This window comes from Lentzea terrae, from assembly GCF_003265345.1.
GTDB lineage: Bacteria > Actinomycetota > Actinomycetes > Mycobacteriales > Pseudonocardiaceae > Lentzea > Lentzea terrae.
This window is the reverse complement of the sequence record NZ_QFWW01000005.1, coordinates 1-56,565: the sequence shown is the minus strand read 5'-3', so window position 1 is coordinate 56,565 and position 56,565 is coordinate 1. Positions and strand designations below refer to the sequence as shown.

Annotated in this window: 54 protein-coding genes (1 of these 54 only partly in view); 31 read left to right on the top strand and 23 right to left on the bottom strand. The window is 68.4% G+C overall.

The window, feature by feature from the left end:
- Positions 1-1,771: the 3' portion of a glycoside hydrolase family 15 protein gene (locus DI276_RS08980; protein ID WP_198680526.1), read on the top strand. It extends 14 nt beyond the left edge of the window; 1,771 of the gene's 1,785 nt are visible here — the last part of the coding sequence; its start codon lies off the left edge, out of view; it ends in the stop codon at positions 1,769-1,771.
- Here the strand turns inward: DI276_RS08980 and DI276_RS08975 are convergent.
- Positions 1,764-4,409: a glycoside hydrolase family 2 protein gene (locus DI276_RS08975; RefSeq protein WP_112262824.1), complete on the bottom strand. Its 2,646-nt coding sequence runs from the start codon at positions 4,407-4,409 to the stop codon at positions 1,764-1,766. The two genes, DI276_RS08980 and DI276_RS08975, sit on opposite strands and share 8 nt — an antisense overlap.
- A 149-nt stretch (positions 4,410-4,558) precedes the next feature.
- On the opposite strand from DI276_RS08975, the gene DI276_RS08970 reads away from it, so the two are divergent.
- From DI276_RS08970 to DI276_RS08950, 5 genes are all read left to right on the top strand, one after another.
- Positions 4,559-5,140: a DUF3558 domain-containing protein gene (locus DI276_RS08970; protein WP_112262823.1), complete on the top strand. Its 582-nt coding sequence runs from the start codon at positions 4,559-4,561 to the stop codon at positions 5,138-5,140.
- Between the two features lie 123 nt (positions 5,141-5,263).
- Positions 5,264-5,635, top strand: coding sequence for a WXG100 family type VII secretion target (locus tag DI276_RS08965; RefSeq protein ID WP_157984592.1), 372 nt, complete (start codon positions 5,264-5,266; stop codon positions 5,633-5,635).
- A 15-nt stretch (positions 5,636-5,650) separates the two neighbouring features.
- A complete protein-coding gene (locus DI276_RS08960) occupies positions 5,651-6,880 on the top strand; it encodes a PPE domain-containing protein (protein WP_112262821.1) in 1,230 nt (409 codons plus the stop codon).
- Positions 6,877-7,683, top strand: a complete 807-nt coding sequence (locus DI276_RS08955; protein ID WP_112262820.1) for an ESX secretion-associated protein EspG — start codon at positions 6,877-6,879, stop codon at positions 7,681-7,683. The genes DI276_RS08960 and DI276_RS08955 overlap by 4 nt, the downstream gene beginning before the upstream one ends.
- A 56-nt stretch (positions 7,684-7,739) precedes the next feature.
- Positions 7,740-9,389 (top strand): glycosyl hydrolase family 28-related protein, encoded by a 1,650-nt coding sequence (locus DI276_RS08950; protein WP_112262819.1) that lies wholly within the window; start codon positions 7,740-7,742, stop codon positions 9,387-9,389.
- On the opposite strand, the gene DI276_RS08945 is transcribed toward DI276_RS08950, so the two are convergent.
- Positions 9,384-11,072, bottom strand: coding sequence for an FtsK/SpoIIIE domain-containing protein (locus tag DI276_RS08945; protein WP_112262818.1), 1,689 nt, complete (start codon positions 11,070-11,072; stop codon positions 9,384-9,386). The genes DI276_RS08950 and DI276_RS08945 overlap by 6 nt on opposite strands.
- The gene (locus tag DI276_RS08940; RefSeq protein WP_112262817.1) at positions 11,069-12,589 is read right to left on the bottom strand and encodes a type VII secretion protein EccC; all 1,521 of its coding nucleotides are present in this window, start codon (positions 12,587-12,589) and stop codon (positions 11,069-11,071) included. The genes DI276_RS08945 and DI276_RS08940 overlap by 4 nt, the downstream gene beginning before the upstream one ends.
- An 88-nt stretch (positions 12,590-12,677) precedes the next feature.
- On the opposite strand from DI276_RS08940, the gene DI276_RS08935 reads away from it, so the two are divergent.
- On the top strand, positions 12,678-13,025 hold the full coding sequence (locus DI276_RS08935; protein ID WP_408610511.1) for a sterol carrier family protein: 348 nt from the start codon (positions 12,678-12,680) through the stop codon (positions 13,023-13,025).
- On the opposite strand, the gene DI276_RS08930 is transcribed toward DI276_RS08935, so the two are convergent.
- Entirely contained in the window at positions 13,022-15,031 is a 2,010-nt protein-coding gene (locus tag DI276_RS08930) for an alpha/beta hydrolase (protein ID WP_112262816.1), read from the bottom strand. The genes DI276_RS08935 and DI276_RS08930 overlap by 4 nt on opposite strands.
- Positions 15,028-15,351 carry a type VII secretion target gene (locus DI276_RS08925; protein ID WP_112262834.1) on the bottom strand — a complete coding sequence of 108 codons (324 nt, stop codon included), beginning with the start codon at positions 15,349-15,351 and terminating at the stop codon, positions 15,028-15,030. The genes DI276_RS08930 and DI276_RS08925 overlap by 4 nt, the downstream gene beginning before the upstream one ends.
- Before the next feature lie 94 nt (positions 15,352-15,445).
- Here DI276_RS08925 and DI276_RS08920 point away from each other — a divergent pair, with 94 nt between their 5' ends.
- The 8 genes from DI276_RS08920 to arfB all read left to right on the top strand — a co-directional run bounded on the left by DI276_RS08920 (position 15,446) and on the right by arfB (position 21,565).
- Positions 15,446-16,192: a maleylpyruvate isomerase N-terminal domain-containing protein gene (locus tag DI276_RS08920; RefSeq protein ID WP_112262833.1), complete on the top strand. Its 747-nt coding sequence runs from the start codon at positions 15,446-15,448 to the stop codon at positions 16,190-16,192.
- The gene (locus tag DI276_RS08915; protein ID WP_112262815.1) at positions 16,192-16,515 is read left to right on the top strand and encodes a hypothetical protein; all 324 of its coding nucleotides are present in this window, start codon (positions 16,192-16,194) and stop codon (positions 16,513-16,515) included. The genes DI276_RS08920 and DI276_RS08915 overlap by 1 nt, the downstream gene beginning before the upstream one ends.
- Positions 16,515-16,853: a hypothetical protein gene (locus DI276_RS08910; protein ID WP_112262814.1), complete on the top strand. Its 339-nt coding sequence runs from the start codon at positions 16,515-16,517 to the stop codon at positions 16,851-16,853. The genes DI276_RS08915 and DI276_RS08910 overlap by 1 nt, the downstream gene beginning before the upstream one ends.
- Positions 16,853-17,194, top strand: coding sequence for a hypothetical protein (locus DI276_RS08905; RefSeq protein WP_112262813.1), 342 nt, complete (start codon positions 16,853-16,855; stop codon positions 17,192-17,194). The genes DI276_RS08910 and DI276_RS08905 overlap by 1 nt, the downstream gene beginning before the upstream one ends.
- A 98-nt stretch (positions 17,195-17,292) precedes the next feature.
- Complete coding sequence (gene purF, locus DI276_RS08900; protein WP_112262812.1) at positions 17,293-18,798, top strand: amidophosphoribosyltransferase; 1,506 nt, start codon at positions 17,293-17,295, stop codon at positions 18,796-18,798.
- 29 nt (positions 18,799-18,827) lie between these two features.
- Positions 18,828-19,889, top strand: coding sequence for a phosphoribosylformylglycinamidine cyclo-ligase (gene purM / locus DI276_RS08895; RefSeq protein ID WP_112262832.1), 1,062 nt, complete (start codon positions 18,828-18,830; stop codon positions 19,887-19,889).
- A 65-nt stretch (positions 19,890-19,954) separates the two neighbouring features.
- Positions 19,955-21,133 carry a SigE family RNA polymerase sigma factor gene (locus DI276_RS53245; protein WP_198680525.1) on the top strand — a complete coding sequence of 393 codons (1,179 nt, stop codon included), beginning with the start codon at positions 19,955-19,957 and terminating at the stop codon, positions 21,131-21,133.
- Positions 21,134-21,142: 9 nt separating this feature from the next.
- Complete coding sequence (gene arfB / locus DI276_RS08885) at positions 21,143-21,565, top strand: alternative ribosome rescue aminoacyl-tRNA hydrolase ArfB (RefSeq protein ID WP_112262811.1); 423 nt, start codon at positions 21,143-21,145, stop codon at positions 21,563-21,565.
- On the opposite strand, the gene DI276_RS08880 is transcribed toward arfB, so the two are convergent.
- Both DI276_RS08880 and DI276_RS08875 read right to left on the bottom strand, forming a co-directional pair.
- Positions 21,548-22,219 (bottom strand): response regulator, encoded by a 672-nt coding sequence (locus DI276_RS08880; protein ID WP_112262810.1) that lies wholly within the window; start codon positions 22,217-22,219, stop codon positions 21,548-21,550. The genes arfB and DI276_RS08880 overlap by 18 nt on opposite strands.
- Positions 22,216-23,751 carry a sensor histidine kinase gene (locus tag DI276_RS08875; protein ID WP_112262809.1) on the bottom strand — a complete coding sequence of 512 codons (1,536 nt, stop codon included), beginning with the start codon at positions 23,749-23,751 and terminating at the stop codon, positions 22,216-22,218. Before DI276_RS08875 ends, DI276_RS08880 begins: the two co-directional genes overlap by 4 nt.
- A 130-nt stretch (positions 23,752-23,881) precedes the next feature.
- Here DI276_RS08875 and DI276_RS08870 point away from each other — a divergent pair, with 130 nt between their 5' ends.
- Genes DI276_RS08870 through DI276_RS08860 form a run of 3 tightly spaced genes read left to right on the top strand, consistent with a single transcriptional unit; the run spans position 23,882 to position 26,883 of the window.
- Entirely contained in the window at positions 23,882-24,850 is a 969-nt protein-coding gene (locus tag DI276_RS08870) for a Bug family tripartite tricarboxylate transporter substrate binding protein (protein WP_112262831.1), read from the top strand.
- On the top strand, positions 24,847-25,365 hold the full coding sequence (locus DI276_RS08865) for a tripartite tricarboxylate transporter TctB family protein (protein ID WP_112262808.1): 519 nt from the start codon (positions 24,847-24,849) through the stop codon (positions 25,363-25,365). The genes DI276_RS08870 and DI276_RS08865 overlap by 4 nt, the downstream gene beginning before the upstream one ends.
- On the top strand, positions 25,366-26,883 hold the full coding sequence (locus tag DI276_RS08860) for a tripartite tricarboxylate transporter permease (RefSeq protein WP_112262807.1): 1,518 nt from the start codon (positions 25,366-25,368) through the stop codon (positions 26,881-26,883).
- Positions 26,884-26,926: 43 nt separating this feature from the next.
- Here the strand turns inward: DI276_RS08860 and DI276_RS08855 are convergent, their stop codons facing one another.
- From DI276_RS08855 to DI276_RS08835, 5 genes are all read right to left on the bottom strand, one after another.
- Positions 26,927-27,436: a BTAD domain-containing putative transcriptional regulator gene (locus DI276_RS08855; protein WP_112262806.1), complete on the bottom strand. Its 510-nt coding sequence runs from the start codon at positions 27,434-27,436 to the stop codon at positions 26,927-26,929.
- The gene (locus DI276_RS08850) at positions 27,433-27,696 is read right to left on the bottom strand and encodes a hypothetical protein (RefSeq protein WP_112262805.1); all 264 of its coding nucleotides are present in this window, start codon (positions 27,694-27,696) and stop codon (positions 27,433-27,435) included. The genes DI276_RS08855 and DI276_RS08850 overlap by 4 nt, the downstream gene beginning before the upstream one ends.
- A gap of 355 nt (positions 27,697-28,051) precedes the next feature.
- On the bottom strand, positions 28,052-28,414 hold the full coding sequence (locus tag DI276_RS08845; RefSeq protein WP_112262804.1) for a hypothetical protein: 363 nt from the start codon (positions 28,412-28,414) through the stop codon (positions 28,052-28,054).
- Between the two features lie 323 nt (positions 28,415-28,737).
- A complete protein-coding gene (locus DI276_RS08840) occupies positions 28,738-30,234 on the bottom strand; it encodes a CoA-acylating methylmalonate-semialdehyde dehydrogenase (RefSeq protein ID WP_112262803.1) in 1,497 nt (498 codons plus the stop codon).
- Positions 30,231-31,232, bottom strand: coding sequence for a LacI family DNA-binding transcriptional regulator (locus tag DI276_RS08835; protein WP_112262802.1), 1,002 nt, complete (start codon positions 31,230-31,232; stop codon positions 30,231-30,233). Before DI276_RS08835 ends, DI276_RS08840 begins: the two co-directional genes overlap by 4 nt.
- Before the next feature lie 134 nt (positions 31,233-31,366).
- Here DI276_RS08835 and DI276_RS08830 point away from each other — a divergent pair, with 134 nt between their 5' ends.
- Genes DI276_RS08830 through iolD form a run of 9 tightly spaced genes read left to right on the top strand, consistent with a single transcriptional unit; the run spans position 31,367 to position 40,620 of the window.
- Positions 31,367-32,362: a Gfo/Idh/MocA family protein gene (locus tag DI276_RS08830; protein WP_112262801.1), complete on the top strand. Its 996-nt coding sequence runs from the start codon at positions 31,367-31,369 to the stop codon at positions 32,360-32,362.
- The gene (locus tag DI276_RS08825) at positions 32,362-33,222 is read left to right on the top strand and encodes a TIM barrel protein (protein ID WP_112262800.1); all 861 of its coding nucleotides are present in this window, start codon (positions 32,362-32,364) and stop codon (positions 33,220-33,222) included. Before DI276_RS08830 ends, DI276_RS08825 begins: the two co-directional genes overlap by 1 nt.
- Positions 33,223-33,236: 14 nt before the next feature.
- Positions 33,237-34,220: a sugar ABC transporter substrate-binding protein gene (locus tag DI276_RS08820; protein WP_112262799.1), complete on the top strand. Its 984-nt coding sequence runs from the start codon at positions 33,237-33,239 to the stop codon at positions 34,218-34,220.
- 15 nt (positions 34,221-34,235) lie between these two features.
- On the top strand, positions 34,236-35,285 hold the full coding sequence (locus DI276_RS08815; RefSeq protein WP_112262798.1) for an ABC transporter permease: 1,050 nt from the start codon (positions 34,236-34,238) through the stop codon (positions 35,283-35,285).
- Positions 35,282-36,052, top strand: coding sequence for an ATP-binding cassette domain-containing protein (locus DI276_RS08810; RefSeq protein ID WP_112262797.1), 771 nt, complete (start codon positions 35,282-35,284; stop codon positions 36,050-36,052). The genes DI276_RS08815 and DI276_RS08810 overlap by 4 nt, the downstream gene beginning before the upstream one ends.
- Positions 36,049-36,984, top strand: a complete 936-nt coding sequence (iolC, locus tag DI276_RS08805; protein WP_112262796.1) for a 5-dehydro-2-deoxygluconokinase — start codon at positions 36,049-36,051, stop codon at positions 36,982-36,984. The genes DI276_RS08810 and iolC overlap by 4 nt, the downstream gene beginning before the upstream one ends.
- A complete protein-coding gene (locus DI276_RS08800) occupies positions 36,981-37,886 on the top strand; it encodes a Cgl0159 family (beta/alpha)8-fold protein (RefSeq protein ID WP_112262795.1) in 906 nt (301 codons plus the stop codon). Before iolC ends, DI276_RS08800 begins: the two co-directional genes overlap by 4 nt.
- Positions 37,883-38,770 carry a 5-deoxy-glucuronate isomerase gene (gene iolB / locus DI276_RS08795; RefSeq protein WP_112262794.1) on the top strand — a complete coding sequence of 296 codons (888 nt, stop codon included), beginning with the start codon at positions 37,883-37,885 and terminating at the stop codon, positions 38,768-38,770. The genes DI276_RS08800 and iolB overlap by 4 nt, the downstream gene beginning before the upstream one ends.
- Entirely contained in the window at positions 38,767-40,620 is a 1,854-nt protein-coding gene (gene iolD, locus DI276_RS08790) for a 3D-(3,5/4)-trihydroxycyclohexane-1,2-dione acylhydrolase (decyclizing) (RefSeq protein WP_112262793.1), read from the top strand. Before iolB ends, iolD begins: the two co-directional genes overlap by 4 nt.
- Here iolD and DI276_RS08785 read toward each other — a convergent pair.
- Positions 40,608-42,635, bottom strand: a complete 2,028-nt coding sequence (locus DI276_RS08785; protein WP_112262792.1) for an ATP-binding protein — start codon at positions 42,633-42,635, stop codon at positions 40,608-40,610. The two genes, iolD and DI276_RS08785, sit on opposite strands and share 13 nt — an antisense overlap.
- 133 nt (positions 42,636-42,768) lie before the next feature.
- Here DI276_RS08785 and DI276_RS08780 point away from each other — a divergent pair, with 133 nt between their 5' ends.
- Complete coding sequence (locus DI276_RS08780) at positions 42,769-43,758, top strand: NADH:flavin oxidoreductase/NADH oxidase (RefSeq protein ID WP_112262791.1); 990 nt, start codon at positions 42,769-42,771, stop codon at positions 43,756-43,758.
- Between the two features lie 72 nt (positions 43,759-43,830).
- Here DI276_RS08780 and DI276_RS08775 read toward each other — a convergent pair whose 3' ends face one another.
- Positions 43,831-44,019 (bottom strand): DUF3073 domain-containing protein, encoded by a 189-nt coding sequence (locus DI276_RS08775; RefSeq protein WP_112262790.1) that lies wholly within the window; start codon positions 44,017-44,019, stop codon positions 43,831-43,833.
- A 173-nt stretch (positions 44,020-44,192) separates the two neighbouring features.
- On the opposite strand from DI276_RS08775, the gene DI276_RS08770 reads away from it, so the two are divergent.
- Positions 44,193-45,056, top strand: coding sequence for a hypothetical protein (locus DI276_RS08770; RefSeq protein ID WP_112262789.1), 864 nt, complete (start codon positions 44,193-44,195; stop codon positions 45,054-45,056).
- Here DI276_RS08770 and DI276_RS08765 read toward each other — a convergent pair.
- The 5 genes from DI276_RS08765 to DI276_RS08745 are packed head-to-tail and all read right to left on the bottom strand — an operon-like array spanning position 44,999 to position 49,146.
- Positions 44,999-46,180 carry an MFS transporter gene (locus DI276_RS08765; protein WP_112262788.1) on the bottom strand — a complete coding sequence of 394 codons (1,182 nt, stop codon included), beginning with the start codon at positions 46,178-46,180 and terminating at the stop codon, positions 44,999-45,001. The two genes, DI276_RS08770 and DI276_RS08765, sit on opposite strands and share 58 nt — an antisense overlap.
- A 43-nt stretch (positions 46,181-46,223) precedes the next feature.
- Positions 46,224-46,793: an RsiG family protein gene (locus tag DI276_RS08760; protein ID WP_112262787.1), complete on the bottom strand. Its 570-nt coding sequence runs from the start codon at positions 46,791-46,793 to the stop codon at positions 46,224-46,226.
- A gap of 60 nt (positions 46,794-46,853) precedes the next feature.
- Positions 46,854-47,678, bottom strand: a complete 825-nt coding sequence (locus tag DI276_RS08755; protein ID WP_112262786.1) for a BKACE family enzyme — start codon at positions 47,676-47,678, stop codon at positions 46,854-46,856.
- Between the two features lie 17 nt (positions 47,679-47,695).
- Positions 47,696-48,757 carry a CAF17-like 4Fe-4S cluster assembly/insertion protein YgfZ gene (gene ygfZ, locus DI276_RS08750; RefSeq protein ID WP_112262785.1) on the bottom strand — a complete coding sequence of 354 codons (1,062 nt, stop codon included), beginning with the start codon at positions 48,755-48,757 and terminating at the stop codon, positions 47,696-47,698.
- On the bottom strand, positions 48,754-49,146 hold the full coding sequence (locus DI276_RS08745; protein ID WP_198680528.1) for a Fur family transcriptional regulator: 393 nt from the start codon (positions 49,144-49,146) through the stop codon (positions 48,754-48,756). The genes ygfZ and DI276_RS08745 overlap by 4 nt, the downstream gene beginning before the upstream one ends.
- Positions 49,147-49,217: 71 nt before the next feature.
- On the opposite strand from DI276_RS08745, the gene DI276_RS08740 reads away from it, so the two are divergent.
- Positions 49,218-50,060 carry an aminodeoxychorismate lyase gene (locus tag DI276_RS08740; protein WP_112262783.1) on the top strand — a complete coding sequence of 281 codons (843 nt, stop codon included), beginning with the start codon at positions 49,218-49,220 and terminating at the stop codon, positions 50,058-50,060.
- A 1-nt stretch (position 50,061) separates the two neighbouring features.
- Here DI276_RS08740 and DI276_RS08735 read toward each other — a convergent pair whose 3' ends face one another.
- From DI276_RS08735 to DI276_RS08720, 4 genes are all read right to left on the bottom strand, one after another.
- The gene (locus DI276_RS08735) at positions 50,062-52,578 is read right to left on the bottom strand and encodes a glycosyl hydrolase family 18 protein (protein ID WP_232836533.1); all 2,517 of its coding nucleotides are present in this window, start codon (positions 52,576-52,578) and stop codon (positions 50,062-50,064) included.
- A 126-nt stretch (positions 52,579-52,704) separates the two neighbouring features.
- Positions 52,705-53,556 (bottom strand): 5-oxoprolinase subunit C family protein, encoded by an 852-nt coding sequence (locus DI276_RS08730; protein WP_112262781.1) that lies wholly within the window; start codon positions 53,554-53,556, stop codon positions 52,705-52,707.
- Positions 53,553-54,140 carry a 5-oxoprolinase subunit PxpB gene (pxpB, locus tag DI276_RS08725; RefSeq protein ID WP_112262830.1) on the bottom strand — a complete coding sequence of 196 codons (588 nt, stop codon included), beginning with the start codon at positions 54,138-54,140 and terminating at the stop codon, positions 53,553-53,555. Before pxpB ends, DI276_RS08730 begins: the two co-directional genes overlap by 4 nt.
- Before the next feature lie 87 nt (positions 54,141-54,227).
- Complete coding sequence (locus DI276_RS08720; RefSeq protein ID WP_198680524.1) at positions 54,228-54,863, bottom strand: FABP family protein; 636 nt, start codon at positions 54,861-54,863, stop codon at positions 54,228-54,230.
- A gap of 545 nt (positions 54,864-55,408) precedes the next feature.
- Here DI276_RS08720 and DI276_RS08715 point away from each other — a divergent pair.
- Positions 55,409-56,494: an HNH endonuclease signature motif containing protein gene (locus DI276_RS08715; RefSeq protein ID WP_157984591.1), complete on the top strand. Its 1,086-nt coding sequence runs from the start codon at positions 55,409-55,411 to the stop codon at positions 56,492-56,494.
- Positions 56,495-56,565 lie beyond the last annotated feature (71 nt).

Sequence of the window (56,565 nt, the reverse complement as noted above, 5' to 3'; positions counted from 1 at the left end):
CCTGGTCGCCCTCCTGCTCGCCTCGATGACCCCCGTCGCTCGTGCCGCCGCCGACGTAGTTCCCCTCCCCGCCGACAAACAGGGCTTCGGGACCGCGAGATCCGCAGCGAGCCCGGTCTGGTTCACCCTCGGCCACCAGGGCCTCTCCGAGATCTTCTTCCCCGACCTCAGCACACCCGCGACCCGCGAGACCCGCCTGCTGGTCGACGGCAAACCCGGTAAGGCGCACACCGAGCCCGCGGACGACCGCAGTCTCACCTTCCGCCAACGCCTGCGCGGCGACGGCTGGCGGGCCGAGATCACCTATGTCACCGATCCACAGCGCCCCGCCGTGCTCGCGGACGTGGCCTTCTCGTCCGACCGGCCTGCCAGGCTCTCCATCGAGCACGTGCCGATGAAGGCCGGCAGTTCGGTGCGAAGCACCCTGCCCACCGGACCGGTGCGCCAGGCACGAGGCACTTTCACCGTCAGCTTCGGGCCCGGCCAGGATCGCGGATTCCGCGAGGTGGCAAGGGAGTACGCGCAGGGCTGGCACACCTACCTGGACGGCCTGAAGCGGCCCAAGTCCGCAGACCGGCGGCTCTACGACATGTCGGTCATGGTGCTGGCCGCGACCGAGGACAAGACCAATCCCGGCGCGTCGATCGCGTCGCCGAGCTTCCCGTGGGCGTTCGGCTTCGACCGGCAGCTCGCGCCGGAGCTCGGTCCGTACGCACTGGTGTGGCCACGCGACCTGTACCACGTGTCCACGGCGATGATCGCCGCAGGAGACCGCGGGTTCGCCCAGCGGGCATTGGACTTCATGCTGCAGAAGCAGCAGCAGCCGGACGGTCACCTGCCGCAGAACACGCGGGTCGACGGCACCCCGGTGTGGACCAAGGTCCAGCTCGACCAGACCGCCGCGCCGCTCCTGCTCGCCTGGCACCTGGACCGGACCGACAAGTCCACAGTGGACTCTCTGCGGCGCTCGGCCGACTACCTGTTGAGCTACCCGAACTCGCCGTTCAGCGAACAGGAGCGGTGGGAGAACCAGGACGGCTACTCACCCGCCACGATCGCCTCGGCCATCGCCGGCCTGGTGTGCTTCGCGGACCTGCTGCAGCGCAACGGTGAGAACGCCGAGAAGTACCTGACAGCGGCCGACGAGTGGCAGCGCAAGGTCGAGAGCTGGACGGCGACCAGCACCGGGCCGTACGAGCCGAAGCCGTACTACCTGCGCGTGACCAAGGACGGACAGCCCGACAACGGCACGAAGTACAACCTGGGCGACAACAACCCCACCGACATCGACCAGCGCGCCGTGGTCGACCCGAGCTTCCTGGAACTCACCCGCCTGGGCGTCAAACGCGCCGACGACCCGGTTGTCCGCAACACCGTGCGAGTCGTGGACCAGCAGCTGAAGGAACAGGGTTACTGGCACCGGTTCACGCAGGACGGTTACGGCGAGACCGCGGACGGCAGGCCGTGGAACATCAACTGGCCGACGCCGACCCGCACGTACGGACGGCTCTGGCCGTTGCTGACCGGAGAGCGCGGCGAGTACGAGCTGCTCCTCGGTCAGAAAGCCGGCGCTGCCAAGCGACTGAACGAGATCGCCAAGACCGCGAACAGCGGCCGGATGCTGCCCGAACAGGTGTGGGACGGCCGAGGAACCACCTCGGCCACCCCACTCGCCTGGACGCACGCGCAGTACGTGCGGCTGGCGTGGTCGCTCGACCGCGGCACACCGGTCGAGCGACCATCCGTTGTCGTGCAGCGCTATCTCAGCTGACGGACTTCTTCGCCACGTTGTGGCCGGAGACCTCCACGACGGGCAGCGCGGAACCGAGCGACGACGAGCGGTACTCGGCCTTCAACGTGAGCGTTTCGCCAGGCCACAGCGTCACGTAGTTGTCGCTCCACTGCGTCGGCAGCACCTCGGCGCCGCCCTGGCCCTTGCGCAGCGACGCCCGCACGAAGAACGCGACCGAGGCGCCGGTGTTCTTCAGCGTCACGGTGGTCACCTGCTTGTCGTCGCCGGCGGGTGCCGTCGAGACGCTGGAGGACACCGTGCCGGGCTTCAACGTGTTCAGGCCCTTGAGGTCCGCGTAACCGGACTGCGGCGTGTGGTACCAGGTGGAAGCGCCGTAGTTCAGCGTGTCGGCCTTGGTGGACAGCCAGTAGACGTTGCGGTCCACCACGTTGCCGGCCGCGTCCTTCAGCAGCAGGCGCACGAAGTACGTCGTGGACAGCCCGGACGGCTGCGGCAGCGAGCCCACCTTGGTGGGACCGTTGGCCGCAGCGTTCACGTTGCGCGTCTCGTCGGCCTTCTGCGTGCCGTCGAGGTTGAACAGCGTGATCTGCAGCTTGTGGTTGTTCGCGCTCTGCAGCGAAGTGTTCATCACGGCCAGCGACTTGTCGTCGTAGGAGTACTGGGCGTGCAACGGACGCAGACCGGCCTTGGCGCCGAAGTACGAACCCGCCGTGGCGAGGTAGTAGTCGTACAGGTGCCAGTACAGCGTCGGCCAGGCGTTGTTGAGCATCCAGTAGATGACGCCCGTGGACGGGTTGCTCGCGTCGTTGAAGTTGTCGCCGAACGCCTCGAACTGCGCGCGGTTCGTCTCGTAGTTGGCGAGCTGCGCCTTGCGAACCAGGTCCTCGACCCCGGACGGCTTGCCGTAGCGGTTGTCGAGCGCCGTGCCCCAGAAGGTGAGCTTGTTGAACGTCGACGACGGCGACAGGTGGTACTGCGTCGCGTTGTAGTTCGTCAGCTTGTCGATTTCGCCCTGGGACAGGAACTTCTTCAGCTCGTCCAGCTCCGGGATGGTCGCGCCGGGCCCGATCTCGGACGCGAAGCCCGCCGCGCCGCCCTTCTGCTTGTTGAACCAGTAGACCGGTGGCTCCCACCAGTACGGGCCGTCCATCTTCATGCCGGGGTTGCCGAGCTGCGGCGAGCTGATGTTCTTCGCCGACGAGATGACCGGCAGGTTCCACTCGGCCCGCTTCAGGGCGTCCAGGTAGATCTTCTCCAGACCGGCGCCTGGTGCGGCGTCGGAGCCGATCATGAAGCCGATCATGCTCGGGTGGTTGCGGATGCGCTTGGCCTCGCTCTCCGCGGACTCACCGGCGACGCGGTTGTCCTCAGCGTCGAACGAGCTGTACTTCTCCCACTTCGAGCAGCACTCCCAGCCGGTGAGCAACATGATGCCCTTGCGGTCGGCCAGGTCGTACAGCTCGTCGTTCTCCGGCTTGCCTTCGAGCCGGATGGTGTTCATGCCCATCGCCTTGACCAGGTCGAGCTGGTCCTCGATGTAGCGCAGATCAGTGCGCAGGAACAGGTCCGACGCCCAGCCGCCGCCGCGCACCAGGAAAGGCTTGCCGTTGATGGTGAACTGCCTGCCGCTGCCGCGGATGCTGGAGGTGACCTCGCGGACGCCGAAGGTCGTCTTCGCGGTGTCGGACTCGGTGGTGCCGACGTTCGCGGCGAGCGTGGCCAGGTAGAGCGGCTGCGCGCCCATCTGGAACGGCCACCACACCTGCGGGTTCTGCAGGTCCTGGCTGAACGTCACCGTCTTGGTCTGGTTCGCGGTGAGCTGCACCTGCTGCTTGAACACCTGTCCGGCGACGGTCGCGGTGACGTCGGTGGTGACCGCGGCGCCGGTGTTGTTGCGGACGTCGACCTTGGTGGTGACCTTGGCGCTGGCGAGGCTCGGCAGCGGCAGGTCGGAGTCGACGCGCAGGTTGCGCAGCGAGACCTGGCCGCTCGGCTCGAACGACACGTCGCGGAAGATGCCCTGGTTGCGGTCGGGCGGCAGCTGGGCCCAGTCGATGAAGTGGATCAGCAGGTCGTTCTGCGGGTCGGACGGCGACGCCTTGATCGCCAGCGCGTTGTCCCCCTTGCGCAGCAACGACGTCACGTTGAACTCGTGCGTCGGGTAGGCGCCGACGACCTTGTCCGTGCCGGCGACCTTGGTGCCGTTCAACCAGATCTCGCCGCGCGAGATGATCCCGCCCTTGAGCTTGAGGAACGTGTTGACGCCCTGCTGCGGGTCCGCCTGGAACACCTTGCGGTACCACCAGCCGACCTTGAAGTCGTTGGCGTTGACCTGCTTCATGTTCTCGGAGTAGCGGACGTCCGGGTACTTGTCGTTGGCGACCAGACCGGCCATCACGGTGGACCGCGCGGGCACGGTCAGCCAGCCGGTGTCCGAATAGGCCGGTCCGGAGATCACGTCACCGGCCTGCGTGGCCTTGGCGCTGCTCTGCATCCGCCAGTCGGGGACGGTGGAGGTCGTTCCTGGGCTGGCGGCCACCTTCAGCGCCGCCCCCGTGCCGGGCACGGGTCCCGCGTTGGCTGAGGTACCTGGCACGAGCAAGGCCAGACCCACCGCCGCCACGACCAGTGTTGGTAGTGGTCGGTTGCGCAGCATGTCGCTCCTCGACGCATCGGGGCGGCGGCGCTCGGGGTATCGTAAAGAAGGTTTCCTTTTGGTGAGGTCACCGGCAATGCGCCCTTCGGGTGACACGAGACACACCGTTCGCGACACTCCGTGCGCACCGATCCGATACGTTGACCTTCATGCTTCGACTTGCCGTCCCGTTCGTGCTGGCTGCGGTCCTGACCGGGTGTTCTTCGACGCAACCCGGTACGCCCACCGCCGGCAACCAGACCGGTGGAAGCCCGACGACCGGAACTTCAGCCGGTGCTGCTCCGGTGAACAGGCCCAAGGCGGTCGACCTCAAGACGCTCGACCCGTGCACGCTGTTCACGCCCGAGGTGAAGACGGCCTTCGGGGTTCGCCTCGTGACACCGAGCGACCCGCTCCCCGACTACGGCGAGGGCAGCAAGACCTGCACCGCCAACTTCGAGGACCGCACGTACATCTCCTCCATCTACACGCTGCTCAACGGCGGTGTGGACCGGCTCAAGCGAACGGTCGGTGAGGCAGAGCTCACCTCGCTGCAGGTCGCCGGTTACCCGGCCTACGCCGATCAGCGCGACGGGGGCCTTGGCCCGGTCTGCGATGTCTACATCGATGTGAACGACGGGCAGTTGTTGCTGGTCAACGCTGTTGGCGACAAAAAGTCCACTGCGGACGCGGCGTGCGAGCAGGCGAAGAAGGTCGCGAACGCGGTCGTAGCGGCGCTCGTGGCCAAGTGAGGATTGAGTAGAACTACGCGCCTTGTACCGGGAACCGGTCACCGGCGTAATGCATCAGAGCTAAAGTCGTCCCAAAAGCACACGCGGTCCATTCCCTGAGGGCCGTACTGAGGAGGGTGTGCCGTGCATCTCGCGGATGGTGGGGGTGGCGTGTCCACGCCCACGGAGTTCGGTCAGCGCAAGCTGAAGGTGGACCCGTCTGCCATTCCAGAGGCCCGAAAGGCGTTCGAGCGCGCGATCGACGAGTTCGACGCCAAGATCAAGCGGGCGGTGTCCGACCTGCCGACCAAGCCCTGGGCGCACGACCCGATCAGCAGTGAGACGTCGAAGGCCTTCAACGAGCAGACCTCCGGCAAGGCGCTGGCTGCGCTGAACTTCTACCGCGAGCAGCTCCAGGGCGTGGTCGACCAGCTGAAGATGATCGAGGAGCAGTACCGCCAGGTCGAGGGCGACAACGCGGCCATGTGGGGCAAGCACCAGCGGGATCTGGACTGAGAGGGGGACTGACCGATGACTGACCACCGCTTCCAGGGGTACGCACACCCCGAGCTGTACAAGATGATCAACTCCGGTCCCGGCGTCTCCGCCTCCATCCCGGTGGAGCAGGGCTGGAAGAAGATCAAGGAAACGCTCGCCCAGATCGACGGCGACCTGCACACCGCGCTGACCAAGATGGGTGCGGGCTGGGAGTCCGACGCCGCCGACGCCGCCCAGGGCGCGCTGTCGCCGCTGGCGCAGTGGGCCGGGTACGCCGAGCAGGGCTCGGGCACCATGGAGAGCTCCGCGCGCCTGCAGGGCGAGTTCATCGCCGACGCGCGCAAGAAGATGCCCGAGGTCGTCCCGGTCACCACCGAGAAGCCCGGCCTCCTCGACATCGGAGTCGGCGTGCTCACCGGCCCGGTCGGCATGGCGCACGTCGTCGGCCAGCAGGTGGACCACGAGCGGCAGGAAGCCGCCGCGGACAACGCCGCCGCCCAGGCCGTCAAGGTCATGGAGGACTACCAGTCGGACAGCCGCTGGAACTCCTCGACGCTCGGCGAGTTCCCGGACCCGCCGCAGGTCGTGATCGACACGCCGCCGCCGAGCTCGTCCGGCAACGAGAACACCCGCGTCGGCTACACGTCCAACACCCCGTACTCGCCGTCCGGCAACACCGGTACGACGAACCCGTCGTGGACGACGCCGACGACGAACCAGCACACCACGGGGTGGACGCCTCCGCCGCCCACCGACACCACGCACACGTCGTGGACGCAGCCTCCGTCGACGCCGCCGGTCGCCCCGCCGCCGACCAACCTGCCGCACCCGACGCCGACGCCGACCCCCACGCCGCAGCCTCCCGTGGCGCCCGGTCCGGTGTTCACCAGGCCGAGCACGGGCGTGCCCGGCGGTGGCACGGGTGGCGTTCGCGGTGGTCAGCTGGGTGGCGGCAAGGCCTTCGGCCCGATGTCCGGCTCGCTCGGGTCCGGCCAGCAGGGCTCGATGAAGGCCGGCGGCATGATGCCCGGCATGGGCTCCGGTCCGGACGGCATGCGCGGCGGTGCCATGGGCGCCGGTGCCGCGGGTGGCAAGGGCGGTGCCGCTGGTGCCGGCATGGGTGCCGGTGGCGCGCACGGCCAGAAGGGCGAGGGCGAGGACGACCTCGAGCACAAGGCGGCCGACTACCTGGTCGAGACCGACGACGTGTTCGGGGACGAGCGCATGGTCGCGCCGCCCGTCATCGGAGGCATCTCCGAGTGAGCCTGTTCGGCGGTCCGGCGGAGAGGGAGCCGATCACTCTCTCCGCCGAGGAGTTCGACGTGGTGTGGGAACGGATGGACGTCGGCCCGATGCCGCTCGTGCTGAAGGTTCCCACGCCCGGCAAGACGCGGGACGAGCGCATCGAGCTCGAGAACCGCGTCTACCAGCAGTTGGACTACCGTCGGCTGGGCAACTCGCGTGGTCTTTCGTCCGAATTGGACGGACTGCTGCGCATGTTCGTGAAGCCCGAGCGGGAGGCGGACGGCCGCCTCTGGCTCGGCCACAGCCTGCGCGTCCTCGCCGTCGCGAACGGCGACTACGGCGCGCTCGCGACGTTGCGGGACGACCAACTGACCTTCCAGCCGTGGGCGGGCTCCGGGCTCGCCTCCGCGGTGCTGTCCGTGCTGCCCGCGCACCCGGCCGGCACCGGTCTCTCGGTGACGCTGCCCAGCGCGGACATCGAGAAGGCGATCTCCCAGACCGACGGCTCGCCGAAGTCGATGGAGGCCGCGTTCCGGGGTGTCGGCCTGCGCGAGGACGACGCCAAGGCGCTGGTCAAGATGTTCACCGGGCTCGTGCACACGGGCAACTTCGGTGCTGCTGCCCGCGACAAGTACGGCAAGCGCTGCCGTCCCGAGCGCGTGGTCGCGTTCTTCGACACCGAAGAAGGCCGCTACCTGCAGCAACGCCGTGCCTCGAACGGCCAGCCGCCGTGGAGCACGTTCACGCCCACGGACGCCCGCCGGATGATGCACCAGGTCGACGAGCTGATCTCCGAGGCAGTTCGTTCCGCAAGCGACTGATGTCTGGTTTGATCTGACCACCGCCGCCGTGGCCAAGACCCCTTGGAGACGGCGAAATGAACATCGACAGACGGCGATTCCTGCTGGCTACAGGGGTTGCGCTGGTCGGCACGTCAGCTGTGACGGGCGTGGGGACAGCCTCGGCTGCGCCCTCCGCCTCGCTGTGGCAGGAGTTCGTGGCGAACCCCCACAACCACCCGCAGATCCCGAACGTCGCGTACGCCGGTTACCGGACGGGTGAGCGGCCTGCTCGTCGGCCCGTGCTGGCGAACGTGCTGTTCTTCGGCGCCCGCCGGGACGGTTCGGCCGACGCTTCGGTCGCGATCAACAAGGCGATCGAGTTCGTCGGCAGGCTGGGCGGCGGCACCGTCTTCGTGCCGCCCGGTCGTTATCGGATCGACGACATCATCCGGATCGGCTACGACAACGTGGTGCTGCGCGGTGCGGGCAGCGCGAAGACGACCTTCTGCGCGACCAGGTCGCTGGAGGAGATCGTCGGCATCAACCGCAGCCGCTACGGCTCGGAGAATTCGGCGTGGAGCTGGTCCGGTGGTCTGGTGTGGGTGTGCCACCGCGACCGCTACCAGCCGTTGGTCGACGCGATCAAGGCTCGCAAGTGGCCTTTCGAGGGCTGGACGGGCAACGAGCTGGAGCTGGGATCGACGCTGACCGCCGTTACCGGGTCCGCCGCGCGTGGCTCGTTCGTCGTGACCGTCGAGAATGGACGCAAGCTGCGCGCCGGGCAGCGGGTGTTGCTGCGGCTGGACGACGACAAGTACTCGTTGCCCAAGCACATGTGCGGCGATGTTCCCGGTACGTCGTCCTACAAGTGGGACGACAAGGACAAGCTCCTGTCGTACTTCCCGTTCCTGTGGCCGGTGCGCGTGGAGTGGGTGCGCGGCAACAGGGTCAAGCTCGCGCAGCCGTTGCCGCTGGAGATCCGCCCGGAGTGGAAGGCGCGTCTGACCACGATGGCCCCGGTCATCACGGGTGCGGGCGTCGAGGGCATCAAGATCGAGATGTTCAAGGTGCCCACGCCGAAACACCTGCAGGACAAGGGGTACAACGGCCTCGCGTTCCAGTGCGCGTGGGACTGCTGGGCCGACGACGTGCACGTCCAGGACGTCGACAACGGGTTCCTCCTGGTGTCCGCCAAGGGAATCTCGCTGCTGAACACGCGTGTCTCCGGCCGTGGCCACCACCACGCCTACGCGACGCGCGAGCAGTCGCACGACAACCTGACCGACGGTTTCGTGATCGAGGCCCCGTCCGAGCCCTCGCAGGCGGGGGCGGGCAACCACGGTCTGAACGTCGAGGGCCTGTCGTGCGGCAACGTCTGGACGCGCGGCCGCATGGACCACGACGTCTTCGACACCCACCGCGGTCTGCCGTTCGCCAACGTCCGCACCGAGATCACCATCAACAACGTCGGCGCGCACGGCGGCAGCGCCAACGCGGGGCCGTTGTACGGGGCCCGGTTCACGCACTGGAACGTGACCGTCACGAACCAGCGCGCCGGCAACGTCCGCATCGACCAGGTCGCGCCGTGCAGCGCCACCGTCGCGATCTCCGAGGTCCGCGACTTCGGCCAGATCGACAAGCCGGACTTCACCGGCCCGTTGAACTCGCGCCTGGAGCTCTACGGCACCACCGACGTGACGCCGCGCAACCTCTACGACGCACAACGGAAGTTGCGCCGCTCATGAGCCAGCGGCGTACATCGCGACCGGTAACGACCGCGCGACTTCGGTGAGATCGGTGGGGAGCATGAAGCTCTCCACCGATCTGCTGATGCGGCGTTGCCAGCCGTCCTCGGTGAGTTCGAGGCGGTAGGTCGTGTGCAGCTTCGGCACGTCGCTCGGCGGTGCCGTGTCGGAGAGCAGCAGGTGCTGGCCGTAGGTGCGGCCGACTTCGGTCAGCATCTGCAGTGTTCTGAGGAACTCCGGTCGCGTCTCGGCCAGGCCGTGCACGCCGTCCACGCAGACGAGCAGTCGCGGTGGTTCGGCGCCGTCCGCCAGCATCCTGATGCGTCGTTCCAGGTCGTCCTTCAGGTCGTGCGGCTGCACGTGCGGTGCGTGTTCGAGGCCCGCGAACACGCCGGTGTCGTTGACGTCGATGAGGACGACCTGGAGCTCATCCGGCGAGTGCCGCAGCATCAGGCCGAGGATCAGCGCTTTGAGCGCATCCGCACGTCGTTCGGGAGGTGCCACCACCTCGCCGTGCGGCCCCATCCCGTCCTCCGTGAGACCGGCCTTGACGTCGATCTCGACGGGCTGCCCGTGCTCGTCCACGCCCACCGCGGTCCGGTACCGCAGCTTGGCCGGACGTTTGCGCCACGCGTGCGCCGGGTCGAACCGCAGCATGTCGTGCAGCGTGAAGAAGTCCGGCGGCGGCTCGACCTGACGCATCAGCCGAGGAAGTTCGACGGCGCGCTGTTCCAGGTTCGCCGGCATGCTGCAGTCGTCGATCGTCGTCCGCGTCGACTCGTGCGGCGCGTCCAGCAACAGCTGCATCCCGGACCGGCCGACGTCCTTGGCGATGGTGGCGAGGGCGCTGCCCAGCTCGGTCTGCGCGATGTCGCGGAACCCGCTGACGCAGATGAGAAGCTGCGGCAGCACCTGACCGAGCTGCCGGTGGTCGAAGATCGTCCACGTGTTGCCGACGATCTCCAGCCGGCGTTCCGACTCGGCCAGGAGCGCATCGGTCAGCGGGACGGGATTCCTTGCCACGTCCCGGTGGTGGGCCTGCACGTGCGGTGCCTGGTCAAGCCCGGCGAACGTGTCCGTGTCGTGCGCGTCGATGAAGATCGCTTGGAACAGCTTGGGTGAATGCGTGGTCATGAGGCCCAGCACGAGACTCCGAAACGCCTCCCGCGCGGTGACGGCGAGATGCGATCCCGTCCGCCACTTCCCGTCGGCGAAGTGGGTGAGCTCGGCGACGACTGGTGCGCCCCGGCTGTCGACGCCGACCGGCACCTTCCACCACCGCCCCTTCCACGCGAGGGCCTTGCTGAACTCGTGGATGCCGTGCAATGCCAGGAAATCCAGAACCTCGACCTGCAAGCTGACACGATCGGGCAGATCGCCGAGCACGCGGGCAGTGATGATCACGCGGACCTCGCGCGCCGTGGTGGTGATCCACCGAACGGACTCGGCGAGCCCGGGATCGCTTGCCGCACAAAGCTTCCAGTCGTCGATCAGCAGGGTGGCACCGGGCTCGCCACCCCGTTCGAACCACGTCAGCAGGTTCTGGCGGCGGCGTTCGTCCGCTGGGTCGAAGCTGACGGCCGCCACCGGCGAGTCACCGCGGCCGATGCGGTAGATGCCTGGTGCTGCCGGGATCTGCGGCCCGGTGAGGTGCGGCGGGCCGACGAGCGCGAGACGGGTCATGGCAGCGCGATCTGCACGTGCAGCCGGTCCGGCACCGAGAGCCCGAACCCGGGCTGGTCCGGCACGCGCGCGGCCTGGTGGGCGTCGACGAGTGAGGTGGCCGGGTCGTCGAGCCGGAACTCGATGCCGAACGCCAGGCTGTCCCTGATGAACGGCGGCACCTGGTCCCACGAGCACGCGGTCACGACGATGTGCCGTTGCGGGTCGAGGGGTTCGCCCGGGCCGTCGAGGAGCTGGTAGCCGGCCAGGTCGCCCAGGACGCCCGCCAGCGTGCGCAGCGTCGTGCTCTTGCCGGTGCCGGGCTTGCCGACGATGGCGCCGTGCCGCAGCTCCTCGGTGAAAGCGGGGACGAGGACGTCGCGGCGTTGCTCGAACGGCTTGTCCACGATGCCGATGGCGCCAGGAGGCAGCATTTCCAGCGTGCAGTCGTCGTAGCTCTGGTGCAGCGGTGGCAACGCGATCTCGTGGGCGGGCGGCGCGGAGCCGGTCAGCAGGTGCGGCAACTCCTCGGCCCACTCGGCGAAGTCGTGCGGAGGTGTCGCGGCCGGCCACTCCGGGAACGGCAGCTGTGCCGGGAGCGTGTCACCGGAGTAGAGCAGGTGGATGCCGAGGGTGCGGCCCGCCCTCGTGAGCGACTCCAGGACGTTCTGGAAGCCGGGGTGCCGGTCGATCAGCACCTCGGCGCTGTCGACGCAGATCAGCAGTGCTGCCAACGGTTCCACGTCGGCCAGCGCCCGGTAGTCGGTGAAGTTGCGGCACCGGGCGTCGTGCAGGAGCTGCTGGCGTCGGCTCAGCTCGCCGGCCAGACCGTCCTGGAACCGCTCGAAGAGCTCGTCCTCGTCCTCGCTCGTGAGCACGAACGAGAAGTGCGGAGCAGGGCTGAGACCGTTGAACATCCCGGTGCTCTTCATGTCGAAAACGCCGATGTTCAGGTCCTGCGGCGAATGCGTGACCACGAGCCCCAGCAACACACTGAGCAGCTGCTGCACGCGCTGCGGCCCGGAACACGCGAGCACGTCCCTGATGTCCAGGTACACCGGCCACCCGCGCTCGTCGACACCGATCGCGGCCTTGAGGTCGTGCCGCTGGTACTTGTTGCTGAGGTCGGCCTCGATCCCGTGCAGCGCAAGAAAGTCCGTCGCCTCACCGTGCAGGTGCTTGCGAAGTGCGCCCGGCAGCTCGTCCCACGTCCGCGCCGTCACGACGACCTGCACACCCCGCGCGGGCCCGAACGCCGCGATCCACTCGACCACGCCGTCGAGCTCGGGGTCCTGCTCGAAGCACAGCCGCCAGTCGTCCACCAGCAACACCGCCCCTGACGGCGCCCCGCGCTCGAACCAGTCCAGCAGGCTCCGGCACCCGGCCTGGTCGGACGGATCGAAGGTGGCCGAGACCGGCAACGGGTCGGCACCCCGCCCGATCCGGTAGACCGCCATGTCCGGCGCGGCCGCAAGAGCCGCGGTCAGCCGCTCCCTGGTCGCCTGCCCCGGACCGACGACGGCGAAGTTCCTGATCACCGTCCAGATATACCAACAGCCCAGGGACCGCCGCTGCCCCTTCGCTAATGTGGGCGCCGTGCCAGCCAAGCCCGTCGACCCCGCCGAGATGCGAGCCGCGGTGCAGGCCGTTCTCCCCTGGCTACGAGGCGAGGCTGACCAGCCAGAACGCCCGGCGCTGGCCGCCGCCGTCCGCCTGAGCCTGCGCACCCTGGAGCAGATCGCCCCAGGTCGCAGCGTCGAGGTGCGCGTGCCGCCGTTCGCCGCGGTGCAGTGCGTCGAAGGCCCCCGGCACACCCGTGGCACGCCCCCGAACGTCATCGAGACCGACGCCCGCACGTGGCTCGAACTGGCGACCGGCGCGCTGGCGTGGACCGAGGCCCTGGACGGCGCTCGGGTCACCGCGTCGGGGACCCGAGCCGACCTCTCCCACCTGCTGCCGGTCGTCCGCTTCTAGAACCAGGACCCGATCGTGTTGTCGTAGACGGACTTCGCACCGTCCGCGACCCCCTCGACCACGGCCTTGCCGCCCTCGTACGCGTCACGTCCGAGCTCACCCACGTTGCCGAGCGTGTCGGCCACGACGTCGACGGCGTCACTGCCCAGCTCGCCGACGGTGCCGGCCGCGTGGCGCCCCGCGTCGCCCCAGTTGCCCTTCGAGATGTCGTCGACGACCTGGCCACCGCCGCGCCAGACGTCCTCGCCCATGTCGACGACCTCCTTGCCGGTGTTGACGCCCCAGTCGATGACCGGGCCGACGCCGGGCAGGTGCGAGCCGGGCACCTCGACCGGCGTGGGCGAGTCCTGCCAGCGCTGCTCGCTGACGTCACCGCCGCGACCGGTTGCGATCTTCGCGAGGTTGTCGAGCGACTCGGAACCCTTGTCGTAGTAGGCGGAGTGCGCGTGCCCGACCCAGGACTCACCGGACGTGCCGAACTGCTTCGCCCCGAACGACGAGTCGTACGGACCGGTCGACGAACCGTCCTTGGTGAACCAGTCGCCACTCGTGCCCTGGATGACCGGGTCGTGCTCGGTGCCGCCGACGTAGACGTGCCCGGCCCCCGGCCCCAGCTGGTTCACGTTGGACGCACCGACGCCCGGCGAGCCGACGAACGCGATGTCGTCGGCCTTCAGCCCGTTGTCCATCGCCGAGTAGCCGACCACCGTGCTGCCGTAGCTGTGCCCGATCACGGTGACGTGCGCGTTGGGGTTGACCGCGCGGTAGTTCGCGACGTCCTGCGCGAGGATCTTGCCGCCCTCGATGGCCTGTGCCGGGTCGTTGACCTGGCCGAGCGCGGCGGCGGGCGCGTCGTACCCGAGCCACTGGATCGCGGCCCCGTCCGGTCCCATCGCGTTGCTGAGGTTCGCGGCCTGTTCCATGCTGAAGCCACCGGCGAGGTCCGAAGTCGTTCCCGGCACGCAGACAGCGAGGTTCTTGGCGGTGTCCGGGTTGCCGAACGCGATGGCCATGGTGCCTTCCTTGCCGCCAGGGCCGTCCGGGCTGTAGGCGAGGATGTAGGCCTGCTTGCCGTTTTTCTCGACCTGGTCGCCGGCCATGAGCAACGAGGTGTTCGCCGCCTCCGCGTTGCGGTGGCGACGGGCAGCTTCGTCGTACTGGGACATCAGCGCAGAGCCCTGCGGGTCGTTGCGCAGCGCCCGTTGGCCATCTGCCGACTCCGGGTCCACGCCCAGCTCACGCGCCCTGTCGGCGAGTTGCTGTTTCAGCTCGTCCTTCTGCTTGCCGAACCTGTCGATGTCATCGGCGACGCGGAGGCGGTTCGCCTTGTCCAGCACCTCGGCCGGCAGCCCGGGAAGCTGGCCGAGTTCCTGGAACTTGGTGTCCAGCAGCGCCTTCTGCTGGTCGGCGCTGAGCGACTTCCACCAGGCAGCGACCGTCTTCGGATCGGTACCGGGTGGCGGCACCGGCGGCAGCGCCCCGCCTGCGCCTGCCCGTTGAGCGGCGCGATCCCAGCCGCAGTCCGTGCGAGCGGACTGCTCGAAGCCAGGTGGGATCTTGGTGAGGGCGCCGGCGTAGGAGCGCAGCACGTTGTCGTAGCCCGACTTCACCTTGTTCAGGGAGTCGTTGACCTGGTTGGCGAGCGTGCGGGTCTGCTCTTCGTCGAGACCTGGCGGACGGCTGCGCCACACGTTGATCGCCTGGTCTGCGGCGCCGCGCATCTGGCCATAAGCCCGGGATGCGGCCTGGACGATGTCGACGCCCGCACCAAGTCGTTCAACGGCGGCCTTGGCGGCGTTGACGGAAAGCTCGGCGCGCGCGGTGAACCTGGTGGAGGCTTCGCCGACCCAGTTGCTCACCGCGGTCTTGCCGCCCTTGGCCACCGAGTCGCCGGCGCGACCGACGGCGCTGATCGCCCCCGTGATCGGGTCGGCGGCCGCAGCGATCCGGCCGACGTCACCGGACGCGAGCTTGCCGTAGAGGCTCTCCGGATCCGTGTAGCTCACTTGCCGCCCCCAAGTCCCTGAAAGAGCTTATTCAGCGCCGATGCGTGGTCCTCGTCCGTGCGCTGATAGGCCTCGGCGTTCGAGACCAGGCCCTCTGCGGCGTCGGTGATCCAGGCGGACCCGCGCTGGAGGTCCTGCGAATGCGTGCCCACGAACTTGGACAGGGCGTCGGCGAACTCCGCCGCCGCATCCACCTCGCCGAGCGCACCGGCATCGAGCTTGAGCATCGAGATCATCTCCGCTGCCTCGCGCACCGCGTCGGAGCCGTTGCCGAACTCCTTGGACGCGTTGCGCAGCAGCTCTGGCTCAACGCCGAACATCGCCACCCCCTGTTGGTCTTCGATCACTGCGACGCAGGCACATCATCGCCGGTTCCCCACTCGTGCGCGGAACGTTTCGGGCACGATGTCGCTCATGGCGCAGACAGGGTGGACGGCTCAGCGGTGGACCGCTGTGTTCATCGAGCAGGCGGAGATGTTCCGCAAGGCAGTGGCGGACGCGGACCCGGCGGCCGAGGTGCCGACGCGTCCCGGGTGGACCGTGCAGGACCTCGTCGTGCACCTGGCGCGCTTCCTGGAAACCTCCACCGCCTACCTGCGCACCGGCAGCCGCAACCCGATGCGCCCGCCAGCACCGAGGGGCGGGCTGTCCCCGCTCGAATACCTCGACCTGCAGCTGGCCGAGGCCGGCGAGGTCCTCGCGGCCGTACCCGGCAACCGGCCGGTGTGGACGTTCTCACCGGCTGCTCCCGACTTGTCTTGGGTATGGCACCGCCGGATCGCGCACGAGACGGTCCTGCGCCGGTTCGACGCGCAGACGGTCGTCCGCCAGGTCGTCGCCACGGCCGCAGACCTCTGCGTCGACGGCATCGACGAAGTGCTGACCACGATCGTCGCGGCCAAGCTCGACGGCGACGTGCCGAGCAACGTGTCCGGCACCGCAGTAGTGCGCCCCACCGACGTACCCGAGTCGTGGCTGATCTCGCTGACCGAGGGCGAGGTGCCCCAGACCCGTGCCGCCGCACCCGGCGAGGAAGGCGACGCGCAGGTGACCGGGGACGCTGAGCTCGTCTACTTCTGGCTCTGGAACCGGATGAACCTCAAGGAGATGACCGGCGACCGGCGCGTGCTGGACGTCCTCCAGGTCGGACGGGGGCACTGATGCGCAAGCTCGTCGCGGTGGTGGCCGCTTGTCTGCTGCTCGCCGGATGTGCCGCCTCCTGGCAGGGGGAGGAGGTCCGATATCGGATCAAGTCCCTCGACACCAGCAGCCCGACCGAGTTCTTCCGCCTCGAACTCGTGGGTGACGCGCCGAAGGGCGCACTGGACTCGCAGGACCTGGCACGCAAGCCGGTGCAGCCGAAGCAGGTCAGCGGTGGTGCGGCGGTCGGCGACGAGGTGCTCTGCCTGGTCGAGCAGAAGAAGGGCAGCGCGGTCGGGGACTCCAACGTCGTGACCTTGGTGAAGAGCTGCAAGAAGGCTTGATGCGCAAGATCGTTGTGGTGCTGGCGGGCTGCTTCGTGCTGAGTGGCTGTGGTGCGGCCGACTGGAAGCACGAGGTCCGGTTCAAGGTCGACAAGATCTACGAGGTGCCGGCGAAGTACGACCGCAAGTACGCGAAGCTCCGGCTGGAGCTGGTCGGTGAGCCGCCGGACGGCGTCCTGGAACCGGACACCGTGAGCCCGCAGGTCGTCCAGCGGTCCGGCATCCGCGGCGAGGTCGCGGTCGGCGATGAGGTCGTCTGCGTCGCACAGCAGAAAACCACCGGCTACACCGACACCAGCGTGATCAAGACTGAGCTGTCGTCCTGTGAGAAGGCCTGATGCGCAAGATCGCTCTCATGCTCGCGGGCTGCCTCGCACTCACTGGTTGCGCCGGTACCTGGGAGGCGGAGATCCGCCTGAAGGTGACCAAGATCGAGGACTACCAGCCGTTGCCCGAGAAGTACCCGGCTGAAGTGCAGGTCTGGCTGGATCCGGTCGGCGAGCTGCCGAGCGACGCGTACGACCGGGAGAACTTCACCGGCAAGATCGTGGAACCTGCCGAGATCGACGGTGACGTGCAGGTCGGCGACGAGGTCGTTTGCCTCGCCAAACAACGCACGATCGGGGCGCTGCAGACCAACTCGATCTCCACCGAGCTGTTTCAGTGCCGGAAGGCATGAGTTTGGTCACCTCACCGGGGGTGCGAAGGGGGTAGTTGGCCCCTTGCTCCACTTACACTCGGGTTGCAGCCAGCCCCACTCGTGAGGGAGCCAACTCGGTGGTCGCCGACCATTCCCAGCCCGAACAGGAACCCCGTGAGGAGTGCGGCGTCTTCGGCGTCTGGGCTCCCGGTGAGGACGTCTCTAAGCTGACCTACTACGGGCTCTACGCCCTGCAGCACCGCGGCCAGGAGGCGGCGGGCATCTCGGTCGCTGACGGGGCGCAGGTCGTCGTCTTCAAGGACCTCGGGCTCGTCAGCCAGGTCTTCGACGAGCAGGTGCTCCAAAGCTTGAAGGGCCACGTGGCCGTCGGGCACTGCCGTTACTCCACCACCGGGTCCACGACCTGGGAGAACGCGCAGCCGACGTTCCGCACGACGGCCGCCGGCAGTGGCCTGAGCCTCGGCCACAACGGCAACCTGGTGAACACCGCCGAGCTGCTCGACAAGGCCAAGGCGCTCGGCATCGTCGAGCGCAACGGCGCGACGACCGACTCGGACATCCTCTGCGGGCTGCTCGCCCACGCGGCGGCCGACAAGGGCATCGAGCAGGCCGCGCTGGAGCTGCTGCCCACGGTCAAGGGCGCCTACTGCCTGACGTTCTCCGACGAGTCCACGCTCTACGCGGCGCGCGACCCGCACGGCGTCCGCCCGTTGGTGCTCGGCCGGCTGGAGCGCGGCTGGGTCGTGGCGAGCGAGACGGCGGCGCTGGACATCGTCGGCGCGAGCTTCGTGCGCGAGGTCGAGCCCGGTGAGCTCATCGCGATCGACGGTGACGGCCTGCGATCGACCCGGTTCGCGACCCCGGAGCCCAAGGGCTGCATCTTCGAGTACGTCTACCTGGCGCGGCCGGACACGACGATCTCCGGGCGCGGGGTGCACGCCACGCGCGTCGAGATCGGCCGTCGGCTCGCCAAGGAGCACCCGGTCGAGGCCGACCTGGTGATCCCGGTGCCCGAGTCCGGCACGCCAGCCGCGATCGGGTACGCGCAGGCCAGCGGCATTCCGTACGGGTCGGGCCTGGTCAAGAACGCCTACGTCGGCCGGACGTTCATCCAGCCCTCGCAGACCATCCGCCAGCTGGGCATCCGGCTGAAGCTGAACCCGCTCAGGGACGTCATCCGCGGCAAGCGGCTGGTCGTCGTGGACGACTCGATCGTGCGCGGCAACACCCAGCGCGCGCTCGTGCGCATGCTGCGCGAGGCCGGTGCGCTCGAGGTGCACGTGCGGATCGCGTCGCCGCCGGTCAAGTGGCCGTGCTTCTACGGCATCGACTTCGCGTCGCGGGCAGAGCTCATCGCGAACGGCCTGGACGACGACGGCATCCGCCGCTCGGTCGGCGCCGACTCGCTCGGGTACGTGTCGTTGGAGCAGCTCGTCGCCGCGACCGAGCAGCCCAAGACGCGGCTGTGCTCGGCGTGCTTCGACGGCGAGTACCCGATCGAGCTGCCCGCGGACGCGCTCATCGGCAAGCACCTGCTCGAGGGCCTCAAGGGCGTGGCGGGCTCAGCCGCTCCCGTCCTGTCCACCGGCTATGGTGCCGAGGACGCTCTGCGTCGCCCCTGAGCTTCGAGAACCAAGTGGAAGAAGTTGACGTGACCGACAGCGCCAAGGCCACCTACGCCGCCGCCGGAGTCAGTATCGCCGCAGGTGACGAGGCGGTGGAGAAGCTCAAGCCGTGGGCGGCCAAGGCGCACCGGCCAGAGGTGCTCGGCGGCATCGGTGGCTTCGCCGGCCTGTTCCAGCTCAAGCTCGACCGCTGGAAGGAGCCGATCCTCGCGTCGTCGACGGACGGCGTCGGCACCAAGATCGCGATCGCGCAGGCGCTCGACAAGCACGACACCGTCGGCATCGACCTGGTCGCCATGATCGTGGACGACCTGGTCGTCTGCGGTGCGGAGCCGCTGTTCGTGCAGGACTACATCGCGGTCGGCAAGGTCGTGCCGGACAAGATCGCGGCGTTGGTCAAGGGCATCGCCGAGGGCTGTGTCCAGGCCGGTTGCGCACTGCTCGGCGGCGAGACGGCCGAGCACCCCGGCCTGATGGGCGACGACGACTACGACATCTCCGGCACCGGCGTCGGCGTGGTCGAGCAGTCCAAGCTGCTCGGCCCGGACCGGGTCCGCGACGGCGACGTCGTCATCGCGATGGGCTCGTCCGGCCTGCACTCCAACGGCTACTCGCTCGCCAGGCACGTGCTGCTGGAGATCGCGCGGATGCCGCTCGAGGGTCACGTCGAGGAGTTCGGCCGCACCCTCGGCGAGGAGATGCTGGAGCCGACCAAGATCTACGCCAAGGACTGCCTCGCGCTGATCGCCGAGACGGAGGTCCGCGGGTTCTCCCACGTCACCGGTGGTGGCCTGGCCGCGAACCTGGCCCGCGTGCTGCCGGAGGGCCTGCACGCGACGCTCGACCGCGGCACCTGGACGCCGCCCGCGGTGTTCCAGCTGATCGCCCAGCGGGGCCGGGTGGAGCGCGAGGAGATGGAGAAGGCGTTCAACATGGGCGTCGGCATGGTCGCCGTCGTCGCGCCCGAGGACGTCGACCGCGCACTGGCCGTGCTCACCGCGCGCCACGTCCCGTCGTGGGTGCTCGGCGAGATCACCAAGTCCGAGGTGGGCGGCGCCGTTCTCGTCGGAGACCACCCCCGATTCTGAGTCGGTTCACCAGGCAACCCCCTACGGTCGTCGTTGCGTACTAAGCGGCGACCGAGGAGGGGGACTTGGACCGCGACCGCGAGTTCGGGGAGTTCGTCGACGCACGCGCTCTCGTCATGCGCCGCACGGCGTACCTGCTGTGCGGCGACTGGCACCGCGCCGAGGACATCGTCCAGACCGCGCTGATCAAGCTGTACGTGGCCTGGTCCCGCGTGCGCAAGGACAGCGTGGACGCCTACGCGCGCAAAGTGCTGGTGCGCACCGCCATCGACGAGTCCCGGCGCGGGTTCTTCCAGCGGGAACGCTCAGTCGACGTCGTGCCGGAACCCGCGGTGACCGACGACTCGGCGGACTTCGACCTGCGGCAGGCCCTGGACGCCCTGCCGCCGGGGCAACGCGCCGTCGTCGTGCTGCGGTACTGGGAGGACCTGAGCATCACCGAGACCGCCCGCATCCTCGGCAGGACGGAGGGCACGGTGAAGAGTCAGGCGGCGAAGGGTCTCGCCGCGTTGCGCGAACTGCTCGAGGACGAGCCGAAGCTGCGGATCTACCGCTCCGAGGTCATCCGCAAGGGCAAGACGAAGCTCGCGCGCAGGCGGACCGCCATCGCGACGGCGATGGCCTTCGTGGTGATGGCCGGCCTGGGCACGGCCGGTTACCTGGCACTCCCGCAGTCGGCCACCACCGGGTTTTCCTCCGTGGACTCCGGGGGTTCCAAGCCGAAACCGGCGGCCGACCGCAACGCCCAGCTCAGCGCTGTGCTCCGGGCCAACTACCAGCTGCCGCCGGGCATCACCGAGGAGGACGTTCCCGAGATCAACGCCAGCGCGTTCGGGTTCCGGGAACGTGACGGCAAGCGGTGGGCCGTCGCCCGGCTGAGGGACGCGCAGGGCGTCGGCGGTGTCACGATCTGGCTCGAACACACCGCGGACCGGGAGATCGGCACCTGCGAGGACAGCTTCGAGTTCGACCTCAAGGACTGCCGGGTCGAAGTGCGCAACGGGCTCAAGGTCCGCGCCGGGGCGTACCAGTCGGCACCCGGCTACGGCGACCGCGTCATCTGGATCGCCGAGACCGTCCAACCCAACGGCACCAAGGTCGTGGTCCGCACCGACAACATCGGCCGGTTCAGCCAGGAGCTGTGGGGCAAGGCCGATCAGAGCGGAGCACCGCAGCGGTCCGCGCCCCTGCTCGACCGCGAGGAGCTGATAAAGATCGCGACAACTCCGGGACTCAATCTCTAACCTGGAGGCATGAACGACGTGACCGTGACTCGGACGCTGGTGCTGCCGGCGTCCGAGTTGCGCGAACGTTTTTCCAGGTCAGGTGGGCCGGGCGGGCAGGGAGTGAACACCGCGGACAGCCGCGTGGAGCTCTCGTTCGACCTGGCTGCCTCGCCGTCGGTCCCCGAGCACCTCAAGCGCCGGATGCTCGACCGCCTGGCGGGCCGGCTGGTCGACGGCGTGCTCACGATCGCCGCCTCCGAGCACCGTGCGCAGCTGCAGAACCGCGCCGCCGCACGGGAACGGCTCGCCGCGATCCTCCGTGCCGCCGCCGCGCCACCGCCGCCGATGCGCAAGGCGACCAAGCCCACCAAGGGCTCGAAGGAACGCCGCATCGCCGGCAAGAAGCGCCGCGCGGAAACGAAGCGCGGCCGTTCAGGCTCCTGGGACTAGGGCGTAAATCCGTTCCGGACGACCGGTTCCGCCGTAGCGCAACCGAACCTCGGCGCGACCCGTGGAAACGAAGTGCTCCAGGTACCGCCGCGCACTCACCCGAGCCACCCCGGTCGACGACGCGCATTCCGTCGCCGACAGCCCGTCCGGATGCGACCGCAGCGCACCTTCCACCAGCCGTGCGGTCTCCGGCGTCAAACCCTTGGGCAGCAACGGTTTCGAAGTCGGCCGTGCCCCGAAGACCTGGTCAACGTCGGCCTGCCCGGCAGAACCCAGCCGGTGCAGCTTCTCGTGCAGCGACGCGAAGTGCGCGAGCTGGTCGCGCAGTGCCGAGTAGTCGAACGGCTTGATCAGGTAGTGCAGCACACCACCGCGCATCGCACTGCGCACGGTCTCGACGTCGGTCGCCGCCGTGATCACGATGACGTCCACGTTCTCGTTGGCACGCAACGACTTCAACACTTCCAGGCCGCTCTGGTCTGGCAGGTAGATGTCGAGCAGCACCAGGTCGGGTTTCAACGAAGCCACCTGCCGCAACGCATCCCCGCCGGTGTGTGCGACCCCGACCACCTCGAACCCCTCGGTGCGCGCGACGTAACCGCTGTGCACCTTGGCCACCATGAAGTCGTCGTCGACGACGAGCACCCGGATCACCAGGGCAGCCTTGCGGTGAAGACGGATCCCGACACGCTCACCGAACCTCCGCGCCGCAGGCACGCCCGTCTGATCAGCGCGAGCCCGATGCCGCGTTCGCCGTGCGAGGCAGCCTTGGTCGTGAACCCGTGCCGGAACACCTCTTCCGCCAGTTCCGGTGCCACTCCCGGACCGGAGTCGCGCACCACGACCTGGACCTCGTCGTCCAACTGCATCACACCCACCTCGATCCACTTGCCGGCTCCGTTGGCACTCAGCGAGCTCAGTGCATCCAACGCGTTGTCGACGAGATTTCCCAGCACCATCACCAGATCCGCGGACAAAGCTTCGTCGACGCGTCCCAACACGCTGTCCGGCTCCATGCGCAACGCCGTGCCGCGTTCGGCGGCCAGCGAGGCCTTGGCGATCAGCAGCGCGGCCACCGCCGGGTCGCCGATCCGCGAGCTGACCTCGGTCCGCCACTGGTCCTGCGCCGAGCTGATCTGGTGAATGTAGTTGCTGACCTCGTCGTACTCCTTCAGCGCGATCAGCCCGGCGATGGTGTGCAGCCGGTTCGCGAACTCGTGCGCCTGCGCCCGCAACGTGTCCGTGGCGTGCTGTGACGCGTCCAGTTCGTGTTGCAGCGCAAGGAGTTCCGTGCGATCTCGCAACGTCACGACCGCGCCGGCACCCTCGATCGGCATGCGGTTCAACGTGAGCACGACACCCTGCCGCAGCACCAGCTGGTCGACACCGGTCGCGCGCCCGGTGAGCACGTCGCGCAGCCGTTCGTTGAGCTCCAGCTCCTCGACCGACCGGCCGACCGCGTCCTCCGGCAACGCCAGCAGGTCGCTCGCGTGGTCGTTGACCAGCGTGATCCGGTTCTGCGCGTCGAGGCCGACGACGCCTTCCCTGATGCCGTGCAGCAACGCCTCGCGGTTCTCGACCAACGCGGTGATCTCGTGCGGCTCCAGCCCGAGGGTCTGGTTCTTCACCCGGCGGGCCAGCAGCAACGACCCGGTCACGCCGATGAGCAACGCGATCGCCAGGTAGCGCAGCGCGTCGACCGGCTCGGACAGCGCGCCCGCGAAGATCCCCGGTTCCTCCGCGCCCGCGATCACCATCCCGTTCACCTTGCGGCTGACCGGGTCGAACACCGGCACGTGCGCCTCGATCGAGTCGCGGACCGTGCCGGTCCAGGACCTGCCCTCGAGCGCGGTGGTCCTGGTGTCCAGAGTGGACCCGATCTGGGCAGGGTCCGGCGAGGCGATCACGAGCCGGCGGTCGTTGAGGATCAGCACGTACGAGGCACCGGACAGGCTGCGGGCCGTCTCGGCGGGCGCGGACAGCAGCCGCCAGTTGCCCATCTGCTCCTGGACCAGCGAGTTCGCCGCCACGGTCTCCGCGACGGACAGCATCCGGCGTTCCTCGTTCGAGCGGAAGTTGCTGCCCGTCTGGACGACCGTCAGCGCGCCGACCGCGAACAGTAGCAACGTGACGACTACGAGTTGCCACACTAGGAGCTGGCTGGCCAGGGAACGGCGGCGACGCATGAGACCTCCCGTGACCAGAAAGACCGAAAGAAACCTTAGAAGCGCAAGAGCGACATCAAGGTTTACACCAGAGCAACATGTCGAACCACGCGGATGAGAGGCGGGGATCACAGTGTCGGTGAAGGTGTGGGTGGCGGTGGCGACGGCGTTGCTCGCCGTCCTGCTGGTGCCACCGCTGCTGACGCCGGGTGCGGACAGCGGCGAGACCAGCCAGGTGCGGTCGTTGCGGGTGCTGGTGCCGAACCAGCCCGGCGGCGGGTACGACATCACGGCCCGCACCGCGGCGAAGGCCATGGAGGACGCTGACCTGCTGCGCAACGCCGAGGTGTTCAACCTCCCCGGCGCGGGTGGCACGGTCGGGCTCGGCCGCACGGTCGGTGAGCGCGGCAACGGCAAGCTGATCATGTCGATGGGTCTCGGCGTCGTGGGCGCGGTGTACACGAACAAGTCGCCGAACTCGCTGCTGGACACGACCCCGATCGCGAAGCTGATCGAGGAACCGGACATCGTCGTGGTGCCCAAGGACTCGCCGTACACGTCCATGCAACAACTTGTGGACGCGTGGAAGGCAAGCCCGGGAACCGTGCAGGTCGGCGGCGGCTCCGCGCCCGGCGGACCCGACCACCTGGCACCGATGCTGATCGCCAAGGCGGTCGGCCTCGCGCCCAAGGACGTTCGCTACGTCCCCTACGACGGCGGCGGAGAACTGCTCGCCTCGGTGCTCGGCGGCAAGATCGCGTTCGGTGTCTCCGGTGTCGGGGAGTACCGCGACCAGATCCAGGCCGGCACGTTGCGGGTGCTCGCGGTGACCAGCAAGGACCGCATCGCGGGCATCGACGCGCCGACGCTCAAGGAATCCGGTGTGGACGTCGAGTTCACGAACTGGCGCGGCATCGTGGCTCCTCCCGGCATCACCCAGACCGACCGCGACAAGCTGGTCGACCTGCTGCAGCGGATGCAGAAGACGCCGCAGTGGGCAGAGGCGTTGCAGCGCAACGGCTGGACCGACGCCTTCGCACCGGGAGACCAGTTCAAGACCTTCCTGGAAAACGAGAACAAGCGGGTGGCAACGGTGCTGAAGGACTTGGGGCTGGCATGACGACCGAGACTCCGGCGCAGTCGAAGTCCTGGCTGCGGGAACACTCTGAGCTGGGCATCTGCGCTCTGCTGGTGGTGCTCGGCGTGCTGGTGCTGACCGACGCGCTGCGCATCCCCACCGACTTCGCCCAGCGCGGCCCGGTCGGCCCGAAGGCGGTGCCGATCCTGGTCGGCTCGCTGCTGCTGGTCGTCGCCGTGCTGTTGGCCAGGGACGTGCTGCGCGGCGGCCGCGGCGAGGCGGAGGCCGGCGAGGACGTCGACCTGAACGCGCCGGCCGACTGGCGCACGGTGCTGCTGCTGTGCGGTGCGTTCCTCGCGAACGCCGCGCTGATCGGCGTGGTCGGGTTCCCGATCTCCGGCGCGATCCTGTTCTGGGGAGCGGCTTACGCGCTCGGCAGCCGCGCGTACGTGCGGGATCCGTTGCTCGCGGCCGGCCTGTCGATCCTGACGTTCGTGATCTTCAACAACCTGCTCGGCGTCCCGCTCCCCGGTGGCCCGTTGATGGAGGTGTTCTAGGTGGAGCAACTGCTCAACGGCTTTGCGACCGCGCTGACTCCGACACACCTGCTGCTCGCGGCGATCGGCGTGCTGCTGGGCACCGCGATCGGCGTGCTGCCGGGCATCGGTCCGGCGATGGCGGTGGCGCTGCTGCTGCCCGTCACCTACGGCATGGAGCCGACCGGCGCGTTCATCATGTTCGCGGGCATCTACTACGGCGGCATGTTCGGTGGCTCGACGACGTCGATCCTGCTGAACACACCGGGTGAGAGCGCGGCGGTCGTGGCCGCGTTCGAAGGCAATCCCATGGCCCGCAAGGGTCGTGGTGCGCAAGCGCTTGCCGCCGCTGCGATCGGCCACTTCACCGGCGGCATCATCGGCACGCTCCTGATCGTCCTGCTGGCACCGTTCGTGGCCAAGCACGCCGTCGACATCGGCGCGCCGGACCTGTTCGCGATCATGGTGCTGGCGTTCATCGCGGTGACCTCGGTGCTTGGCGCCTCGCGGATCCGCGGTGTCGCGTCGCTGCTCATCGGTCTGACCCTGGGCCTGGTCGGCCTCGACGAGATGACCGGTCAGCAGCGCCTGACGTTCGGCTCGCTGCACCTGGCCGACGGCATCGACATCGTCGTGGTCGCGGTGGCGCTGTTCGCGGTCGGCGAGGCCCTGTGGGTCGCCGCCCACCTGCGCCGCAAGCCGTTCGAGCCGATCCCGGTCGGCCGCCCGTGGCTGTCGCGCGCCGACCTCAAGCGCACCTGGAAGCCGTGGCTGCGCGGTCCGGCGATCGGGTTCCCGTTCGGCGCGATCCCGGCCGGCGGCGCGGAGATCCCGACCTTCCTGTCGTACGTGACGGAGAAGCGGCTGTCGAAGCACAAGGACGAGTTCGGCAAGGGTGCGATCGAGGGTGTGGCGGGACCGGAGTCGACGGCTTCAGCTTCTGCCGCGGGCACCCTGGTCACGATGCTGACGCTGGGCCTGCCCACCACGGCGGTCGCGGCCGTCATGCTCGCGGCGTTCCAGCAGTACGGCATCCAGCCCGGCCCGCTGCTGTTCCAGCGCGAGTCCGGCCTGGTGTGGGCGTTGATCGCGTCGCTGTTCATCGGCCTGACGCTGCTGCTGGTGCTCAACCTGCCGCTGGCACCGTTGTGGGCGAAGCTGCTGCGCATCCCGCGGCCGTACCTCTACGCGGGCATCCTGTTCTTCGCATCGGTCGGCGCCTACGCGGTGAACGCGGACATCTTCGACCTGCTGCTGATGTTCGTGATCGGCCTGCTGGGCTTCGGCATGCGCCGCTACGGCCTGCCGGTGCTGCCCGCGATCATCGGCGTGATCCTCGGCCCGGCCGCGGAACAGCAGATGCGCCGCTCGTTGCAGCTCTCCGACGGCTCGCTGACCGGCCTGGTCAACAGCCCGATGGCGATCATCGTGTACGTCGTGGTGCTGATCATCGTGTTCTTCCCGCTGATCAAGAAGTTCCTGCCGAAGCCGACTCCCCCCGCGGCTTCTGAGGTCGAACGCGAGAAGGTCGACGCCTGATCGCGTTCGTGCGAAAGCCCCCGCTCTCCCGGCGGGGGCTTTCTCATGCACTGCGCACGATCAGGATGGCGAAGGGTTTCTCGTTCCCCGGCTCGCTGACCGCCAGCTCGGTCTGCTCGCGCAGCGTCGCCCACAGTTCCATCACCCGCGCCACCTGCGGCTCTGGCAGTCCGCAGATCGACACGAACGTCCGCACCTGGTCCGGCTTGGTCGGCAGCTTCCCGCGCTTCAGCAACGAGTAGACCTGGCTGCGCGGCAACACCTGCCCTGCCCGGCGGTGGACCTCCGGCAGGGTCAGCCCGGACCGCGCGTGGATCAGCCGCAGCAGATCGATGAACTCGGCCGCCGTTGCCGCCCTCAGCTCCGCGGTCGTCGTCGCGATCAACGGCAACCCGGGCTCGGCGTCGATGCCGAGTTCCGCCTGGAGGATCACGTGCACCTCGCGGTAGGCCGCCAGAGCCTCAGCACGCCGCCCGGGCCGGGACAGTCCGAGCAGCAGCTGTGACCAGAGCCGGTTCAGGCGTTCGAGCGGGTCGCCCTCCGGGTAGGTCATCGCTCGTCGTCCTGCCAGATCACCGTCGTGGCGGGCGGCAGCGGGCCGAACCGCGCGCTGAACGGCCGGCTGCGGCTCAGCGTGGTGGTCACGGCCAGCACAGCGCCGGTCGTGGCGACGGCGACGACCGGCGAGTGCCCCTGCGCGAGCATCCAGCCGGTGAAGAGGAACGCGGTCACCGCCAGCAGGACGGTGCCGGTGGCGGAGCTGGAGCAACGCCGGCGCGGGTGCAAAGCCCCGTTGTAGGGGGTGGTGGTCATGCGAACTCCTGGAAGGGGGACGGACCAGCTGGTTTGCGGACAACGGAAAGCCGGATGTGGGGAAAGCGTCCGTGCGGGCAATTGGCGTTGCCGCGGGACCCGCGACATAACGGCTTCGGCACGATCCTGTCACTCACTCGGGTGATTGCCAACTGGAACGTCGTCCAGGTTTTTTCATGTCTCGTGCAACGGCGTCCAGCTGCGTCCAACGAAGTCCAACTGACCAGTTTTTGTCACCTTTTCCGGTGCCCCTGACCATGCTGTGGTCAATTGGTCGTATTGACCGCGTCCAATGGCGTCCAACAGTCTGGTCGGCGCTGGTGCGGACCGTTAGGGTTGCGAACGTGCCGGAATGCTATTCCGGTGGTGAGAAACCCCTGGCCGAGCTTTGGACCAGCTGAGCAGCGGGGTGCGGCCTCCTGTTGGCGCGGGAGGCCGTCACGCGCCGCCACTGCGCCAGCCACCCGTCGAGCGCCTCGGCAGGCTCCCCGCATCCGGTGAGGAACGCCCGGAGCTGGTCCTCCCGCTTCGGGAACCGCAAGGTGCACATGGCGTGGGCGCTGCTCTTCGGCAGCACGTGGGCGCCGGCGTGGTCCGACACCTGCTGGTAGGACAATCCTCTCGACAGGCGCAGCTGGTTCAGCGCGCAGACGAATTCGGCACATGTGGTGGCGCGGCATGCCGTCGCGAACGGACTGTCGTCCTCGCTGGGCGACATCGTGTTCGGTCCTCCTGCTGAGGCGTACATCTTCCTTTCCGGCGAAGACGGTAACGAACGGCTCGGCCCGCGCGAAGAAAGGAAGCGTTGTTCGACTGTGTGAACGCGGATCTTACCGCCGTGTCCAGCACCTTTGTCGAACCGCTGATCCGCGCGCCGATATTCCATGATCAGCGAACCGCTGAGAATTCCAGCAGGACAATCGTTCGCTTAGTTCATCGGACCAGATCAGCGAGCTGAACAAGGGAAGATTGGTTCGTACCAGATAGAAACGGCCGCCCTGTTCGCTGAATGCGGACAGGGCGGCCGTTGGGCTGAACGGATCAACCGTGCGTCGGGAAGCCCAGGTTCACGCCGTGCTGCTGCGGCCAACGCGCCGTGATCGCCTTGGCGCGCGTGTAGAACTTCACGCCCTCAGCGCCGTGCACGTGCGTGTCGCCGAACAGCGAGTCTTTCCAGCCACCGAACGAGTAGTAGGCCATCGGCACGGGGATCGGCACGTTGATGCCGACCATGCCGACGTGCACGCGTCGCTGGTACTCGCGCGCGGCCAGGCCGTCGCCGGTGTAGATGGCCGTGCCGTTGCCGTACTGGTTGGCGTTCACCAGTTCCACGGCGTCCTCGAACGTGTCGACGCGCACGACCGACAGCACCGGGCCGAAGATCTCGTCGGTGTAGATCGCCATGTCGCGCGTGACGTGGTCGAAGAGCGTTGGTGCGAGCCAGAAGCCGTTCTCGTGGCCCTCCGGGGCGTGGCCGCGGCCGTCGACGACCAGCGTCGCGCCGGCTGCCTCGCCCGCGTCCACGTAGGACTGCACCTTGTCCCGGTGCACGCCGGTCACCAGCGGGCCCATCTGGGCGTCCGGGTTCGTGCCGGGCAGCACGGACGGGTGCAGGTCGCGGGTCCGTGCGGCGATCTTCGACACGAGCTCGTCACCGGTCTCGCCGACGGCCACCACGACGGAGATCGCCATGCAGCGCTCGCCGGCCGAGCCGTAGCCGGCCGAAACCGCGGCGTCTGCGGCCACGTCGAGGTCGGCGTCCGGGAGCACGACCATGTGGTTCTTCGCGCCGCCCAACGCCTGCACGCGCTTGCCGGCCGCGGTGCCGCGCGAGTAGACGTGGCGAGCGATGGGCGTCGAGCCGACGAACGAGGCCGCGGCGACGTCCGGGTGGTCGAGCAGTGCGTTGACCGCGAAGGCGTCGCCCTGCAGGACGTTCAGCACGCCGTCGGGCAGCCCGGCCTCCTGGAACAGCTCGGCCAGCCGGACGGACGCGGACGGGTCGCGCTCGGAAGGCTTGAGCACGAACGTGTTCCCGGTCGCGATGGCGATGGGGAACATCCACATCGGCACCATGACGGGGAAGTTGAACGGCGTGATGCCCGCGACCACCCCGAGCGGCTGGCGCAGCGAGTACGCGTCGACCCCGCGCGAGACCTGCTCGGAGTGCTCGCCCTTCAGCAGTTGCGGGATGCCGCACGCGAACTCGACGACCTCCAGTCCGCGCTGCACCTCACCGGCGGCGTCGGACAGCACCTTGCCGTGCTCGGACGTGATGATCTCGGCGAGCTCGCTGCGCGCCTCGTGCAGCAGGTGGCGGTAGGCGAACAGGATCCGCGACCGCGTCGACAGCGACGACTCCGACCAGGACTGCGCAGCCTTCACCGCGGACGCCACCGCGAGGTCGACGTCGGCCTGCTCGGCCAGCACGACCTGCTTGGCGACCTCGCCGGTGGCGGGGTTGAAGACGTCGGACGTGCGGGACGACACCCCCGTCGTGCGGGCGCCGTCGATCCAGTGGGGGATGGTGGTGCTCAACGCGGTCCTCCTGGGGGAGCTGTCGTGTTGCGGACGACGAGAGAGGGATTGAGGAGATGGCGCACGGGTTCGGTGCGCTCTTCACGAACCCGTTGCAGGAGCGCCTCGGCAGCCAGTCGGCCGAACTCGGCACGGGGCTGGTCGATCGTGGTGAGCGAGACGTGGCGAAGCGCCGCCAGCGAAGTGTTGTCGTACCCCACAACGGAGACGTCGTGCGGCACCCGCAGTCCGGCGTCTTCCAACGCCGAGATCGCACCAACAGCGTTGAAGTCGTTGCAGGACAGGATGGCTGTGGGCAGAGCATCGGACTCGATCAGCGAACGGATCGCCCGTGCACCAGCCGCGTCGGTGTACTCGGACGACACGACTTGCGGCACGAGACCGTGCGCTTCCATGGCGGCGACGTAGCCGCGCCGACGAGGGCCGGCCTGCGTGCCTTCACCGCCGTCTAAATGCGCAATGCGCTTGTGCCCCAAGGAGACCAGGTGGTCGACCGCCAACCGGGCACCCTGCTCGCCGTCGTCGTTGATCGTGTCCACGGTGGACACCCGAGACGACCGGGCGACGAGCACGATCGGCAGCTGTTCGGCGGCTTTCCCGATGGCTGTCGCCGGAACGACAGGTGACAACAGGATCAGCCCGGCCGGGCGGAAGGACAGCAGCGACTCCAGCGCACGGCGTTCACGGGCAGGCGAGCGGCCACCGGTGTTGATGATGACGTCGAAGCCCTGCTCGCGCGCGACCTCGTCGATGCCGTCCACGACCTCCGCGAAGAACGCGTTGTGCAGGTCGGACACCATCACGCCGAGCACGGTCGACGTGCGTGACGCCAACGAACGCGCCATCGCGTGCGGCGAGTACCCCAGTTCCTCCGCGGCCTTCAGCACAGCCGTGCGTCGCGCCTCGCTCACCTTGGGTGAGTTGCGCATCACGAGTGACACCAGTGCGCGGGACACGCCCGCACGCAGAGCCACGTCCTCCATCGTCGGTCTGACCACCGGTAACCACCTCCCCTCACGTCACGGGCGGGAAACACACCCTTGACACCCGTGTGACGGAAGCTACAGCATTAGAGCGCTCCAACCAATAGAGCGCTCTAACACATCTCTGCGATGAACAGGGGAAACCTGCGATGCGGATCGGAGTAGCGGGTGTCGGCAGGATCGGCACCATGCATGCGACCAACCTCGCCGCACTGGATCGAGTCGACGAGGTGCTTCTCTTCGACCCGGTGCCGGGAAGGGCAGCGCAGGCGTCGGCTGAGCTCGCCGGGACCAAGGCGGTGGACGACCTCGACACGTTGCTCGGCAACGTCGACGGCGTCCTGCTCGCCACCCCGACGAACACCCACCCCGAGATGTTGCGCGCGGCGATCGCCAAGGGTGTCCCCACGCTGTGCGAGAAGCCGATCGCGAGCGACCTCGCCGAGATGACCGCGCTGGTCGAGGACGTCGAGAAGTCCGGTGTCGAGGTACTGGTGGGCTTCCAGCGCCGCTTCGACCCGGCCATCTACGAGCTCAACCGCCGGATCCGCGCGGGCGAGGTCGGTGACATCTACCTGGTCAGGGCCGTCGGCAACGACGCGAACCCGCCGGACTTCTCCTACCTGCCGGCGTCCGGCGGCATCTTCCGCGACCTGCTGATCCACGACCTCGACTGCGTGCCGTGGCTGGTCGGCGAGCCCGTCGTCGAGGTCTACGCGAGCGGCTCGGTCCTGGTGCACCAAGCGTTTGCGGACGCCGACGACGTGGACAACGCGGTCGTCATGCTGAAGTTCGCCGGCGGCGCGCACGCCACGCTGGCCGGTGGCCGGCACGACCCGGTCGGCTACGACCACCGCATCGAGGTGCTCGGCAGCAAGGACTCGCTGGTCGCCGGTGTCGACCCGCGCACCCCGCTGAACTCGCTGGAGCCCGGCGGTCACGTGGCCGGACCGGATGCCTACCCCGGTTTCCCGGAGCGCTTCCACCGCGCGTACGTCAACGAGATGAACCTGTTCACGCAGGTCATCAAGGGCGAAGTCGCGAACCCGTCACCGGCGCGGGAGAGTTTGATCAGCCTCCGCCTGGCCGAAGCGTGTGAGCAGTCGCGTCGCAGCGGCGCACCTGTGAAGATCGAGGGGAACTGATGGCCAAGATCGCTGGAGCACCCATCTCCTGGGGCGTGTGCGAGGTGCCGGGCTGGGGCAACGTCCTGCCCGCCACGACGGTGCTCAACGAGATGAACGAGCTCGGCCTCGCGGCCACCGAACTCGGTCCGCCCGACTACCTGCCGGCCGACCCGAGGGCGTTGAAGGCGCTGCTCACCGAGTTCGAGCTCACGCTCGTCGGCGGGTTCCTCGCGGTCACGCTGCACACCGACGTCCAGTCCACTCTGGACGAAGCCGATCGGGTGGCCGCGATCCTCAAGGCCGGTGGCGCCGAGGTGCTCGTGCTCGCCGCCGCAACGGGTCTCGACGGCTACGACGAACGACCGCAGCTCACCGACGACGAGTGGAACACCCTCGTCGACACCTGCGCGAAGATCCGCGAGATCGCCGCAACGCACGGCTTGCAGACCGTGCTGCACCCGCACGTGGGCACCCACGTCGAGCGGGAGGCGGAGGTCGACCGGTTCCTCGCGGACTCCGATCTCCAGCTCTGCCTGGACACCGGCCACCTGCTCATCGGTGGCACGGACCCGGTCGAGCTGGCGCGCCGCTACCCGGACCGCATCGGTCACGTGCACCTCAAGGACGTGCGTGACGAGATCGCGGCGAAGGTGCGCAGCGGCGAGCTCAGTTACACCGATGCCGTGGAACAGGGCATCTACGTGCCGCTCGGGGACGGCGACGTGGACGTGGAAGCGCTGGTGCAGCTCGTTCAAGAGGCGGGCTACACCGGATGGTTCGTGCTTGAGCAGGACACGCGGCTCAAGGACGGAAGTCCAGTGGACAAGCCACTGAAGGACACCGCGCGCAGCCTCGCGCACCTCGGAAAGATCCTCTGAAGGGACTGGAGACGATGAAGTCTCGCTTGGTCATCCGTGCGGGCGTTGCTCTCGCCGGTGTTGCTCTACTCGCCGCATGCAGCGGTCCCACTGGTACGAACAACCAGAGCACGCAGAACAACAGCGCACCGACCTCCGGTGACCTGAAGGTCGCGGTGATCACGCACGGCACCGCGGGCGACGCCTTCTGGAGCGTCGTGAAGGTCGGCGCGGAGGACGCGGGCAAGCAGCTCGGCGTCGGCGTCACCTACAACTCCGATGGCGACCCCGGCGCCCAGGCCAAGCTGATCGACAACGCCGTGTCGCAGAAGGTCGGCGGCATCGTGGTGTCGATGGCGAACCCGGACGCGCTGAAGACGTCCATCGAGAACGCGGTGAAGGCCGGCATCCCGGTCATCACGATCAACTCCGGCAGCGCGAAGAGCGCGCAGTTCGGTGCCATGGCGCACGTCGGCCAGGAAGAGTCGATCGCAGGCGAGGAAGCCGGCAAGAAGCTGAAGGCGGCCGGCAAGACCAAGCTGCTGTGCGTGATCCACGAGGCCGGCAACACGGGCCTCAACCAGCGCTGCGACGGTGCCCGCAGCGGTTTCGGCGGTGCGGTGGAGAACCTCCAGGTCGACATCAGCAACCCGACCGACATCGAGTCCCGCATCAAGGCCAAGCTGCAGTCCGACACCGCTGTTGACGGCGTGCTCGCGCTGAACCCGCAGGTCGCCGTGAACGCGGCGTCCGCCATCAAGGGTGCGAGCTCGAAGGCGCAGGTCGCGACGTTCGACCTGAACGCCGACGTGGTCGCCTCGATCAAGGCGGGCGACGTGCTGTTCGCCGTCGACCAGCAGCAGTACGAGCAGGGCTACCTGCCGATCGTGATGCTGAAGCTCTTCAAGGACAACGCCAACACCCTCGGCGGTGGCAAGCCCGTCCTCACCGGTCCCGGCTTCGTCGACAAGTCCAATGTGGACAAGGTCGCGGAGTACGCCAAGGCCGGCAAGCGCTAAGGAGTGAGCGGAGAGATGACCGTGACGGCAAAGGCGCCTCCGGCGGCCGACGAACGGCTGAGCAAGCCGAGGCTGCTCGACCAGTTGGTCGTGCGTCCGGAGATCGGCGCCCTGCTCGGCGCACTGCTCGTGTTCCTGTTCTTCTCCGTGGTCACCGAGCAGTTCCTGAGCCTGGGCGGTGCGGCCACCTGGCTCGACGACGCCTCCATGCTCGGCATCATGGCGGTCGCCGTGGCGTTGCTCATGATCGGTGGCGAGTTCGACCTGTCCGCCGGTGTCATGACCGCGTCCACCGCCCTCGTCACGGCTCTCCTCGCCACCCAGCTGGGCCTCAACGTCTGGCTGTCGTTGCTGGTGTCGCTCGCCTTCGCGTTGTCGGTGGGCGCGTTGAACGGCTGGCTCGTGATGCGCACGGGCCTGCCGAGCTTCATCGTCACGCTGGGCAGCTTCCTCGCGTTGCAGGGCCTCAACCTCGGCGTCACGCGCCTGGTGACCGGCAGCGTGCAGGTGTCGGGCATGCGGGAGACGGCCGGCTACGAGTCGGCCGGCTTCCTGTTCGCGTCGACGTTCCAGATCGGCGGCACCAGCTTCTACGTGTCGATCATCTGGTGGGTGCTGTTCACCGTCATCGCGTCGACCATCCTGGTGCGCACCAAGTTCGGCAACTGGATCTTCGCGATCGGTGGTGCCGCGCAGAGCTCGCGTGCGGTCGGTGTGCCGGTCGTGCGGTCGAAGATCCTGCTGTTCATGACCACGGCGTTCGCGGCGTGGCTGGTCGGCTCGATCAACATCCTGCGGTACGCGAGCGTCCAGGCGAACCAGGGCATCGGCCTCGAGTTCCAGTACATCATCGCGGCGGTCATCGGCGGCTGTCTGCTGACCGGCGGCTTCGGTTCCGCGGTGGGCGCTGCGATCGGCGCGCTGATCTTCGGCATGGCCCGGCAGGGCATCGTCTACGCCGGTTGGAACAGCGACTGGTTCCAGCTGTTCCTCGGCGTGATGCTGCTGGCGGCCGTGCTGGTGAACAACATGCTGCGGCGCCGGGCGGAAAGGGTGAAGCGATGACGTCCCTGATCGAAGTCGAGAACATCGGCAAGACCTATGGCAGCGTCATCGCGCTGAGCGAGGTGTCCACCGTGGTCAACGCTGGTGAGGTCACCTGCGTGCTCGGTGACAACGGCGCCGGCAAGTCCACGCTGATCAAGATCTTGGCCGGCGTGCACCAGCACGACCAGGGCTCGTTCAAGGTCGAGGGCAACGAGATCCGCTTCTCGTCGCCTCGTGAGGCGCTGGACCACGGCATCGCGACCGTGTACCAGGACCTCGCGGTCGTGCCGCTGATGTCGGTGTGGCGCAACTTCTTCCTGGGCTCGGAGCCGACGACCCGGTTCGGTTTCCTGGACCGCCGCAAGGGCCGGGAGATCACCAAGAAGGCGTTGTCCGACATGGGCATCGACCTGCGGGACGTGGAGCAGCCGGTCGGCACGCTGTCGGGTGGTGAACGGCAGTGCGTCGCCATCGCCCGCGCGGTGTACTTCGGCGCCAAGGTGCTGATCCTGGACGAACCGACCGCGGCACTCGGCGTCAAGCAGGCCGGTGTGGTGCTGAAGTACGTGGCCCAGGCGCGTGATCGCGGCCTCGGCGTCGTGCTGATCACGCACAACCCGCACCACGCCTACCCGGTCGGCAACCGGTTCCTGCTGCTCAAGCGCGGCCGCGCGCTGGGTTCGTACGAGAAGTCGGAGATCGGCCTCGAAGAGCTCACCCGCCAGATGGCCGGTGGCGCCGAGCTGGAAGCGCTGGCGCACGAGCTGCGGGGTGTCGAGGCGTGACGTCGTCTCTGGAAGTGCTGACGGTCGGCCGGGTCGGTGTCGACCTCTACCCCGAGCAGTCCGGGGTGCCGCTGGCCGAGGTCAGCACGTTCGCCAAGTCGCTCGGCGGCACCGCGACCAACGTCGCGGTCGCCGCCGCGCGGCTCGGCCGTCGAGCGGGTGTGCTGACGAAGGTCGGACCGGACGGGTTCGGCACCTACGTTCGTTCCGCGCTGGAAAGCTTTGGCGTGTCGTCGGAATACGTCGGCACGTCACCGGACTTGCTGACGCCGGTGGTGTTCTGCGAGCTCAACCCGCCCGCGGACCCGCCGTTGCTGTTCTACCGGCTGCCGATCGCGCCGGACCTCACGCTGGACGACGAAGACGTGCCGTGGTCGCTCGTGCGTGACGTCCCGTTGTTGTGGGTCACGGGCACCGGCGTTTCCGCGGAACCCGCACGTGGCACCCAGCGGATGATGCTGGCGAGCCGGGCGCGCAACGGGCACACCGTGCTGGACCTGGACTACCGGCCGATGTTCTGGCCGGACGTCAAGACGGCTCGCGCCGAGATCAGCTGGATGCTCGACCACGTGACGGTCGCGGTGGGCAACCGGACCGAGTGCGAGATCGCGGTCGGCACTTCTGACCCGGACGAGGCCGCCGATCGCCTGCTGTCGCACGGAATCTCGCTGGCGCTGGTCAAGAAGGGCGCGGAGGGCGTTCTCGTGGCCACGCCGGAAGGCCGCTGGACCGTGGAGCCGAACCCCGTCGAGGTCGTGTGCGGGCTCGGTGCCGGTGACGCGTTCGGCGGTTCGCTGGTGCACGGCCTGCTGTCCGGCTGGGACCCGGTCCGGATCGCCCGTTACGCCAACGCGGCCGGCGCGATCGTGGCGTCCCGGCTGGCCTGTGCGGACGCGATGCCGGACCAGAAAGAGATCGAGGAGTTGCTGTGATCACTGATGGCCAGTGGCGCGAACTGCTGTGGAGGCGGGCTGAGGATCCCGGCTCGATCAGGCGGGCCTACCAGGCGCGCAAGCGGCGCAACTCGTTGCTGAACGGCAAGTCCACGCTGTTCCTGGTCGCGGCGGACCACCCGGCTCGCGGTGCTCTCGGCGTCGGCGGCGACCCGCTGGCGATGGCCGATCGGCGGTCGCTGCTCGACAGGTTGCTGACGGCGCTGGCGAACCCTGCGGTCGACGGCGTGCTCGGCACACCGGACGTGATCGAGGACTTGCTGCTGTTGGACGGCTTGAACGAGCGCGTGGTCATCGGGTCGATGAACCGCGGCGGCCTGGCCGGTGCCGACTGGGAGATCGACGACAGGTTCACCGCCTACGACGCGTCGTCCATCGCGTCGTTCGGGCTGGACGGTGGCAAGATGCTGCTGCGTTTGGTCGACTCGGACCCCGGCACGATCCCGACGTTGGAAGGCTGCGCGCGGGCCGTCACGGAACTCGCCGAGCACGGCCTGATGGCGATGGTCGAACCGTTGCCGTACAAGCGTGATCACAACGACAAGCTGGTGCTGCAGAAGGACTCCGCCGCCCTGTCGCGTGCCTCTGCCGTGGCTGCGGGACTGGGTGCGACCTCCGCATACACCTGGCTGAAGCTGCCTGCGCCGGACGAGCCGGAAGTCGTGCTGGACACCACCGCATTGCCCGCCTTGGTGCTCGGCGGTGTTCCGTCCGCGAATCCCGAGGACGACCTCGCGTCGTGGGGCCGCTCGCTGCGCCATCCGACCGTGCGCGGCCTGGTCGTCGGCCGTGCGCTGCTCTACCCGCCGGACGGCGATGTCGCCGCTGCCGTCGCTGCCGCCGCCGAAATCCTGCGTACCGCCAAGGGAGTCACGGTATGACCCTGCACCGTCCACACGGGACGCTCTCGACCGCGGCCGAGGTCGTCCACCTGATGCCGGAGGACGCGGGCTGGACCTACACCGGTCTGCGGGTGCTGCGGATCGAGGCAGGCTGGGTGCACACGATCGAGACCGGCGAGTACGAGGCGTTCGTGCTGCCGCTGGCCGGATCGCTGACGGTCGAGGTCGACGACTTCAGATTCGAACTGCAGGGCCGTGACTCGGTGTTCACCCGCGTCACGGACTTCGCCTACGTGCCGAGGGACGCGTCGGTCGTTCTGTCCTCTGAGGACGGATGCGAAGTCGCGCTGCCGATGGCGCGTTGTGCAAAGCGCCTGACGCCCAAGTACGGCCCGGCCGACGGCGTTCCGGTCGAGGTGCGCGGCTCTGGCAACGCGACCCGTCAGGTCACCAACTTCGGCGTGCCGGGCGTGTGGGACCACGCGGACAAGCTCAACGCGTGCGAGCTGATCACCCCGGACGGCAACTGGTCCTCGTACCCGCCGCACAAGCACGACTCTTCCGAGCCGTGTGAGGTCGAGAACGAGGAGATCTACTACTTCCGCATCGCCGACCGTGATGGCGTGACGCCGTCGCGTACCGGCTTCGGTTTCCACCGCACGTACACCGACGACGGCACGATCGACGAGGACGTGACCGTGCGCGACGGCGACGTGTTCCTGATCCCGCGCGGCTACCACGGTCCGTGCGTCGCGGCGCCGGGTTACCCCATGTACTACCTGAACGTGCTGGCCGGGCCTGGTGCAGCTCGGTCCATGGCGTTCTGCGACGACCCGGCGCACACCTGGGTCCGCGACAGCTGGGCCGACCAGGAACTGGACCCGCGTTGCCCGGTCACGACCGCAGAGGGGCGAGTGAAGTGAAGCTGACGACCGCGCAGGCACTGGTCCGCTGGATGCTGGCCCAGCGCACCGAACTGCTCGACGGCTCGCACGCGCCGCTGTTCCCCGGCGTGTTCGGGATCTTCGGCCACGGCAACGTGCTCGGCCTGGGCAACGCTCTGGAAGAGGTCCGCGACCGCATGCCGGTCTGGCGCGGCCACAACGAACAGGGCATGGCCCTCGCCGCAGTGGGCATCTCCAAGGCGACGCACCGCCGCCAGGTGGGCGTCGCCACGTCGTCCATCGGCCCCGGCGCTCTGAACATGGTCACCGCGGCCGGCGTGGCCCACGCGAACCGTCTGCCTCTTCTTCTGCTGCCGGGCGACACGTTCACCGGCCGCGCCCCCGATCCCGTGCTGCAGCAGGTCGAGCACTTCCACGACCCGACCGCGACCGTGAACGACGCGTTCCGCGCGGTCAGCCGCTACTTCGACCGCATCACCCGCCCCGAGCAGCTGCTCTCAACGTTGCCGCAGGTAGCCCGCGTCCTGACCGACCCGGCCGACTGCGGCCCCGTGACTCTGGCCCTGCCGCAGGACGTCCAGGCCGAGTCCTACGACTTCCCCGACGCGCTGTTCGAGCCGGTGGTCCACCGCCCGTTGCGGTTGCGCCCCGACCTGCAAGCTCTGGCCGAGGCCGCCCGCGCGATCCGCGCCTCGTCCCGCCCGCTCCTGGTCCTGGGCGGCGGCGTCCGCTACTCGGGAGCCGCCGGCCGCGCCCTGCGCTTCGCCGAACAACACGACATCCCCGTCGTGGAGACCACCGCCGGCCGCACCCTGATCCCGCACGACCACCCGCTGCACGCCGGCCCGTTGGGCATCACCGGCTCCACCTCGGCCAACGTCCTGGCCGGCGAGGCCGACCTGATCATCGCAGTGGGCACTCGCCTGCAGGACTTCACGACCGCGTCCTGGACCGTGTTCTCCCCGTCAGCACACATGATCTCCCTCAACGCGGCCCGCTTCGACGCCGTCAAACACGGCTCGTTCGCTCTGGTCGCCGACGCCGACGAGGGCCTGCGCGAACTGACCGACGTGCTGGCCTCCTGGCAGGCCCCGACCACCTGGGCCGCCCGCGCCCGCACCGAACGCGCGAAGTGGGACGACCACATCTCCGCGCTGCGCAAGCCTTCCTCCAGCCTGCCCACGTACGCCCAGGTGGTGGGCGTGGTCAACGACGTGAGCGGCCCCCGCGACTACGTGATGACGGCCTCCGGCGGCCTGCCCGGCGAGCTGATCGGCGGCTGGCGCGCAACCGGCGAGTCCACAATGGACGTCGAGTACGGCTTCTCCTGCATGGGCTACGAACTGGCCGGAGCCTGGGGCGCAGCCATCGCCCACACCGAGGGCGTGGTCACCACGCTGCTCGGCGACGGCTCGTACCTGATGCTGAACTCGGAACTCTTCTCAGCAGCCTTCGCAGGCCACGGCTTCGTAGCCGTCGTCTGCGACAACGACGGCTATGCGGTGATCCACCGCCTGCAAACGGGCCAGGGCGGCGCGGGCTTCAACAACCTCTACGCCGACTGCACCTCCAACCACGCCGAGCCACCACGCACGGACTTCGCCGCCCACGCTTCCGCCATGGGCTGCGCGGTCTTCCCCGTGACCTCGCTGGGCGACCTCGAAGGCGCCTACCGCAAGGCCCGCGAGGTGGCAGTCACCGAGAAGCGCCCGGCCGTCGTGGTGATCCGCACGCATCCGTCGTCGTGGACGGAGGCCGGGGCGTGGTGGGAGGTCGGCGTGCCGGAGACGTCGCACCGTTCGGAGATCGCAGCCGCTCGCGAGGAAGTGCTGGAGGGCAAGGCCAAGCAGGTCCGCTACCTGGGCTGAATCCGGTCGAGGTCCGCGAAGAGTTCCTCGATCTTGCGAACTTGGCCGCTGTCGCCGATCTTCGCGTAAAGCTCCATGGCTTCGAGATGGTGCCTGCGTGATACATCGCGCTCGCCCAGCATTCCGTGCGCGGCTCCCAGGCAGGCAGTTGCCATGGCTTGCATGGCGATGTCACCTGCTGCCTGTGCATTGGATCTCGCGTCTTCGAAGAACGGCAGGGCCTGTCTCTCGTGGCCCTTGAACATCAGGATGTTTCCGATCTCTTGGAGCGCCATGGCGTTGCCTCGCTGGTTTCCAGTTGCCGCGCAGATGCGGCTTGCCCGCATCTGGTAGCTGTGGGCTTTGTCGAGGTCGCCCCGCTCTCTTGCGATGCCACCGAGGTTGTAGAGCGTGTGCCCGACGAAGTGGTCCATTCGCCTGTCGGCCGCGAAAATTCCCAGCACGAACTCGAAGGAGCGCTCCGCGGTGTCGAAGTCTCCTTCGCGCCACGCCGCACTGGCGAGGTTGGACGTCAGCCCGATGACGGCTCCGCGGTGATCGAGAGCGCGGTAGATCTCGATGGCGGCCTGGTAGTGCTCCTTGGCAGCGGCGGGCGCTTGCCTGGCCAGATGGTAGTTGCCGATCTCTCCGATCACCGATGCTTCCATTTCGCGATCGCCGAGCTGCCGAGCGGATGCGAGATAGAGGTCGTACAGCCTGGGCCACTCACTCCAGCCCTGGCGGAGCTTGAAGTACTCCCCGAGATTCGACATGAGCGCAGCGACCTGTTCAGGTCGTCTCCGCTCGAAGCTCTGCTCGATCATGCCGGTGATCAGATGCCACTCGAGGTCGAGCCAGTCCGCTGCCTCGTGGGCGTGGTTGAACCGCGTGAACTTCGGGTTCCGGCTGACTGGGGAGAGCTTGCCGTTGGCTTCCTCTGTCACACCGGTGACGTGGATGAGCAGTCGGTCTCGCGCCGATTCCAGTTCGGCTGTGCTCGTCGTCGTGGCGCACTCCGCCGCGTAGAGCCGCAGCAGGTCGTGGATCTTGAAGCGGCCAGGGGTTCGGCCGTTCTCGGCCAGGTGCACTCGTCGCAGGGAGTTCAGCAGCCTTCGGGCTTGGCGAGTTCCTTGGTTGAGCAGAGTGGAGGCGTGGTCTACCGAGATCTCTGCTGCCGGAACGAGCGACAACAGCTGAAACAGCCGTTGCTCAGCCGGGGCGAGCCGGGCGTAGGAGGTGGCGAAGGCACGCCGCACACCCCTGTGCCCGTCCGGCATCTCCAGCTCATCGAGCCGATCGATCGGAGGCCTGAGCAACGAGGCCAGCTCGGCCACTGAAAGCGAGGTGTCGTCGGCGAGCACGGCTGCCACGATGCTCAAGGCCAACGGCAACCTGTCGGCGAGCTCAGCCAGTTCTTCCGTCAGGATCCTGGGGTCGTCAGGACGCCTGGTGGTGAGTGCCGCGGACATCAGCGCGATCGCCTCCTCGACCGGGAGCACGTCGAGTTCGATCAACCGGGCGTTCAGTTCGGCCAGTGCGTGCCTGCTCGTGACGAGCACCCGATGCCGCGTTGAGCCGGGCAGGAAGCCTCGGACCTGTGCTGCAGACGTGGCGTTGTCCAGGAACACCAACACCGGCTCTCGCTGCTCGTTCAGCTGCGACCGGTACAGCGCCTCGCGGGCCGACTGATCTGCGGGTATGTGTTCCTGCGGGACCCCTAGGCCAATGAGCAGAAGCGTCAATGCCGCGCTCTCGTCGAGGTTCGCGAAGACGGCCCTGCCACTGAACTCAGTCGCTGCCTTCAGTGCGAGCGTGGTCTTCCCGATCCCGGCCAGACCACTGACCACGGTGACGGGTGAGACCTGCAGCGCGTCGGTCACCGCGGCGAGGTCGGCGGCGCGACCGGTGAACTCGGCGTCGAGCGCAGGCAGCCCGGCCATAGCAGTGGGCGGTGGCGCGGAGAGGTTCACGGTGCCCGCCTGGACCACGGTGCCCCACACCGATCCGTTGACTTCGTTGTTGACCCAGTGCGGCATTCGCCCGTTCTACCGCATTCGTACCGAGCGTGATCGCCCAGTGACTGAGACGACCGCGCCGCCGGGAACAACACGCCGCCAGTGATCCCTTGAACAGTTGGTTAGGTCTACGAACTGTTCTAGGGAGCCTCCCGTGAGCCTGCTCTTCTCCCCGCTGACCCTCCGGTCGGTCACCCTGCCCAACCGCATCGCGGTGAGCCCGATGTGCCAGTACTCGGCGACCGACGGCGTCCCGAACGACTGGCACCTGGTCCACCTCGGCAGCAGGGCCGTCGGCGGTGCCGGCCTGGTGATCGCCGAGGCCACGGCCGTCGAGCCGCGCGGCCGGATCTCGCCGGAGGACGTCGGCATCTGGAACGACGAGCAGGTCGAGGCCTGGCGGCGGATCACCGCGTTCATCAAGGAGCAGGGCTCGGTTCCCGGCATCCAGCTCGCCCACGCCGGGCGCAAGGCAGTCGGTGACTGGGTTCCGGTGGCGCCGACCACAGAGCCGTTCCCCGGTCTTAACGTGCCGGAGAAGGTTGAGAGCCACACTGACGTCGTGAAGGCGTTCGTCGACGGGGCGCTCAGGGCGGTCGAGGCCGGCTTCGAGGTGCTCGAGATCCACGCCGCCCACGGCTACCTGCTCCACGAGTTCTACTCGCCGCTCACGAACGAGGGCAGCATCGAGGAGCGCATCGCCGTCCCCGTCGAGGTCACCGCCGCCATCAGGGCAGCGGTCGGACCGGAGGTGCCGGTGATCGTCAGGATCTCCGGCTCCGACTGGGTCGACAACGGCTGGACCGTCGACGACAGCGTTGTGCTGGCACAGGCGCTCAAGGCCGCGGGTGCGGACCTGATCGACGTGTCCAGCGGTGGCAACACCGCGCAGGCGGACATTCCCGTCGGGCCGGGCTACCAGGTGCCGCTCGCCGAGGCGGTGCGACGCAAGGCAGATGTGCCCACGGGTGCGGTCGGCCTGATCACCGAGGCGACGCAGGCCGAACAGGTGTTGACGGACGGGTCCGCTGACCTGGTGCTGCTCGCGCGCGAGTTGCTCCGCGACCCGTACTGGCCGCTGCGCGCGGCACAGCAGCTGGGTGTGGAGGTCAACGCACCGAGGCAGTACGCCAGGGCGTTCTGAAAGCGCCCTCAGAGTTCAAGGGCTGGGTGACTGATGATCAGCCACCCAACCCTTGAACCCGTCAGGCTGAATTCAGCGACGGTAGTCGTCGTAGTCGTCGTACGGGTCGTCATGTGGTTCGTCACCACTACTCCCGTTCGACAACGACGTTTCGCCACCAGACAGCTCGCGCTGCAGCGCAGCGAAGTCGGTCTCATGAGAGCTGTATTTGAGCTCCCTGGCGACCTTCGTCTGCTTGGCCTTCGCTCGGCCGCGCCCCATGGCTCGACCCCCTCGCACAGGGACGGGGGCGGCCGGGGGAACGGCGGCCCCACTCGTCTCGACAACTAGTTCCTGGTAACTACCGTACCGTGCCGATGGGGTTCCTCGCGACGCGGTAGGCGTGACACGTACCGCCAAATCTCGCGGCCCCCCTCGCGTGGAAGGATGCACAGGTGCCCAGACCGTTCGTCGCCTACCTTCGGGTGTACGAACCGTTATCGGTGTTGGACGCACCGCTAGCGGACAAGGTCAGAAAAGCCCTGGAAACCGGGCCCATCCCCCGCTCGGAGGTCGGCGACCGGGAACGGGAACTGTGGTTGCGATCACAGTTGGCCGACAAGATGCTTCCGGGCGCGTCGCAGTTCGACGTCATGACGATCAGCCCGGCCGAGGTGCCGACCTCTGAGGCCGCGCGTGTCGGCCCTGGGCCCCTCGTCTGCCCACTGGACCTCAGGGCGCGCTCAGCCGCCGCTCTGGTGGGCTTCCTGGCCTCTTCTCCGCCGATCTTGCAGGACGCCGCGCTGAACGTGGCTCCGGAAACGGTCCGTGCGCGCGCGTCCGCCGTGATGGCCGAGCTCTCGGCAGGAGCGGTCCACGTGATCTCCACGACGTGGACGGTGCCGCTGCCCTGGTTCGCCCTCGTCGATCCCGCCCAGCGCCGCGTGGTGCTGGCCAGCGCCCAGGACGACCCGGAACGGCAGGTCTCGTGGCGGGTCGCGATGGCCGACGCACGCCGCCGCGTCGCACGGGCGCTCAAGGTCGTGAAGTCGTCGCTGGGCGAGGACGGGCCGGCCAAGGTCCTCGCCGACACCGGACGCTGGCTGGAGCACTTCCACCCGCACTCGGCGGTCGAGCTCGACTACGGCGGCCTGGTGCAGCTGCTCGAGGACAAGGACCTCCTGGAGGACACGTCCGCAGCCGACGTCAACGCCATCGTCGACGCCCTCGAAGCCGGTGACGCCGAGGAGGTCGCGTTGCGCTACGAGACGCTGCGCGAGTTCTGGGGCGAGCTGGCCCGCCGGGAACGCCACGGCTGAAGCAGCACCCAGCCCGCCACCGAGGCCACTCCGGCGAGCACCATCGCCGCCGGCCACGCGACGTGCACGGCCACCCAGCCGGCCAGGCCGGGCGTGATCGCCGCGCTGAGGTAGTTCGAGGTGTTCTGCATGCTGATCGCGGTCGCGCTGCGGCCCTCCGGTGCCAGCTCACCGGCCTCGGTGACGGCGAGCCCGTTCCACGCCAGCGCGACCACGCTGGTCGGCACCAGCACGGCGACCAGCACCGGCAGCGGCGCCTGGTCCAGCGCGGCGGTCAACGCGAAACCCGCGGCCATTACCACGGCGAGGATCCGCAACGGCCCGACCCGGCTGCCGACCCGGTCCGACCAGATCCCGGCCGCGAGCCTGCCCGCGCCGCCGAGGGCCTGAGCGATCCCGAACACCACGGCTGCCGTCGTCACGGTCAGCCCCCGGTGTTCGTGCAGGAACGGCACCAGCAGGGTCGCCGCGGTGAACTGGGGAACCACCAGCAGGCCGCTGGCGACGGTCAGCCTGATCAGCCTCGGGTCCTTGAGCACCAGGCCGTGTTCGCTGCTGCCACGCGTGGCTCCCGGCGGCTCGCGGACCAGCAACGCCACCGCCAGCGCCACGAACGCGGTCACCGACGCCAGCACCACGAACGCGACCGGGATCCCGTGCACGATCGCGATGCCGGGCAGGAACGCCGCGGTGAGCGCGGCACCCAACGGTGTCGCGGTCTGCCGCACGCCCATCGCCAGCCCGCGCCGGCCGGAGCGGAACCAGGACATCACCGCCCGTCCGCTGGCGGCGTTCACGCTCGCGCCGAACAGCCCGGCGCCGAGCAGGGCCAGACCGGCGATCCACGCGTTGCCGAGCGCCACCCCGAGCAGACAGGCCGCGGCACCGAACCCGCCGATCGCCATGGCCAGCCGCTCACCGCGCCGGTCCGCGAAGAAGCCCCAGGGCACCAGCGCGACCATCGTGCCCAGGTTGACGGCGCCGAGCAGCAGTCCGACCTGGGGCAGCGTCAGGCCGAAGTGATCACGCAACTGGGGGCTGACGGCGGAAAGACCGAGGAAGACCGCCGCGTTCGTGCCCTGCGCCAAAGCCCCGATGCACAGCACGACCCAGCGGTACCCCATGAGGGCACGCTAGGTCGGCAGTTCAGAAAGTGGAACGCCCGTCTTATCTCTTGGGACGGTGGTGGCCGCGCTCGGCCGCCAGCAGCTCGTCCACCGACGCACTCCCGCGCTGGTAGCGCGACGCGATCTCGGCGTTGAGCTTGTCGACGACCACCTGCACCTCGCGCCGCCGCACCGACACCGAGGCCTCTTCCGAGATGAACGTCTCCAACGCCTCGGCCAGGCGATCGTCGGACAACTTGCTCACGTCGGAGAGGTCGACGTCGGACACCAAAGCCTCGACGTGCCGTTGATGCGCATCAGCACGTGACGGCTCATGGGTCTGGTACCGGCCGAGGCCGGTCGCCGGACCAACGGCATTCGTGGACAGGATCGTGGCCAGTTGCTCGACCACCGCCGAGCCGCCGGAGCTGCGGCGCTCCTGTTCCGCGCGCACGATGTCGATCCGCGCGTGCAACAGCCGCCGCAGGTAGGACAGGTCGGTCTCTTCCTGCGCTGCCTCGTCGCGGAGTTCGCGCACCTCGACGAGCGGGCGCTGCTCGACGCCCTCCGTGTAGTCGGGGGCGAGCACCCTGTCGATTCGGCGGCGCCCGCCAGGACGCACCTCGATCACGTGTCCATCCTGCGGTAGATCCTCCTCGCCCGCCAACACATCCCATGCACCAAAGTTGTCTCAAATGTGCACGCCCAGGAGCTTTCGCGTCTCATCTGGTGACAAAGCAGGCCGTTGCGCGATCTTCGCCAGACCTGCTGCGCGCGCTACGAGCTGTGCGTTGTCCCGGACGGGCACACCACGTGAGTAACTGATCGTGTCTTCCATACCCACTCGGAGGTGGCCACCCGCACCCAGTGCGGTGAACATCACCGGAATGGTCGTCCTGCCGATCCCGGTGGCGGAAAACGTTGCACCGTCTGGCAGAGCGTTGACTGCGGCGACCAGAGTGGCCGCGTCACCGGGCATGCCGCCGGGCACGCCCATCACGAAGTCGACGTGCACGTGGCCGCCCGCCGGCAGGCCGTGCTGGTCCAGCAGACGCTTCAACGACGCGAGCTGGCCGATGTCGAAGATCTCGTACTCCGGCACGATGCCGCGTTCCTGCATGCCCTTGTGCAGGGCGACGATGAACTCCCAGCGGTTCAGGAACACGTCGTCGCCGAAGTTGACCGTGCCCATCGTGCAGGACGCGGAGTCCGGCATCGCCTCGAGCACTCGCAGCCGGTCCGACTCGGGGTCGTGCACCGACCCGCCGGTCGACAGCTGGACGACGAGATTGGTCTGCTCGCGGAGTGCCTCGACGGTCGCCTTCAAGCGGCCGAGGTCCAGCGTCGGTTTGGCGTCCTCGCCGCGGATGTGGACGTGGATCATCGCCGCGCCGACCTGCTCGCAGCTCTGCGCCGTCGAGACCAGCTCTTCCAGGGTCACTGGAAGCTGCGGGACGTCGGCTTTCGCGTGTTCCGCTCCGGTGGGAGCGACGGTGATGAGCGTGCCCTGGGACATGCGCAGGACTCTAGGGCTCAGCCTCGCAGGTTGCGAACGGCTTCCCTGCCGAGACCTGGGGTGTCCGGTGGCACGGAATCAGGGTCGATCCGCGCCTGAACCTCCCGTTCGGGGGCTCCGGCGACGAGCTCCGACTCAATCGGAACAGATCGTTTGACCAGTGCCAACGCGATCGGGCCCAGCTCGTGGTGCAGCACCACGCTGCCCACCCGGCCGACCGCGCGGCCGTCCAGCGTCACCGGGTCGCCGGTCTCCGGCTGGGCGTCCGCAGAACCATCCAGGTGGAGTAGGAGCATCCGGCGCGGCGGGCGTCCCACGTTGTGGACCTTCGCGACCGTCTCCTGGCCCCGGTAGCAGCCCTTGTTGAGGTGCACGGCCGGGTCGATCAGGTTGACCTCGTGCGGGATCGTGCGCTCGTCGGTGTCGATGCCCTGGCGCGGCCGCAGTGCCTCGACCCGCAGCGCCTCGAACGCGAAGCTGCCGGCCGGGCGCGCGCCCGCGTCGGTGATCCGCTGCCACCACGAGGCCAGCTCGGCGCGCGGCACGAGCAGGTCGAACGAGCTCTGCCCAGGCCACGACGTGCGGCGCACGAAGCCCTCGCCCAGCGCGGCCACAGCCGTCGGCGGCTCGATGCCGAGCTTCTCCAGCAACGTCGGCGCGTCCGGGCCGATGACCGACAGCAGCGCGAACTCGGCCGTGGCGTCGCGCGGCTCGACCTTCGACCAGAAGACCATCTTCGTCAGGTACGCCAGCAGGTCGTCGACCTTCTCGACGTCGAGGAACACCGTGCCGCCGACGTTCGCGGCGACCATGTGGTGCTCGAGCCTGCCCTGCGCGTCGAGGATCAGCGCCTCGGTCGCGGCACCCTCACCGAGCTGCTCGAAGTGCTGGCTCGTCAGCTGGTGCAGCCACTTCAGCCGGTCCTCGCCGGGAATCGCGATGACACCCCGGTTGGAGCGGTCCACGACCACGACTGATCGAGCAGCCGAACGTTGCTCGGCGAACGGGTCGCCGTAGTGCCAGGCAACGCCTGCGTCAGTGGAATCGTCGGGCGGCGGGACGGCTCCTGGGAAGGTCACTCAGTGGTCTCCTGCTCCTGCTTCAAACAGTCACGGCACGTGCCGGACAGCGCGAGGTGGGTCGCATCCAGTTCAAACCCGTCGCGGTCCCGCAATGTTCCGACCAGGGGGTCGAGCAGCTCACACGGGATCTCGTCGATCCGGCCGCAGACGTGGCACACCAGGTGCACGTGCTGGTGGTCGTCGACCGAGTAGTTCGGCGCGCCGTGGCCCAGGTGCGTGTGCCGGACCAGCCCGAGCCGGTCGAGCAGGTCGAGCGTGCGGTAGATCGTGGTGATGTTGACCGTCGGCGCGGTCTCCTGGACGCGCTGGCAGATCTGCTCCGGCGTCGAATGGCCCAGCGACCTGACCGCGTCCAGCACGAGCTGGCGCTGCGGCGTCATCCGCATGCCGCGGTCGTGCAGCGTTTTGCGCAGGCCTCTTGCGGTCTCCACAACCCCGATGTTAGTAGGCTCGGTCCATGCGCGTGCTGGCACTGCTCGACGGAACCCTCGCTGACCCCGACTCGCCGCAGATCCGCGTCGACGACCTCGGACTCATGCGCGGTGACGGTGTGTTCGAAACGATCCTCGTGGTCGGCGGGAAGCCCCGCGAACTCACGCCGCACCTGGACCGGCTCGACCGGTCCGCCGCCATGCTCGACATGCTGCCCCCGCCGCGTGCGGAGTTCGAGCGCGCGGTCGAGCTCGTGATCGGCAACTGGACCGGTGGCGAGGAGTTCGCACTCAAGCTCGTCTACACCCGCGGTGTCGAGGGCGGCGACGGCACGCCGACCGGTTTCGCGCTCGGCATGGAGATCGGCGCGAAGGTGCTCAGGCAGCGCGCAGAGGGCCTCTCCGCGGTGACGCTGGACCGCGGCATCGACGCGGACCTCGCCGACCGCGCGCCGTGGCTGCTGCTCGGCGCCAAGTCGCTGTCGTACGCGATCAACATGGCCGCCATCCGCGAGGCCGAGCGCCGCGGCGCCGTCGAGGTCATCTTCACGACGTCGGACGGCTCGGTGCTCGAGGGCCCGACCTCGACCGTGATCCTGGTGCGCGGCAAGACGCTCGTGACGCCGCCGTCGAAGCTCGGCATCCTGCCCGGCACCACCCAGTACGCGTTGTTCCGCGCCGCCGAGCGCGCCGGCTGGACCGTGCTCGTGGAGCCGATCCAGACCGGCGAGCTCTACGACGCCGAGGGCGTGTTCCTCGCGTCCAGCGTCCGCAAGATCACGCGGGTGAACACGCTGGACGGCAAGCAGCTGCCCGACTCGTCGGCCCTGCTGACCGAGCTGCAGAGCCTGTACGAGTCCGAGTACTGAGTTACGGCAGACCCGTGGCGACGGCGCTCATCAGAGTGCCGTTGCCCGTGTCACCGGACATCTCCCAGATCATCGCGCCCAGCATGCCCTTGCTGCGCAGCCACGCGGTCTTCTGCTGGATCGACCACGTGTCGTCGAACGACCACCACTGACCGCCGTTGCCCTGGTAGCAGTACGTGGCAACGGCCTGGGTGTCGTGGTGGATCGTGCAGTTCGGCACGCTCGCGATCAGGTTCGAGTACCCGCGCGTGCCCGCTTCTTCTGCGAACTGGCCAGGTGCGGCTCCACCTGCTGCCTGCCATTCCCCGTTCTTGCCGCCCGCGGTGACGTTCTGCCAGCCGCGGCCGTAGAACGCGAGCCCGATGGTGAGCTTGCGCGGACTGACTCCCGCGTCCAGGTACTTCTGGATCGCGACCTCGTTGCTGAAGTGGAACGAGTACGGGTCGTCCACGTCGACGTGGTTGTTCGCCTGGTGACCGGTGCGGTTCGGCTCCCACGAGTTGTCGCTGCCCGCGCCGTGGAAGTCGTAGCCCTGGACGTTGAAGATGTCCAGCGACTGCGCGACCCTGCCGAGCTCCCAACCGGCGTCCATCTTCGCCGGGTCGGCCGGCGTGAACGCGGTCAGCTGGTAGCGCTTGCCCGTCGTGGCGCCGAGCGCGTCGAGCTGGCGGCGGAACTCCTCGATCAGCAGCGAGTTGTTGACCTTGTCGTTGGGGCTGACGATGTTGCCCGCGTGTCCTTCCGCGCCGGGCCACTCCCAGTCGAGGTCGATGCCGTCGAAGATCCCGGCTGCGCTGCCGGGCCCGCCGGCGCCGTTGTAGGCCGGGAGATTTCCCTTGATGTAGATGTCGATGCACGACTGCACGAACTTCTTGCGCGCCGCGTCGGTGGCCGCGGCCGGCGAGAAGTACTTCGAGTAGGTCCAGCCGCCCAGTGAGATCAGGATCTTGAGGTGCGGGTGCTTCGCCTTGAGCTTCTTGAGCTGGTTGAAGTTGCCGCGCAACGGTTCCCAGCCGGTGTCCGCGACCCCGTCGACGGACTGGCCGGCCGCGAACGGCCTGCTGTAGTCGGCTTCCGCGTCACCGGCGCCGTCACCCTGGTTCGGGTCCTGCGGGTTCGGCGTGGTGCCCTTCGTGACGCCCTGCAGACAGGTCAGGTTGACCGGGTCGATGTTCGCGAAGGCGTAGTTGAGGTGCGTGAGCTTGGCGGCTGAGCCCGACGTGTCGAGGTTGCGCACGAAGTACTGACGGCCGTAGATGCCCCACTGCACGAAGTAGCCGACCTTCGCGTGCCCGGCGACGATGTCACCGGTGCGTTCGGTCAGTGCGTTGCTGGGCGCGGACAGGTTGTCGTAGATGTCGCGTGCGCGCACGGTGAACGTGTAGCTGCTCGACGGTGCGAGGCCGGTGACCGTCGCCGTGGTGCCGGAGACCGTCATCTTCACCGTTGTGCCGACGTAGACGTCGTAGTTCGCGACGCCGCGGTTGTCCGTGGAAGCGTTCCACGCCAACGTGATGCTGCCCGCGTCCTTCGTCGTGGCGCGCAGGTTGCCCGGTGCGGTGGGCGGTGTGGTGTCGTCGGCGGGGTTGTTGGTCGTGACGCTCAGCGCCGCGCTGGGGGTGCTTTGTGTCCCCTTGGTGTCCTTGGCCCGCACCGTGAACGAGTACGCGGTGTTCGGGTTCAGGCCGGTGACGATCGCGGACGTCGTGGTGCTGGTCGTCGCGAGCGTTGAACCGTTGTAGACGTCGTAGCCCGCGATCGGGAGCGAGCCCGCGGTGGAGGCGTTCCACTGCAGCGTCACCGTGCGCGTGGTCTTGGTCGGTGCGGCCAGACCCGTTGGGGCGCTTGGCGGAGTGTCCGGGGCGCCGCTGCAGTTCGCGTTGTTGATCCGGCAGGTGACCGGTTCGACGCCTGCGCTGATCGAGAACGTCGGGCTGTACGGCTCGGTGCTGCCGCCGGCCGCGACCGACTTGTTGTAGTGGGCGGGGGTCACGGTGACCTGGTTGCCGCTCTGGGAAACCGTGCCGTTCTGGCCGTTGCTGACCGTCACGCCGTTGGGCAGCGTGAAGACGATCGACCAGTCGGAGATCGCGGCGGTGGTGTGGTTGCGCACGATGAACTTGGCGGTGTTGTTGGCGACCGAGTAGTCGGCCGTGACGCCCGTCGGCGCCGGAGCGGGGTCACCGCTGCCGTCGCAGGCCATGTTGTTGATCGTGCAGGCGGTCGGGTCGGCCGCCGCGCTCAACGTGAACGTCGGGCTGTACGGCTCGGTGTTGCGCCCGGCGGGGATGTTGTTGATGTAGAAGGCAGGAGTGAGCGTCACTCTCGTGCCGTTCTGGGTGGTCGTCGCGTTCTGGACGTTGCTCACCGTGACTCCGGCCGGCAGGTCGAACTTGAGCGACCACCCGTTGAGCGCGGCCGTGCTCGCGTTGGCGACCACGAACTTGCCGCTCGTGCCGGTGCGGGAGAAGGTCGCGGTGATGCCCGTGGCGGCCTGTGCGGGCACCGCCAGAGCCACTACAGCGACCAGAACTGCTAACAGGGCAGGGATTCGGCGCATGCGGAACTCCAGGTTGGTAGAGATTCCGCGGCGGCCTGGAGTTACCGTATTTGGTCTGGACCACTTACGTCAACGCCGTGGTCTTCAGTCGATCGGGCGGAACCGCACGCTCGTTCCCGGCCGCGCCTGACCGAGAAACCGCAGGTGATCACGGTCGACGACACCGATGACGGGATAGCCGCCGGTCGTCGGGTGGTCGTTCAGGAAGACCACGGGCTGCCCGTCCGGCGGCACCTGGACCGCGCCGGTGATCACGCCCTCGCTGGGAATCTCGCCGTCACGACGATTCAGCTTGGTGCCGTTGAGTCGCGCGCCGACGCGGTTGCTGCGCTCGGACACGGTCCAGGACCCTTGCTGCAGCTGGGTTTCCGCATCGTCGAACCAGTCGTCCCGCGGTCCGAGCAGAATCGGGATGACCAACGTTTGCGGCACTTGGTGTGGTGGCACGACGTCCGCTCCGGCTGGGACGTTCGGCGTACCGAGCGGCAGAACATCGTTGTCCTGCAACGGGTCTGGACCGATTCCGGACAGCAGGTCGGTCGACCGGCTGCCGAGTTCCTCCGGCACGTCGATGCCACCGGAGATGGCGAGGTAGTTGCGCAGCCCGGTCTGCGGGGCACCGATCTCCAGGACGGCTTCGGCTTCCAGGTGCACGGGCTGGTGCGAGTCCGCAAGCCTGCCGTTGACCCGGACCTCCGTCGCCGGCCCGGTGACAGCGACGGTGCACGACCCGTTGGCCCGGATTTTCAGTCCACCGAGCAGCAGTTCCAGGCCGGCCGCGGTTTCCGCGTTGCCGACCAGCCGGTTGGCGAGCTTGAGCGAGTAGGGGTCGACCGCACCGGACGGCGGCACACCGAGATGCGCGTTCCCAGGTCGGCCGAGGTCCTCGATCAGCGCCTGCGGACCGGTGTGGAGGATCGTCACGCTGCGGTTCACGCGACCACGAACCTGACCTGGTCGCCGGGCTGCAGGAGCGCGGGCGTCGCGGCCTTGGGGTCGAACAGCGTGATCTCGGTGCGCCCGATCAACCGCCAGCCGCCCGGCGTCGCGCGCGGGTAGGCGGCGGTGAACTCGCCGGCGATGCCCACACTGCCTGTCGGGACCTTCGTGCGCGGGGAGTCGAGCCTGGGCTGCTGAAGCTCTTTCGGCAGCCCGGTCAGGTAGCCGAAGCCGGGCGCAAAACCGCAGAAGGCCACCTCGTACGTGGCGCCGGTGTGGAGCTCGACGACTTCTTCTGGGCTGATCCCTGCGGTTTCCGCGACGAGTTCGAGGTCCGGACCGTCGTAGCTGACCGGGATGGTGATCTCGCGCGAGTGGTGCGCGGGCACCTTGGTCAGGTCCGCGGTGGCAAGTGCGTCCCTGACCTGCTTCAGTGCGCCCTTGACGAGCACTGTCCTGGCAGCGGGAACCAGCTCTTCGATGCCCTCGAGCCCCTGCAATGCCGCGCGCACGGCCGCGACCTCGCTCAGCGAGTCGACTTCGACGAGGAGCGCATCGGTTCCGCAGCGCCGCAGCAGCATGCACACATGCTACGGGGAATCGTGGGATTGTTGAACAATCCCACGACCCAAGTTTCCCCGCGTGTCGGCCTACGGGCCTGGGTCAGCTCAGCCGACGACGCGCTTGAGGTGCGCAGACGCGTGGGGCTGCATCTGCTGCCCCATCATCGCGCGCTCCTCGACGTACGCGAGGTCACCGCTGACAATCCCGTACAGCCGCTGCGAGGCGAGCACTTCCTTGGCACTCGCAGTCCGGATCACGGCGTCGGTCTCGAACTCCCACGACGTCTGCGTGCGCGGCTTGCCGTAGTACAACTCGACGATGCCCGTGTTGTGCGTGAGCAGGAGCTCAATGGTGTCGTCGGGCTGCGGCCGCCAGAACCCCTGCTCCCGAGCCGCGGGCCGAATCACCTCACCGGCCTCGTTGAGCAGCCAGCTGCGCGCCTCGTAAACGAGGAACGGCCGCCCGTCGTGCGCGAAGGTGATCTGCTGCCCGAACCGGAACGGCCCGTCGATCGTCGGGTAGACGATCTCGCCTTCCCCACGCCACACGCCCACCAACGGCAGGACGCTCAAGAGCGCGTCGTTCAGGTTGGCGCCTTCACGCAGGTTCGCGGTGTCACCGGCAATCGGCATGTCCGTGAACTGCGGGAGGTTGCGCGCCCTGGTGGCGGCGGCGCGCTCTTCCGCCAGGCGGATGGCCTCGTCGCCACTGCCCGGAATCGGGGTGCCCGAGCTGGTCATCGCTGGTCGCTGTAGAGGCGGTAGACGACGTAGCCGGCGAACCACATGACGGCGATCGTCACTAGTACCAGGAGTCCCGTGAAGATGTGTTCCACGGGGGTGAGGATATCTCTCGGGGCTTGACGTGCAGAGTTGTGGTGGTGGACGACACCCGTGGCCCTGCGGTGGGCGCGGTCGGGTCGCCTTGCGTGGGTGGTCGCGTGGGGTGGCCGGACGGGCTTTGGTTGCGTCATCGCCGCTTCGCGACGATCGCGATTGGGGGCTTGACTTCGGGGCCCTTGCGAGGTGCTTGTCGGGCGGAAAAGGGTAGAACCTCGTACCCAAAGTCAAGCCCCAATCGCAAGCGTGCGTGCGTTCGGCTCGGTTCACTCGTTTGTGTTCACCTTGCGCCGTTATCGTTTTGTGATCTTGCGGTAGAGTAGAACACGTGAGCGAAACCCGACTTCTGTCCACCGGCGAGCTGCTTAGCAGTGTCGTCGACGAGGTGACGGAAATCCGGGTCCGCGAATCTGCGGTGATGCAGAAAATCGCCGAGTTGGATCGGCGTGGCGCCGCATCCGAGCTGGGGTTACAAGAATTTGGTTCAGGTGCTGCGTCATGCGGTGCGCTGGGATGCGAACACCGCCAAGAAATGGGTCGCGCACGCGGGTCTGTTGAGTCGGGAGATCACGCCGACCGGCAGCGAGCTCGAGGCCGAGTTGCCCGTCACGGCCGAGGCGGTGGCCGAGGGTGCGTTGTCGCTGGAGCATGTCGCGGTGGTGGCCCAGGTCATGCAGGATCTGCCCGCCGAGGTCGAGGGCCTGGTCGTGGACTATGCCCGCGACTACGAGCCGATGGCGGTGCGCAAGTTCGGCAAGGACCTGGCTTACGGCCTCTATCAGAACGACCCCGAGCCCCGTGACGCCGAGCCCGTCCAGCCGGTCAACGAGCATGTGATGCGGTGGGAAGACGGGCGGCTGGTGATCCGGGCGAAGCTGGACGCGGTGACCGGCGCGAAGTACGAGGCGCTGCTCGATCCGCTGGCCAAGCCCCGCCCCGACACGGCCGAAGAGGGCCCCGACCTGCGGTCCCGCGCCGAACGCGAAGACGACGCCCTGGCCGACCTGGTCGACATGCTCCTGCGCGCCGACCAGCTATCCGAGCACGGCGGCGAACCGGTCACCCTGACCCTGACCATGCGCTACGACGACCTGGCTGCTCAGGTCGGCCAGGCCACGCTGGACAACCAGGAACGCGTCCCGGCCGCCCAGGTCCGCCAGCTGGCCTGCAACGCAGGGATCATCCCGCTGCTCCTGGGCGAGAAGTCGCAGCCGATGGACATCGGCCGCAAGACCCGCACGTTCCCGGCGGGAATCCGGAGAATCCTGGTCGCCCGCGACCATGGTTGCGCGTTCCCCGGCTGCGGCAGACCACCGAAACACTGCGACGCCCACCATGTTCACCACTGGGCCGACGGCGGTGTCACCTCGGTGGACAACGCGGTCTTGCTGTGCCGCCACCACCACACACTGATCCACCACAGCGAGTGGACAGTGCGGATGGTCCACGGCATACCCACGTTCTATGCCCCGGCGTGGCTCGATCCGCAACGCAGGCCAAGACGCAACCTCCTCCACGCCGCAGCGGCATGACGGGCGGGCCCACGGGCTCGCCCGCAATGGACGTCGGCGATACCCGCTGACGCCATTCCGGGAGCGCGCCA

What these genes read in the sequence shown, in the direction of transcription:
- DI276_RS08975 (WP_112262824.1), bottom strand. Translation starts at nt 4,409, where the DNA reads ATGCTGCGCAACCGACCACTACCAACACTGGTCGTGGCGGCGGTGGGT.
- DI276_RS08970 (WP_112262823.1), top strand. Translation starts at nt 4,559, where the DNA reads ATGCTTCGACTTGCCGTCCCGTTCGTGCTGGCTGCGGTCCTGACCGGG.
- DI276_RS08960 (WP_112262821.1), top strand. Translation starts at nt 5,651, where the DNA reads ATGACTGACCACCGCTTCCAGGGGTACGCACACCCCGAGCTGTACAAG.
- DI276_RS08950 (WP_112262819.1), top strand. Translation starts at nt 7,740, where the DNA reads ATGAACATCGACAGACGGCGATTCCTGCTGGCTACAGGGGTTGCGCTG.
- DI276_RS08945 (WP_112262818.1), bottom strand. Translation starts at nt 11,072, where the DNA reads ATGACCCGTCTCGCGCTCGTCGGCCCGCCGCACCTCACCGGGCCGCAG.
- DI276_RS08935 (WP_408610511.1), top strand. Translation starts at nt 12,678, where the DNA reads ATGCGAGCCGCGGTGCAGGCCGTTCTCCCCTGGCTACGAGGCGAGGCT.
- DI276_RS08925 (WP_112262834.1), bottom strand. Translation starts at nt 15,351, where the DNA reads ATGTTCGGCGTTGAGCCAGAGCTGCTGCGCAACGCGTCCAAGGAGTTC.
- DI276_RS08920 (WP_112262833.1), top strand. Translation starts at nt 15,446, where the DNA reads ATGGCGCAGACAGGGTGGACGGCTCAGCGGTGGACCGCTGTGTTCATC.
- DI276_RS08915 (WP_112262815.1), top strand. Translation starts at nt 16,192, where the DNA reads ATGCGCAAGCTCGTCGCGGTGGTGGCCGCTTGTCTGCTGCTCGCCGGA.
- DI276_RS08910 (WP_112262814.1), top strand. Translation starts at nt 16,515, where the DNA reads ATGCGCAAGATCGTTGTGGTGCTGGCGGGCTGCTTCGTGCTGAGTGGC.
- DI276_RS08905 (WP_112262813.1), top strand. Translation starts at nt 16,853, where the DNA reads ATGCGCAAGATCGCTCTCATGCTCGCGGGCTGCCTCGCACTCACTGGT.
- arfB (WP_112262811.1), top strand. Translation starts at nt 21,143, where the DNA reads ATGAACGACGTGACCGTGACTCGGACGCTGGTGCTGCCGGCGTCCGAG.
- DI276_RS08875 (WP_112262809.1), bottom strand. Translation starts at nt 23,751, where the DNA reads ATGCGTCGCCGCCGTTCCCTGGCCAGCCAGCTCCTAGTGTGGCAACTC.
- DI276_RS08865 (WP_112262808.1), top strand. Translation starts at nt 24,847, where the DNA reads ATGACGACCGAGACTCCGGCGCAGTCGAAGTCCTGGCTGCGGGAACAC.
- DI276_RS08855 (WP_112262806.1), bottom strand. Translation starts at nt 27,436, where the DNA reads ATGACCTACCCGGAGGGCGACCCGCTCGAACGCCTGAACCGGCTCTGG.
- DI276_RS08850 (WP_112262805.1), bottom strand. Translation starts at nt 27,696, where the DNA reads ATGACCACCACCCCCTACAACGGGGCTTTGCACCCGCGCCGGCGTTGC.
- DI276_RS08845 (WP_112262804.1), bottom strand. Translation starts at nt 28,414, where the DNA reads ATGTCGCCCAGCGAGGACGACAGTCCGTTCGCGACGGCATGCCGCGCC.
- DI276_RS08830 (WP_112262801.1), top strand. Translation starts at nt 31,367, where the DNA reads ATGCGGATCGGAGTAGCGGGTGTCGGCAGGATCGGCACCATGCATGCG.
- DI276_RS08825 (WP_112262800.1), top strand. Translation starts at nt 32,362, where the DNA reads ATGGCCAAGATCGCTGGAGCACCCATCTCCTGGGGCGTGTGCGAGGTG.
- DI276_RS08820 (WP_112262799.1), top strand. Translation starts at nt 33,237, where the DNA reads ATGAAGTCTCGCTTGGTCATCCGTGCGGGCGTTGCTCTCGCCGGTGTT.
- DI276_RS08815 (WP_112262798.1), top strand. Translation starts at nt 34,236, where the DNA reads ATGACCGTGACGGCAAAGGCGCCTCCGGCGGCCGACGAACGGCTGAGC.
- DI276_RS08810 (WP_112262797.1), top strand. Translation starts at nt 35,282, where the DNA reads ATGACGTCCCTGATCGAAGTCGAGAACATCGGCAAGACCTATGGCAGC.
- iolB (WP_112262794.1), top strand. Translation starts at nt 37,883, where the DNA reads ATGACCCTGCACCGTCCACACGGGACGCTCTCGACCGCGGCCGAGGTC.
- DI276_RS08785 (WP_112262792.1), bottom strand. Translation starts at nt 42,635, where the DNA reads ATGCCGCACTGGGTCAACAACGAAGTCAACGGATCGGTGTGGGGCACC.
- DI276_RS08775 (WP_112262790.1), bottom strand. Translation starts at nt 44,019, where the DNA reads ATGGGGCGCGGCCGAGCGAAGGCCAAGCAGACGAAGGTCGCCAGGGAG.
- DI276_RS08765 (WP_112262788.1), bottom strand. Translation starts at nt 46,180, where the DNA reads ATGGGGTACCGCTGGGTCGTGCTGTGCATCGGGGCTTTGGCGCAGGGC.
- DI276_RS08755 (WP_112262786.1), bottom strand. Translation starts at nt 47,678, where the DNA reads ATGTCCCAGGGCACGCTCATCACCGTCGCTCCCACCGGAGCGGAACAC.
- DI276_RS08745 (WP_198680528.1), bottom strand. Translation starts at nt 49,146, where the DNA reads ATGCGGATGACGCCGCAGCGCCAGCTCGTGCTGGACGCGGTCAGGTCG.
- DI276_RS08740 (WP_112262783.1), top strand. Translation starts at nt 49,218, where the DNA reads ATGCGCGTGCTGGCACTGCTCGACGGAACCCTCGCTGACCCCGACTCG.
- pxpB (WP_112262830.1), bottom strand. Translation starts at nt 54,140, where the DNA reads ATGCTGCTGCGGCGCTGCGGAACCGATGCGCTCCTCGTCGAAGTCGAC.
- DI276_RS08720 (WP_198680524.1), bottom strand. Translation starts at nt 54,863, where the DNA reads ATGACCAGCTCGGGCACCCCGATTCCGGGCAGTGGCGACGAGGCCATC.